We start from the raw sequence: 57,262 nt of genomic DNA on the forward strand, positions 1-57,262 counted from the left end.
ATGCGACAGGTCTGGCACACCATCGCGTAGCGGCGTCGGAACGGTGACGATCGCAATGTCGAAGTCTGCACAGTCAGAGGTGTCGATGCTCGGGCGGTAGACGCCCGCGGCGAGGAGCGGGGCTAACCGTGCGTCCGAAATATCCTCCACGTACGACTCTCCGAGCACAAGGCGCTTCACCCGCTGGACGTCAACGTCGAGGCCGACCACCTGGTGCCCAACTTCAGCGGCTCTGATCGCAAGCGGGAGCCCTACGTATCCCTGCCCCACGACGACCACACGGAGCCGTGAGGATTTTGAATTCTCGATCATGCTGTTCACCTCGCGGGAATGGTTATGAAGGAGGCGCATGTGAGCCTGCGGCGGTGCAGCGGCCTTAAGATGGGGACTGCCTCGGCCGTACGAGACTCGCTTGGCCGCCTGTCTTGGACGGCCGAGTGCCTTTCCAGCTCTGCCCTGGGATCACTGAAAACCCGCGGGAAGGGCTTTCCCCCGGTTCGATACGATGACGGTGCTCGCAGCCTCGATCTGTCACCGTGCGTGACGAGATCATGCGACTTGAGTGGTTGCGTGGGCTGCGGCCTCCCGACTTGGGCTCGCCGTGGCACTGTCACCGGCGCCGTACGTACGAAATGGAGCATCCAAGGATGGCTCGACACCTGGTCACCAGCGCGCTTCCCTACATCAACGGGATCAAGCACCTGGGCAACATGGTCGGGTCGATGCTTCCGGCGGATGTGTACTCCCGGTACCTCCGCCAGCGCGGGCACGACGTCCTCTACATCTGCGCGACCGACGAGCACGGCACCCCCGCCGAGCTGGCCGCCAAGGCGCAGGGGGTGCCAGTAGCGGAGTTCTGCGCGCAGGCCCATGACGCGCAGAAGGCCGTGTACGACGGGTTCGAGCTGGCCTTCGACCACTTCGGGCGCAGTTCCTCGCAGCAGAACGTGGAGATCACGCAGCACTTCGCGCGGAAGCTGAACGAGAACGGCTTCATCGAGGAGCGGGCCATCCGGCAGGTGTACTCGCCCGCCGACGGCCGTTTCCTGCCCGACCGGTACGTGGAGGGCACCTGCCCGCACTGCGGCTACGACAAGGCCCGCGGTGACCAGTGCGAGAACTGCACCCGCGTCCTGGACCCGACCGACCTCATCAACCCTCGCTCGGCCATCAGCGGCAGCACCGAGCTCGAGGTGCGCGAGACCAAGCACCTGTTCCTGCTGCAGTCGAAGCTGCAGGGCGAGGTCGAGGCGTGGATCGACGCGGTCGGTGACGAGTGGCCGCAGCTGTCCTCTTCCATCGCGCGCAAGTGGCTGACCGAGGGGCTGCACGACCGCGCGATCACCCGCGACCTGGACTGGGGTGTGCCCGTGCCGGCCGACACCTGGCCGGAGCTGGCTGCCGAGGGCAAGGTCTTTTACGTTTGGTTCGATGCCCCGATCGAGTACATCGGTGCGACGAAGGAGTGGGCCGACGCTGCTCCGGACGGCGAAGTACGCGACTGGAAGTCGTGGTGGTACGAAGCCGACGACGTCCGTTACACCGAATTCATGGGCAAGGACAACGTCCCCTTCCACACCGTGATGTTCCCGGCCACTGAGCTGGGCGTGCGCGAGCCGTGGAAGATGGTCGACTACGTCAAGTCCTTCAACTGGCTGAACTACTACGGCGGCAAGTTCTCCACCTCGCAACGCCGGGGCGTCTTCACGCACGACGCACTGGAGATCCTGCCCGCCGACTTCTGGCGCTACTTCATGATGGCGAACGCCCCAGAGTCGGACGACACCTCGTTCACCTGGGAGCACTTCGCCGCCACGGTCAACAAGGACCTGGCCGATACCCTCGGCAACTTCGTCAACCGCGTTCTGTCCTTCTCCCGCAAGCGGTTCGGCGACGACGTGCCAGCGGGCAAGGAGGCGGGTGAGGTCGAGGCGAAGCTGGGCGAGGAGATCGCCTCCCTGCTCGCTGAGTACGAAGGCCACATGGAGACGCTCCAGTTCCGCAAGGCGGCCGCCTCGCTGCGCGCCCTCTGGTCGGCGGGCAACGCCTACCTGGAGGAGAAAGCCCCCTGGCTGGAGATCAAGACGGACAAGGACGGGGCCGCGCTCACCCTGCGTACGGCCATGAACCTCATCCACCTGTACGCGGTCGTCTCCGAGCCCTTCATCCCCGCCTCCGCCAAGGCCATGCGCGGCGCCTTTGCCTTGGAGAGCGACACCGCGACCTGGGTGACCGCCGATCAGGCCAAGTCCTTGAACACAGTTCCTGCCGGGACCGCGTTCACCGTGCCGCCGGTGCTGTTCGCGAAGATCAGCGAGGAGGACCTGGAGGCGTACCGGGAGCGGTTCGGCGGCGAAGAGTCCGCCTGACCTTTGCCTTCGTGGCCCCGGCCGTGCCGCCCGCGCACTCATCGGGCGGCACAGTTGTCGAGGCGACGAGCCAATTCCCCTGGCGGAACATTCATCAGCCGGATCCGGGACGCATCGTCGCCTACCTCGATCCAGGTGACACCCGCGGAGCCGGGCACGTGATCGAGGTACCGATCGAAGCTCTTACCAGTGAGCCACAGCAGCAGGCAGGCGATCCCACCACCGTGGCCGACCAAGACAGACGTGCCGTGCGGTGCAGAGGAAACATCAGCCCACAGGCTCACGTAGCGGGCCTGGACGTCCTCGGACGACTCGCCGCCCGGTGTGCGGAGCTGGTGGATGGGGATGCCGTGGCGAGCAGCTTCGGTCTGCGCAAGTCCTCTCGGCTGTCCCCCGAGGTGGCCACTATTCTTGGCGGCCAGACGCCCGTCCACGCGCACGTCGGCCGGTGCGAGTGCGGCAGCCAGCAGCGCCGCAGACTCTTGGCAGCGTGACATCGGACTGACGAGCATCTGGTCCACCGTGATCCCACCGGCGCAAAGACTGGCCGCCACTGTGCGGATGTCGTCGCTCCCCCGCTTACTGAGCCTGCCGCCGACAGCCTGGCCCTGGTGGATGCCCTGGAGGTTCTCCCCTGTCTCGCCATGCTTGATCAAGTAGATGTGCTTCGAGGTCATGGCCTCGCGTCCCCTTCCTCCGGTTAGTCCCACTCACGTACGTCGACGCACTCGGATACGGCTATGAACAGCCGGTCGTGATCGGCCTGATTCATGGCGGGGAAGCGATCGAAGTGCCACTCGATGTAGAGGACGGAGATGAGATTGATCGTTCCGTCGGCGAGCAGTTTGGACAGGACGGGGTATTCGGCGCCCTCGATGTCCATCTTCACGACGACGTGATCGCCTGGGGTGATGGTGCGGCGCAGCCAGGCGCTGAAGTCGGTGGCCGGCACGGAGAGGGGGGTGCTGTAGTCGATCTGTTGGTCGTACATCGGCGGGACGCGCTTGCCGGGCATCACGGTGGAGCTCTCGTGATGGCCGAGGAAGAGGTCGATCGTTCCGTCGTGCGTCCAGACCGCACTGTCCGAGACCTCGATGTGGCGAGGAGGAGGTGCCTGTGCGATCTGCTCTTGGATGGACGGGTGAAGTTCCTTGTTGGGCTCGAAGGCGTAGAAGTCGTGGTCCGGGAGTTCGTTGATGAAGCGGTTCAGGACGACTCCGAGGTTGGTTCCGCAGTCGATGAAGACCTTGCGCACGGGGTGCTCCTACGGTCGGTTGAGGGCGTGAGGAGTTCGATCTCCTCCACGGTGTGATCAGTGAGCAGGACGAAGTCGCCTGCGCCTGGGCGGTAGCAGCGTTCCTGGTAGCGGATGGTGATGCGGCGGACTGGCTCTTCACCGCGGTAGGGGGGCAAGTCGCCCCAGTAGTAGAGCTGGCCGCCTGGCGCTTTCAGGTGGCGCAGGGAAGGAGGCAAGGGGCCTTTCGGAGTGCCGGCGTTGAGGCGGGTGAACATCGTGGTCAGGAACGCGATGTGTTCGTGTGCTTGCGCCTGATCCGTCTGTGCTCTGCCGTAGGTCTCCTTGAGCGTGCGCAGTTCGTCAGGGTCGCCGTTGGATTGGGCGAGGCGGTCGCGTAGCTGCTGGTCCCAGACGATGCCGAGGTGGCCGTGAACGATGGGCTCGGTGGTGAGGAAGTAGCCGAGGACGCGACCGAACTCTCGTTCGTACGGGCACATGTAGTTGTTGTAGAGGCCGAACTCGGCGCCGGAGACGGTCTCCACCTGCCAGTGGATGCGTGCCGTGAAAGGCGAGTCCCACCAGCCCAAGTGCCAGGGCTGCCACAGGAGATCGGCGACGCTGAGGAGGGTTACTACGCTGGCGATCAGCACCGCGGTCCAGCCGAACGCTGTTTCGTACCCCTGGTTGGGCAGGAGGACGATGGCGATCGCGAGGGCGATGTTGGTGCAGATGTTCTCCCAGAAGAGAATGCCGGAGGCGAAGGCGACGGCCAGATTGAACAGGGCGGTGGCTATCAGGGCCGCGATCAGGAGCCGCCGGTCGAGGAAGGCGACGAGACCGACAAGTTCGATGGCCACCGTGAGGAAGTTGGCTGGTCGATCGATGATGCGTACTCCACGCAGTACACGAGAAACGGTGTCGGCTCGCAGAAACCGCGCCCAGCCCCAGGAGTATGCGGAGGCCACAAGGTAGTGGGTGCGGTTGTGCCAGGCCCACGACCATGGGCGTGGCCCCAGGCGGGCTTTGCTCCAGGTCGGCTTGACGTAGTGAGACAGCGAGACGCAGCCGAGGACCAAAAGCAGCCCGGTGGCGGACATTCGGGGGCCGATCAAGAGCGCGACGAGGAACCAGGCGAGGTACGCCTTGAGCAGCCGTAGCGGCATCATCGCGTGATGCCTCCACCCGCGCAGCTTGCCGCAGTACACAGCCAGCCATGGAAGTAGGGCTGGTGTCCACAAGCACGACGCGGCTGCGAGGAGCAGCAGAAGAAGCTTGTCGTGGCGCTGCGGACCGAGGGGCTGGGTCACGTCGTAGTCGCTGGTGATGCCCTGCCAGGTAAGTAACGCAACTACGAAGACAACAACCCACCGCAGCGGACCCGGCTCGGGCAGCGGGCGAAACGCGAGGAGCACAGCGGGCATGGCGGCATAGATGACAGCACGCAGTGCTCTGGGCCTCTGGGCGAGTGCGCGAACGGCGGGCGAGACGGTGAATCGGTAGCAGACCACGACGGCGAGCACAGTCACTGCTGTGTCTAGGGAACTTTGGAGCGGAGTGATCTCCATGGCCGTCTACCCGACAGGGTGGGTGGTCGCCGGGCGGCTTGTTGCCGGAAGGCTCTCCAGGTAGGTGGCGATCCGCTCGCGGGGATCGGATGTGAGGTGCTGGTCGCGGTGGCGCTCGACGTTGTGGCGAAGCTCGCGGCTGCGGCTCAGGAAGTCGAGCACCGCTTCGCGGTCGATGTGCGGTGCCCCGGTGCCGAGTTCTGCCTCGTGGACGACCTTGGCGCACCAATGCTGATCGTATGTGGGCAGTGGTACCAGGTGGACGGGTTTGCCGAGGACGAAGGCTTCGCTGATGAGGTTGAATCCGGCGTTGGAGAAGACGACTTCGGACCGTGCTAGATCGGTGACGAATGCCTGTCGGTCGAAGGCGCAGATCTCGATCTGCCCGTCGGCGTACTGGCGGAGGTTACCGATCTCGTCCCTGTGCGCGTAGACGCGCAGGGCTCGGTCGGGAACGTGTTCGCGGAAGACCTCGACGAGGGCGCGAACAGACTCTTCGGGGCCGTAGTCGAAGTAGCGCGAGAAGTAGGCCACAGCAAGGGGTTCGGTGGTGACCGGCGCAGAGCGGACCAGATCCGGGACAACGGGAGGGATGAACTCCAGCGTCTGGTTGTCGGCGTCCAAGGGGACGTAAGAGCAGATGAAGAAGCGGTCGGCGCGGGGTGTGAAGTAGCGCAGTCGCTGCTCCTCCGCAGTGCGGGCGTATCGGCCGACCCTCGGCAGGTTGAGGTGACGGTACTTGCTCTGCTGATCGATGGAGATGAGCGGCTTGCCGAAGTGATAGGCCAGGCGCGAAGTGTTGGGCTCGTAGTCCGTGATGAAGACGTCCGGCACACCACCTTCCCTGACGGTGCGGCGCAGGCGTAAGTGACGGGCGATTCCGGCAGGTGCCTGTTTGATGTTCGCCCGCACTGCGTCGACGGCGTGGATACGGTCATCTCGGGCGATGACCGTCGGCAGCCATGCGTCCCATGCGGGGAATCCGAGGTCCTTGAAGTAGTCGACGCGGGCCATGCCGTTGGTGATGATGCGCACCTGATGTCCGCGGTCGCGGAGGTACTGGGCGAGCACGCCCTGTCTGACCGAGTGCCCCATTCCGATGCCGTTGACTCCGATGATCACGTTGAGGGGCTGTGCGAGTCCGGACACGACGATCCCTTCGTCAGGCAAGGTGGGTGATGACGTTGCGGGTGATGGCCGCGACCTGGGGGTCGGTGGCCAGCAGACGAGCCCAGTCAGTGGTGGCTGCGGTGAAGACCGTGCCAGTAGCGGTGTAGAGGCCGAGGGTTGCCGCTCGTGGGCTGGGCATCGGTTCCCGGGCGGCAAAGTTCCACTCCGCGGACAGCGGGGCGATGCCGAGGATCTCGAAGTTCTTCGGGGTGCCGTCCTGGCCTGCTGGGTGGTGGCGACCGAATTCGTCGATCTCGTACGCTGCGCCGTCACACTCGTATCCGATCAGTGCGCCGTCGCTGCCGAGGATGCCGCCGGTCTTCAGACCGGTTCCAGCGAACACCCAGTGCTCGGCGTCGGTGATGGTGAACCCGAGGGGGGTGCGGAGGCCGTCCCAGTGACCACCGCCGTTGCGGTAGCTCACTCCGAGCAGGGTGTTCTCGGGTTCTGTCTCCCACCAGTGGTCCGGGCATCCGTGCGAGCTGTCGGGGTCGGTCCCGGCGGGTGCTTCGGGCGGGAACTTGATGCAGTCAAGCCCCTCTCCATCCGAGGAGACGTTCACCCGCCACCAGCAGGTATTGGCCCCGAAGTTGGCGATGTTGCCTCCTGCATCCCGGAATGCGGTGACGTTCCGGCGGGTCTGGGCGCTCCAGTACTCGTCGTGGCCGGCGGAGACCAGGAGCTGGTACCCGTCGCTGAGGAGCCGTCCTTCGTGGAGGTCGAGGTCCGTGCAGTAGTCGGCGTCGATCCCGTTGTCCTCCATCCAGGAGATGAAGGACGCGTCCCAGTGTGCGAAGGTCTGGCGGGGGGAGGCGGTGTCGTATGGGTCGGGCAGGCCCTTAACGGGGCCTCCCACACCGCCTCCGGGACGGCGTAGCGTCACGCGGGAGGCGCTGTACAGGCTGCCTCCGCCCGCCGTGTTGTAGGCGTGGTAGGTGAAGGTCGGGATCTTGTAGAGGACTCTTCCAGCCGCGGGAGCCGCTGGTGTGACGACCAGCAGCATCCTGGCATCCCGCGAGTCCATGGCCGGTGCGTCGGACGTCAGCTCCGTGCTCAGGACCGCGATGTAGACCCCGGATTTCCAGTCGTGCGGAACGCGGAACTCATATGCGGGCCATTGCCAGTCCGCGTCGAACCGGCCCGGGGCGGCTACTCGTCCCGGCCACTCGACGTGACCCATGCGCCGGGGAGTAGCTCCCCAGCGGTAGAAGTCGACGTGAAACCGGGGGGCTTCCGTGGCGACGTGCAGTCGGACTACGTCGCCGGCGCGCACGCTGGGACGCGCCGGATAGCCGTTGACGCTGATCACTTGTGGTTCCTGGGCCGCGCGATGCCACCGACGTGGTAGCGGTCGAACTGCTCGACGTGGGCCTCCCACCCGAGGTCGTTCAGATGCCGGGTGAGATCGGCCGAGTCGTGCAGCACCTTGACGGCGAGGTGCTGCGTACCGTCAGCGAGGGTGCGGAGCACGGTCGGTACCTGCTCCTCGGGCACCTGCTCTTCGATCTCCGCCTTCGCCCGCGAGTCGTCGAGGAAGACCACGCAGCCACCTGGTTTTAGGGCCCGCCGCAGCATGTCCCAGAAGCTGGACATCGCTGCGGGCGGTACGTGGCTGAGCCAGAAGGCGAAGAAGATTGTGTCGTACTGGCGGTCGGGCTCCCACCGGAAGATGTCCGCCTCGATGAAGCGTGTGGCCGCTCCCCGCATCCGGGTACGGGCGACATCCAACATCTCGGGCGCGGCGTCAAGCGCCGTCAGGCTGTTCGCACGGTTGGAGAGCAACTGGGTCCACTGGCCCGTACCGCATGCCAGTTCCAGAACGTCACCACTGATCGGCCACATGTCGAGGGCATTCTTGAGTTGAGGCATACGCATCCGATCGGCGTACGAGGTGTCGTACTCAGAGGCCCGTGCGCGGTAGTAGGCGATCTGGCGTTGCGACCAGTGGCCGAGCGTGCGCTCGTCCGGTGTGGCGTGCATGATGATCCCTCTCTGTACGCATGGCGGTGCTGCCGCGCTGGTCGGCCAAGCGGCTGGGCAAGTAGTGGAGAACGGTGGACTGATACTCGATGAGCCACCGGTACGTGCGGGAACACACAACGTGCTTCGGGAATCGAGCTCGGCCGAGATGCTGACCTCGGCGTCGCGACGGTTCTCAACCGTGCAGGATGTTGCGCTGAGGCGCACATTGCAGAGGTGATATCACCCGGGTGATGTCGCGGCAGTTGGCGATGCAAGTGGCCGTAGCCATGCGACTAAACGGGAAGAGACACGTCACCGTGTCCGCGCGGTATCGCAGCATTGGTCCGGTGAATCCTGCGGAGCCAGCGGTCTGTCGGCGGGGGTGGAGATGCTCACGGCCGCTGGCGTCACTGCCACGGGATTCCGGAACTACCCGTCAGTGCGAAGAGCACGAACTGGCATCTCCCCAGGCTTTGCACCAGCACGCCCGAGGGCGCGTCTCAGGCATGCACCGAGCCTGGCGATTTATGGGCACCGATCTGTGGACTCCTGGACTACTCCCTGCGATAGCCCCATTCTTCTCTCAGAATGCGTTCCCACGCAGCTTGCTCGTCGTGACGACAGCCCTCGCGTCGACGCTTCGTAGTCCCCAGAGTGATCACAATGGTGATCACGACAACAACCGTGAACGCGATCCACACCCCGAACAGCTCGCTCAGCAGGAGAGCGCCACCGCCAAACATGAGCATCCCGATCGCATACGCTGCGGGCTCGTTTCCAGAGCTCGACCTCATGACCGAGGCCCGTACACACTGCCCTTGTGGTAACTCGCGATGGGTCTGCGATGCGAAGGAACTATCATTGGCTCCTCCTTCGGTCAGGGACGTCCGCCTTGAGGGCAAACATCGCGATTAGATTCGTCACCGTGTCGATGTCCTCAAGTGATTGCACAACAGCGTTGGCGCCAGCGCCTTCGAGGGCGTCGGCAGACGTGGTGCCAGATGCGACGCCGATGACTTTGGCACCTCCTTCACGACCAGTGCGGACGTCCTCAAGGGAGTCCCCGATGATGACCGTGTTGTTGCGCGTGAAGGCTGTGCCGTGCTTGGCCTGCGCACGCTTCTGCGCGATGCCAACGAGGGCAGGTCGATGGACGTCGTCGGAGGCGTATCCGCCGACCTCAGTGTCCAGGTACTTGTCGAGGTTGAAGGCTGCGAGCTTCAGCAGTGCGTTCGGCTTGAGGTTCCCGGTGACGGCCGTCGGCACCCAGCCCTTGTGACGACACACGGCCTGCAGCGCAGTCACCGCTCCAGGCATGAGGACCCCTTGGCTCCGAAGATCACCTGTGTGACCTGCGAGCCGCTCGGGCAGCAGTCCCACCATCCGGGGCAACAGCTCTGGGACCATCTCCTCCGTCACGCCGTTCTCCAGGAGCAGGGACCGGATCGCGAGGGGCATGGTGACGCCGGTGCCACGGGCCGGCAGGTGCTCGGCCGGGCGGCCGACGACTTCGGCAAACGTCTCGCGGTACACCTGGCGGTCGATGTCGCCGACGTAGAGCAGCGTGCGGTCGATGTCCCAGAGGATGAGCGCCTGTGGCTCTTCGGCATCGTTCAATTCCTTGCTCCCGTGAGAGTGACGTCTTGAACGTACGTGGCTTTCCTGACCGCTTAGAGGTAGCTGAGCATTACCTCGACGTGCTCGCTGAGGCGGGTCGGCCGAAGGTCCGTCCGTCACATCGAGAGCCCAGTGCGGGCACGCCGTGGGGTTCGATCCTTACGGAGCAGGTCGTACTGCTATGACGGCACTGCGTGGTGCGCCGGTCGAGTAACTGTGGGGCGCGGGCAGCTCATTTCGCAGCGCCAAAGGTAAGCAGGGGCACGTCATACAGGGCAGGGTTGCGCGGCCGGGTCATGGTCGGCGCGACGACCTCGACCACGAAGAGCTCGCTGAGGAACTGGACCTTGGCGTTCAACAGGTGGCTGGTACGGCCGTCAGCCGATTGTGCCTTGAGTCCGGCGGAAACGTGGATATGCGGGAGGATGCCGCCGGTCTCCGGATCGTGGGCGAGAGTGCCAGCGCCGAATGCCTCGACGTTAGTGACGTACGTCTTGGCCCAGACGGGGGCGTCCGGGTCGTCCAACTTCTCACAGGCTCCCACGATTTCAGCTTCAGCGAAGGCCCCGATGAACGAGGGAACGTAGCCCTGACGAATCCCGTTCTCGCGGCAGAACACGGAGAGCGTGTCGAAGAAGTCCTCGCCGTGGTCGAAGGTAACGCCGAAGGTGCGGCCGATCGTCAGTTCGTGGGCGCGCATGCGGGAATCCTTAGAGTCTGAAGGCGGGCTGTTGAGCGGCAGGTCATGCCGCGAAGGTCGCGAACGCATCGGTGATTGTGCTGTGGTCGGCTTCCTGGGCCAGCAGCGCATGGAGCAGGAGCCTCGCCTGGTACGGGCCGAGGTCGTCGGCTGGGATGAGACCGCGGCCGATAAGGTCCTTCTCTGATCCGGGGAAGCTGTACGTTCCGGTCAGGACAGGGCCGTTGCCGATGCGCGAGGCGAGGACCACGGGAATGCGCGAGGCGAGTTCACCCAGTGCCTCGACGAGCGGCTGCGGGACGTGGCCAACGCCGAAGGCCGCAACGACGAGGCCGTCGCACTGGCCGTCCCACGCGTGCAGCAGGGTGCCGTCGTCGCCGAGGCTGACGGTGTACAGGCCCACGCGCGCGTCGCGGCTCGGCGGCTGTACCACGCGGTGCCGTCGTGGCAGGGGCATTGTCAGGCGTACACGGTCTTCGGCTACGCGGCCGAGGGGGCCCGCGCCAGGTGAGGTGAAGGCTGCGGGGCTGGTGCTGTGCGCCTTGCGGACGTGCCGGGCCGCGTGGATCTCGTCGTTCAGCAGGACCAGAGCGCCGGCTCCGCGCAGCTGGGGCTCGGCTGCGGCGAGAACGGCTGCGTACAGGTTGGCAGCTCCGTCGGGTCCGGCCATGGTGGGGTTGCGCATGGCACCGGTGACGATGACCGGCTGGTCGCGGCCGTGGTGGAGGTCAAGGAAGAACGCGGTCTCCTCAATGGTGTCCGTGCCCTGCGTGATCACGACTCCGTCAATGTCGCCGCCATCGAGATTCTTGTCGATTGCCGCGCTGAGTTCGGTGAGATCGTCGAAGGTGAGCGAGGCGCCGGGGACTCGGCGGAAGTCATGCACACACAGATGGATGCCGCGGTGGTCCAGGCCGGGGACCGCTGCGAGGAGGTCCTGGGCAGACAGGGCTGGTACGACACCCCCGGTCGTCGGGTCGGTGGTCATGGCGATGGTGCCTCCCAGTGAGTAGACCGCCACCGTTGTTGCCACTCCGGCCATCGCCCCAACTTCCCTTCCGTACCTGCCCACTTGCATATCAGTGCATCTCACTAGACAGTGATCGTTCGGTGCAGGTTATCGGCTCTCCACGCGGTGGCCGCCAGCCTCGGGCTGCAATTCAGCAGCCACGTAGGAGCAGGCGATGTCCAGGGCATCGAGGCTGAGGTGGCGACTACGAGGTCTGGCCAGCCCCGTGGCGCCCACGGCTGCGAGTTGCCGGCAGCGGCGGGTCAGCCATGGGCGGTCAAGGCCGAGGTAGTCCGCAGTCGCTGCCAGCCTCTGTCCAGGTGTCGATCCTGCGGTGATCGTGTGTGCCTGGGCATGCCCAGTAAGATCCGTGAACGTCCTAAGCGTGGGTGCTGCGGCGGCCAGAGCCATCTGGGGCGAGGGCTCTGCACGCACCCAAGTAGCGATGGCGACACGGTGTCCGGGGACCAGTACGAATCCGTCCGTCTGCTGGAGGTCTGGCTCGTCGGTGAGCCAGGTCGTGACGCCGTACGACTCCATGAGTGCGAGGGCGAGGAACAGCAGAACACGCTCGTACGCGGGCGAGGCAGCGATCTCGGAACGGGGGACGCAAAAGGCACGCCCGACCCCGCTGTGGGCCCGTCTGGGAGCCATCTCCTGGAGGTAGCGGTGCTTGTGCTGGAAGATCAGCCAGGTCGCGGCCTCTTCCCCGCGCTGTTCGCGGGTCCAGAAGACAGGGTCGTCGGTCAGTGCGTCGCGCTGTTCGAGGATGAACGCGGCACACATCTGGGAGCCGACGAGCATCTGCGATCCGTCGGCGAGGCTGTCTCGGGCAGGCAGCGTGCCGTTGTCTGCTAACGAGGGCTTCGGAGGGGGAGCCAGCAGATCGTGGAGAGCCGTGTCGTCGCCAAGAATGGCGGAATCGAACCCCGCTACAGCCCACAGGATTCCGTAGGTAAGGTCGTCGAGTTCGTAGGCCGCGGGGATCGCGAGGACGTCGCCCGCTTGGTGCCGGTCGCCTTGGCGCGCGTCCATGACGAAGTGCCGTCGTGTCCCGTCGACGGTGTGGGAAGTAGCGAGCAGCGCCCGGAGCGGCATCCGGCTCCACACCTCGGTGTCCGTGTTCGGCTCGAGGCACAGTGTGTGGCCACGGAATGAGGCGGCCGATCTGGTGAGCGCGGGCAGCAACGTGGGAGCGAGGTTGCGGCCGCCGGGCAGGAGCAGGTGTCCTGGTCCCTCTGTGAGCGTCTCACCGGTGTCCGTTCTTACAGGTGGCTGAGCCCGGCGAGGAAGCGGCAGAGGTGAGATCTCGGGAGGTACCCCGAGGCCGGAGAGGAACTCGGCGATTTTGTCGATATTGGTGAGGCGTCGGCGCCCTGCTTCGAGCATAGAGAGGAACGCCTGGCTGAGTCCGGTTAGTTGAGCAACATCGTCTTGGCGCAGGGATCCATGCTGCCGGATTAGCCGTGCCACTTGGCTGAAATCCCATGCTGCCAAGGCTTGTTGAACATCAGCATTTCGCCACACGCGTTCCGGAACAGAGGGAGTGGCTGGGGACATGTCGCGTAAGCGGAGGCACGCCGAGCATCTTGTTCCGGAGTTGTACTGGCTTAGCCGACAGCCGCAACGTTCACAGCGTCGCGGCGACTGCGTAAGCACTTCTGCCTCCCGGGTTGAACACGGACCTGATAGCCCAACTGCCCCTGGTAGAACCGAAATCACTCCAGTGATATCACCCGGGCAATGTGCACACTGCGCGTTTTCCCACCACTCTGAGGTCTCCCGCAGTGCACGGTAGCGACGAACTATCTGGGATCGGATCTTTCAGGCGTTTCATGCTGCTCGCGCTGCTGGTTTAGCTGTCCCTGATCTCGGCCACCGGAGTCCAAGGTGTTCTCGGCCTTACGCGTACGCATGGATCAACCCTTGCCGCAGGCAGCCCTGTGGCGCCCGCCAGTGCAGCACCGGTCATACCGGGGCAAGCGCCGCTGCCCGGAGATCCGTCGTGGTTGTTAGCTTCTCCGCCGTCGTACTTCTGGGCGTGATCGTCTTCCTCCTCGTGAAGAAGTCGGGTCTGAAGGCCGCGCATGGCGTCGTGTGCATCTTGTTCGGCTTCTTTCTCGCCGGCAGCTCTGCTGCGCCGAACATCAGGGAGGGCGTGCAGGGCGCGGCCGACCTGATCGCAAAGATCAACTTCTAGGCCAGCCGTCGGGGGGCGGTGAAGTTCCGACTCCCCTTCCTTCACCCGCACCCCGGCGGCCTTTCGACTACTGGACGTGACCCGAGGACTTCCGATGATGCCGATGCCAGATACGCCTATGCGCTGGACGATGCGCCTGGCCACCACTGTGGCGCCGTTGGCGTGCCGAAGCTTCTCATCCATCGCGGCGGACGGCGCGAACGGACTGCAGGTACGAGGGGAGGCTCCTCTCACCGAGAGCCAGCAAGTCGCCGCTTCCGAGGAATGCCCGAGACGGGGCAGCCATGGGTAGCCGCAGAATTGCCCTCGACCGGCATCCGGCCCGGGACGACGCTGCCCTCCGCAACGTGATCGAAGATGCCGCGATGGGCCGGTGGGAGGCCGCCCGCGAGCTCCTCGCCACGACGGGCTCCGACTGGGACAGGCGGATCTTCCGTCTGCAGGTTCTCGCCCATACCGGAATGCGCCTAACGTTCGCGGACACATGGGCGCAGGCGGAGCCACGCTCTCCGCACGCCCTGGCCCTGATGGCCAACGTGCTGGCCCTGAGGTCGATGGCCGGTGGCCGGGGCCGTGGGCGCAACGAGGCGATGCAGCAGGCGTGGGATACCTGCGATGCCGCAGCTGACGCCTTACCGCACGATCCCTCTCCGTACGTTGTCATGCTCGCGTTGACGCGCTTCCATTCGCCGCCCCGGGACCGCGAATGGCGCGCCACGCTGGAGCAGGTGTGGAAGCAGGTAGTGGAGTGCGATCCGTGGAATCGAGAGGCGCACCACGAACTTCTCACCTACCTCTTCCCCTCCTGGCACGGCACCGGCGGCGAGGTCTTCCATTGGGCGCAGGAACGGTGTGCCCACACTCCGCGCGGGCTGCCGCTGCACGTGCTTCCGTTGGTTGCCCTTGCTGAATCGCACCGTCTGCGCATGGAGGTGGACGGCGATCGTTACGGCTTGTCGGTTCACCCGTGGACGGACAATCCGTCGACTTGGCAGGCGTGGGAGGACTGGTGGTCTTGCCGGGCGCCCGCACGGCGACACGCTGCCTTCCACGAGGACGCCAACTACCTTGCGCACGCTCTGTCGTTCGCGGGCCGACATCTGGAAGCCGCGGACATCTTCGATGCCATCGGCCCGTACGCCACCGATGTGCCGTGGAGCTACTGCGGTGACGCCCAGAAGCTGTTCCTCCGGCACCGCGGCTGGGCGATGAAGGTCTCCGAGCCCTGACCCACAGACCGAAGAGCCGAGCCCAACCCATCGCAGTGCCCCACGAGTTGACCATCACCACCACTTAGGAGGCATCCCTATGCCCTTAGAGATTCCGAGCACCGCGCAGTCGGAAGAGGAGCGCCTCGCCGAGCTGGGCATCACCCAGACCCTCGACCGCAGCATGAGCGGCAGACAGAACTTCGCGGTCAGCTTCACGATCATCAGCATTCTCAGTGGCTGCTTGACCATGTACGCGTTCGGCATGAACACCGGCGGTCCCGCGCTGATCATGTGGGGTTGGGTGTTCGTCGGCCTGATGACGTTGTTCGTCGGCTTGGCCATGGCGGAGGTCTGCTCCTCCTATCCGACGTCGGCCGGCCTCTACTTCTGGGCTCACAAGCTGGCGCCCCGAAGGTCCGCCGCGGCCTGGGCCTGGTTCACCGGCTGGTTCAACACGCTCGGGCAGGTGGCCGTCACCGCGGGCATCGACTTCGGGGCCGCCAACTTCCTCAACGCCTACCTCAACCTCGAGTTCGGCTATGCCGCCACCCCGGGCCACACCATCACCCTGTTCGGGATCATCCTGCTCCTGCACGGGCTGGTGAATACGTTCAGGGTGCGCATCGTCGGGTTCTTCAACACCGTGTCGGTGTGGTGGCATCTGATCGGCGTCGTGGTGATCGTCGGCGCTCTCCTGGCCATCCCGGACACGCATCAGTCGCCCTCGTTCGTCTTCGGAGAGTTCGTCAACAACACCGGCTGGGGATCGGCCGTCTACGTCGCGCTCATCGGCCTGCTCATGGCTCAGTACACCTTCACCGGCTACGACGCCTCCGCCCACATGACCGAGGAGACGAAGAACGCCTCTGTCGAAGGCCCCAAAGGCATCGTCCGCTCCATCCTTGTCTCTTGGGCCGCGGGCTTCGTCCTCCTCTTCGGGCTGACCACCGCGATCCAGTCCTACAGCGGTGCCCTCGACTCCGCGACCGGGGCACCGCCCGCGCAGATCTTCCTCGACGCGCTGGGCGAAAGTACCGGCAAGATGATGCTCCTCATCGTCATCGGCGCCCAGCTCTTCTGCGGCATGGCCAGCGTGACTGCCAACTCCCGCATGATCTATGCCTTTTCCCGTGATGGAGCCCTGCCCTTCTCCCGGGTGTGGCACAAGCTGCACCCCGGAACTCGCACGCCGACCAACGCGGTCTGGCTCGCCGCTGGTGGCGCCTTCGTCCTCGGCCTGCCCTACCTGTTCAATAGCACCGCGTACGCCGCTGTCACGTCGATCGCGACGATCGGCCTCTACATCGCCTACGTCATCCCGACGCTCCTGCGTCTGCGTCAGGGCGATGACTTCCGGCGTGGCCCGTGGCACCTGGGGCGATGGTCCAAGCCCGTTGGCATCATCGCCGTGCTGTGGGTTGTGGTGATCGCAGTGCTGTTCATGCTGCCCCAGGCGGCCCCGGTGACCATGGAGACGTTCAACTACGCCCCGGTCGCCGTCGGTGTGGTGTTGGTCTTCTCTGGCTCCTGGTGGCTCCTCTCGGCCAGGAAATGGTTCCTGAACTCGGCACACCCGAAGAACAGCACTCCGGCGCTCCCCGCTTCGACGGGAGTACCTCGACAGCCGACGCGCTGACCCCGCTTCTTCAGCGGGCAGCCAGGGCTGCAGCGCAGCGCCGCCGCCCCGGCCGACAATCCCGATCTGCCTTGTTCAAGGAAGCGGCTGTGAACACCTGCTGGCGGCATCCAGCTGCGAGTGGAACCTGACGTCCTCCCCCACTCGGATGACTACAGGCGTCGAGTTGATCCCCCGGAGCTCAAGCGTGAAGAAAAAAAGGGGCACGTCACCGTGAAGATCCTCCCCACCGCGTATTGCAGCCTGCTGGCCGCGATGACCGACACCTGCGCCGTGACCGCCGGGTCTCCTCAGCAGAGCCGGCTTCGAACGGTCGGGGGGTGAACCGTGGAGCAGGCCGCTCGCGGCGACGAGGTTCTCCCCAAGGTGCTGTCCGACCGATACGGCGTCGATCTAGCCGCCGCCGAACCGGTACCGATCGGCACCGAGACCATCAACCGACGTGTCACCTTGGCGGATTCGCGGCGGATCTACGTCCGGCAGTACCGGATCACCGCTGATCTGGAGCACGCCCAGGCCGCGTGGGCCATGTCGGAGTTCTGCCGCACTGCCCGTGTGCCCACCCCGCGGGTGTGGCGCAACCGGGACGGAGAGATCCTCACCTGCGTTGACGGCACGGGCTGGGCGGTGACTGACGAGACGCCCGGCAGGGTGGCCACCGAGCCGCTGACTGTGCCGCGCGCCCAGCACATTGGTCTGCTCCTCGGCCGCATGCACCTGGCCCTGGCCTCATATCCAGCACCGGCACGCACACGTCAGACTCACTGGCGTACAGCACCGCTCGACCGAGTGCTCGCCGAAACGGACGCAGTTCTAGAGCGTGCCGCCGCGCAAGGCGATCCGCGACTCGACCAGCTCCGTGGTGAACTCAAGCAGCGCCGAGTCGACCTGCACAAGCACACGCAGCGCCTCCGCGCCGGGCTGCCGGAGCACCTTGTCACCCAAGCCGGGCACGCCGACTTCACCCGCACCAACCTCCTGGCCCAGGAGGATCTGATCACCGCGGTTCTGGACTTCCAGGCTGAGACCTGTCTGCCCGCATGGGAGTTGGGACGCGCCGCGTTCGACCCGCGCACCGTCGCGAACAGCGCGTCGTGGCCCCAGACCGCCCTGCGCATGATCGAGTCCTACCGTGTGGAGAACCCGCACCTGCCGCTCACCGACATCCGCGCCAGCGCGCGCATCGCCCTGCTGTACATGCTGTTCAGCCTGTACGGCGCCACCGCTGCCGAGTACGGGCTTCCCGCTGATGCAGAGGCCGATCTGCGCAGGCACTGGGCCGAGCGTCAGGTCGCCATCCGTCATCTGCTCGACGAACTCGACGATCTCGAAGCCGCCCTCACGGATCTCGGTCAGGGGAAGTGAGGAGGGGCGTGGCCAGCTCACCAGCGCGTCCCTCACGGCTTGCGCCTCGCAGGCATCACACCCCGGGCTGCCCACCCCACACAGCTCGAACTCTCTCAACCACAAACGACCTTGAGGACTGCTGTGCCCGACTCCCCTTCCTCGACCACTCCCTCATGAGCCCCTACTCCCCTTCCCGCACCCGCCAACCTCCGCCCGTACCCTCAAGCCCCCTCCCAACCCAGGTCTCCGAATGGGTCAAAGCCCGCCTCGGAGCCATCACGCCCTGGTCCCTCCCTGTGGGGCTCAGCGGGGCACAGGCCTGGCGCGTCTCAGCACCCCAGGGACTCATCGACATACGCATCACCCGCAACCACCTGGACTTCCGCAGCGAAGTCCACGCCCACCGGACGGCAATCCACCGCCTCGGCCCCAGTCAGGGGCCACGGCTGACCGCCTTCGAACCGCGGATACGCACCCTGCTGGTCACGCATCCGCGCGGCAGACCCGTCGACGACGAGGCCGCCCTGCACCTGCTCCCCCGCATCCACCAAGAAGCCGGCCGCCTGCTCGCCGTCCTCCACGACAGCGTCGAGCAGGTTCCCGATGCCCGCGCGCAGAGCGCCCGACACCTTGCCCAGTACATCCAACGCATCCTGTACTTCCTTGACCGGATCGGTACATGGCTCAGCGTGGAGGAAGCCGAGAGCGTTCGCCGCAGTGCCGCCCGGCTTCAACAGCGGGGCAATGAGCTACCGGTCGCGTTCTGCCACGGCACATTCGGAATCGGCTCTTGGCGGTGGAACATCCAGAGCCAGACCCTGTCGCTGAGCAACGTGGAGCGCGCTCAAGTCCTCCCTGCTATCTGCGACTTCGCCCGTAGCGCCTCCCTGTGGGCCGCACACAAGCACCTGGCCGAATCCTTCCTCACGGCGTACGGACGCCAACTCGATGACGCCGAGCAGCTTGTCCTCTCCGATGCTGCTCTCCTCGCCTCGGTCGAGGACGTCCACCACGCGCTCGTCTTACGCGATGGCGACGCTCTCTCTGCTGCTGGAGCGGCCCTCCGCGACACGGTTCGTCAGCAGTCATCCATTGACCGCCAAGAGGAGTGGAGCTGAAGCGAAGTAGCAGCGCGTGGGCCCCGGAGTAGACCGAGGATTCGTGGGGCAGCGGGGCTTCTACCAGAACGAACCCCAGCTTGTGAACTATCTCGTTCCTATCACTTCGCAAGGAGGCACCATCGTGTTGACCGTGGTGAGCCAGAACGTCCGGTACGGAGCCGACAAGGACGGTAGATGGGACGGCATCGTCGAGAAGCTCCGCGCCAACAAGCCGCAGATCGCTCTTCTTCAGGAAGTCGACTTCCTCGCCGAGCCCGACGAGGCCAAGGCCGCAGCGGATGCCCTCGGCCTTCATCTGAAGGTCGCGCCCAGCCGCAATCTGCCCACAGCGGTCGCCTGGGACCCGGCGCATCTGGAACTGCTCGGCGTCGAGACCAAGCTCAGCGTCACCGAGATGCACCACGGCTACTGCGCGGCACGGTTCCGTCCGCTGGGCCTGGAGCGCGAGCTGCCGGTGCCACTGGTCGCCGTCAGTACACATCTCACCCCGTACTCAGCGGAGGTCGCCGCTCAGGAAGCACAGCTGCTGTGCGCGAGGGCTCGCCGTTACGGCGGGGTCGCGTTGGTGGGCGGAGATATCAACCACGTGCCGCTTGGTGATGAGGAGATCGACTGGAGGCTCGTTAAGCCTTACAACCGCGCCTCGCGCTGCCACCGCCGGAAGAGTCCCGATGAGCCGTGGATCGGGAATCGGGTCGTCGGCGAGACCTTCCGCGACGGGGAGTTCACCGATGTCGCCGCGCATCTCGCCGACAAACTCGAAGATCCCTCCCTGCGGGAGTGCACCGGCAAGGGTGGTCTTCTGCGTGTCGACCAGTTCCATGTCACAGACTCGCTCGTGCCTGCGATCGAGGACTACTGGCGGGTGGATCCCGGCGAAGACTCCGACCACTACGGAGTCGGAGTCACCCTCGACCTGGACCGCACTGATCACTTCCAGGCCCACGACTGGACATGAAGATCGTGCACGGACTTCCGCCTGCGCATGGTCGGCACGGAGCACGCCTCGACGAAGGCCGTAGCCCCCGGAGCCACCAGTTTCGACGACCGCTCATATCCGACTACGACGGGTTGGCGCAGACGACGCCGACATCGAAGGGACCCATCGGTGAAGAAGTGGACCCCCTCTTTCCAGTCCCAGCCGTGGCAGCACGCAATGCGGGCCAGGCACGTGTACGCCCTTCCGGAGGAGACCGACCATGAACTGTTGGCGATGGCAGCGGCCTGTCGTTCCGCGATGTGCTCGTACCCGATCGATCCACAGCCCGACGACTTGCTGCACATCACGATCGCGATGGACACCTCGATGCCGTCGGACCAGATGAGCCCGCAGGACACCGAAGACTTCGTGTCCGCACTCGAACAGCGCCTGGCCGATACTCCGGCCTTCACAGTCATGTGCGGCCCACCCATCGCCAACGGAGCCGGGGCTCTGCTCGACGCGTTCCCTAACGAGGAGTTCGACGAGCTCCAGGCCCACGTGCACAAGACCCTGCTGGACGCCCGCGGCCCCTCATCTGCGCAGTACGAACCGGGTCGGCCGCATGCGTCGCTCGGCTACTCATTCGACTCCGCCGACAGTGATCCACTTCAAAGCGCGCTCCGGAAGATCACGCCGCGCCATGCCCCATGGACCGTCTCTCGTGTGCACGTTCTCGACGTTGCGTACCACCACGTAGAGGCCGGAAGCAGCCAGATGGCCTGGCGCATGTCTTGGGAACCAGTCGCCGAGATCCCACTGCTCCCCGTACAGAGTAGGGACGTTGCACCCGTTTCCGCAGGGGCCACATGACACGCGGCTGAAAGGCGCAACTGCACCCACCGACATCACACCTGCATTGGCACTGTGCAGCCCAGCAACGAAGGAGACAGAAGATGGAACGCGTCGAAATCATTCCCGGCCTGATCGTCGATGAGGAGATGTACAAGCACGCGGTTCGTGGCCTGGAGCACCATGCGACGGACGAGAAACTCACCTGGGAAGCCTTCACCGACGAGCACAGCTGGCTCCTGATACCAGATCCGGATGGCACCGGTTACAAGGGAGAGCTCGTTGTTCACCGCGGAGAAGACCGCACCATCAAGATCAACCTGTGGATGACGCCGGATCTGAGGACCGGCGCGAGCCCCGCCCCTCATAACCATCCGTGGGCGTTCCGCGCGCATGTGCTCATGGGCGGCTACACCGAGCAGCGGTACCAGGTTCTTGACGGGAAGGTCCATACGGAGACGCGGTCACATACGGCTGGCGGGGAGAACGACGTGCCGCTGGACGTCTTCCACGAGGTCACTCACATTCATGCCCCGGCACGAACTCTGACGCTGATGGTCTGCGGTGAGGGCAGGACGGGGAACTGGGGCTACCTGGACGTGGCCACGGGCGCCTTCGGGGAGAACGCAGCCGATCCGACGTTCAAGGCCCGGCTGCTGGCTCTCAACCCGCGGCTTCGCTGACAGATCCGATGGGGGCAGTATGAGCGCCGCTGATCTTCAGAGCCGGAGGTCGGTGACATCTCCGCTGGCGGGAGGCTGTGTAGGCACGACGGCCCGGGTGATCACACCGAGGGTGGCCCAGTCGCACAGGACTGGCACCCTTGTGGACAGGAGGTCAGCCACCCTGTGGGTCTCCATCGCCTTGAGCAGAGCCGTCTCGCCGGGCGCTCCTTGTCGGGTCTTGAGGCCGTCGAGTTCTTCCTCTGACAGCTCCAGGCAGACGGCGCTGCGCTGTGTGGCGAGCAAGTTCGACTCCTGACGGGAACCCATGCCGCGGAGCTGGTCCTTGTGAATGGTGAGGCCAAGGTCTGAAGTCAGTTTCTGTAGCGCCTGCGTGCGCTTGCCTTCGTCTCGGAGGAAGGCAATGTCCCAGTCTGCGGTCGGCAGTTGCAGTGGGAACAGCGTAGGCGCGGTGGTTTTGGGTTGGGCGTCGAGGCTGTTGGGGCTGCGGAGGAGGACGACTTCGCTGTCGGACCAGACTTGGCGTCGCCGGCAGATGATGAGGCTGAGCGTGTTGGTCCGGCCGACGACCAGCTCGTCGGTGACGTGATGGTCGGGGTGGCGGATGTGAGCATTCAGTGCCCACCACTGGGCGTGCTCGTCGTCGGGGTCGCGGGGAGCCCACTGAGTCGTCGCAGCATCGAGGGTTCGGTCGGCGTCACGCAAGGCGTCCCTCCAGTACAGGTAGCCGGTGTTGCGCGCGACCGGGAGTGGCACTTGGCGCTGGCCGCCCTCACGGTTCATGCCGCGGTCGAGGCGCTTCAATACGGCAGCGGCTGCCTCTGCGGGTGTGTGGACGAGCGGGACCGCGTTCCGGGCTGCCCAGGTACGCGTGGGCTCATGCGGTGTGATCGCCTGAAGGATGAGACGGCCGCATGCATCCTCGACGTCTACGGCTCCTCCCAGCTTCAGTGACGACGGGACGTCAGTGCTCGGGGTGGAGTTGAGAACGATCTCGTCGGCCCACGCATACGCGTCGTTCAGCCATGCAGAGTTCTCATCGGACGTGGGAGTGCCGTCTGCCTGGTGCGGGATGAGGACGACGAGCCGCCCGGTCGCGCTCTTCCATCCGTCCTTGAGTGCAGCAATGGTGTCCTGCTGCCAAGTCCTACCAGGGTCCGCGCCGGCCAGCAGCACGGAGGCACTCCAGGAGAGGGGCATCGGCTGGCCTGCGTAGACGACGGCGAAGAACTGGTCCCAGTCCGGCTGCGGCTCCAGATCCTCGGGAGCAAGGTCCGCAGCGTCGCGGCGATCATCGAAGCTGACCTTGAACGATGCGGGTGGTTCGGCGCACAGGTGCTGGCTGTCGTGGATGGTCCAGGTGACGGAGCTCAGCCGTCCGCTGCGCCCTCGGTGTTCGGTGCCGGTGACGAGGACCTTGGTGCCCAAGAGCGGGGCTCCGCTGGCAGGTAGAAGTAGCCTGTCAAGGACTTGTGTGAGGCCCTGCACACTGTGCTCGAAGACGGTCTTGCCTGACGCGACATGGGCGCGGTCGCCGCCTGATGCGTCGTAGGCCGCTAGCTCGTCCGAGGTCAGGGTGTCATCGAAGGGAACGCCGTGCGGGGCCTGGAGAGCGGCCCATCGCCGCCAGATCCGTCCTTCCAGCGGAGCTCGGCCTGAGAATCCGTGGCGTTCGCTGACGACAGCTCCGAGGTCAGCCACGAGAAGTTCCTCCAGGCCGGGTGTTCCTGTGTATTGGCCGTGGTCATCCACGAGTTCATCAAGTCGGCTTCTGTACAGCTCGGCGATCCCGCCCTCGACGGTGGTCGCGCCCTGGTCGAGCGGTCCGGGCAGCAGGGACGACAGGTCTTGGTGCAGCAGTTGGGTATCGAGCAGCCGATAGCGCACGGCCCAGTGGGAGATGTCGTCGATCGCGGTGCCGTCATCTACCGCGATGAGTGCGTAGATCAATGCAAGTACGTCACGCTGCGCTCCGTCCAGACCGCGGAGTTGACCGGCGCGGGCGCGGGCGGCTTCCCAGTGCGGTACGACGCTGTTCGGCATGTCGGGATCCTAGCCAGCAGGCCGAGTACGCAAGCGCGATGAGGCGGAACGGGCAGAGTGGGTTACTGACAGTCTCGGTATCTTGATCACCTTGCTGGTGAGGGAGTACCTGGGGTGACTCCCCCGCGTGCTGGTGATTCGGAAAGCTCCCCGCAGGGACCCTTGAGCAGCGCCTTCGTGGCGAGCATGTTTTGTCCCCACCTCGGCGAGGTGGGGACAAAACATGGTCCGAGCAGCAGCCAGCTTGCTTTGGATAGGACGTGACTCACGGTACGGCAGCCGAGCTCGGGGCCCAGGGCCGTGTTCTCCGCGCACCTAGGGTCGTCGGCATGAGCACCCTGCCCTCTGACGCCCGTCATGTTCGTATCGCGGCTTCCCCTGGCGAGGCGGCGACCATCGAACTCGACGGGCATGATGTCGCCTCGTCTGTGGAGGCGTACCGGATCACGCAGACTGTCGACGAAGGCCCCGAGGTCACGCTGTACGTGGCGCAGGGCTGGAAGGGCCTTGAATTCGATGGCATGGCCGACGTCGTCGTGGAGCCCGCGGACGTTCGGCATGTAGTGATTGGCTTCCTGGACGCGGTGGACGTACAGAAGCTCGATGAAGCCGTTCTTGCCCGTGCCGATCTGGACGGGAAGCCGGGCGAGCTGACCCGCGGCATGCTCGCGCATCTGAGGGAGTGGGCAGCGAGTGCTTGAGCAGTCGGCGCTTGGCCGATTCGCGGAACGCCATTTGATGCCGGACAGGGTGCAGGTCACCCGGAGCAGCGGCGATGACGAACTGGATCCAACGACCGGCGATCTCATACCGGTTCCGCCTGTGATCGTGTACGAGGACAAGGCGGGCTTGTACGCGCATCAGGAGCGCATCCGGGGCAAGGGCGCTGGGCAGGAGGGTGCGTGGGTCGAGGAGGTGCGGGCGGGCTACCGGATGCTGCTGCCTCTGGATGCGCCGGAGGTGTGGGAGAACGACACCGTGCTGGTGGTCGAGGCGCGCGACGAGCAGGCCGTCGGCCGTACATACCGGGTGACCTCTCAGGGCGAGGTGTCGTCCTTTCCTGTGCTGCGGACCGTGTGGTTGGAGGAGCACAACCGGAAGCCGGTGACGCGGTGAGTGGCGGCACGTTCACGCACCCTGACCAGCTGGCTGCGGCGCTGACTCGTGGCGGGAAGGCTGCGGTGACTGCGGCGGAGACGGTCATGCGGCATAGCGCGAAGGCTCTGGTTGTCGAGGTGCAGCGCAATGCCTCGGGTCGTCCTGGCCCTCGGGTGATCACGGGCCGGTACCGGGCCTCGTGGCAGTCCGACGTACAGCGGGCAGGGCCGGTGATCGTTGCTGAGGTCGGCACGAACGCGCCGCAGGGGCGCCGGTTGGAGTTCGGGTTCGTCGGGGTCGACAGCATGGGTCGGCACTACAACCAGCCTCCGTTCCCGCATCTGGGGCCCGCCGTCGGAACGTTCGGGCCGCTCCTCACACGGGAGTTGGGCGCGGCGATCGCGAGGACCCTGTGAGCGACATGACGACTGATCTTGAGGATGCTCTGGCTGGTGTGCTCGCGGAACACGAGCGGGGCATGCTCGCCCGGGCGGTCGTGGTGGCCGAGGTCTTCGATGAGGACGGGGAGCGCAGCTTGTCCATCCTCACCACGCCCGGGGTGATGGAGTGGGATGCGCTCGGCCTGTGCCGCTACGGGGTGCTCAGCGTCGAAGGTCCTGCGGCCGCCTACTTTGCTGGAGGCGATCTGTGATCGATCGGTCTCGCGTCACCAAGGCCGTACAGGCAATGCTGGCTGCGGCGACGGGGAAACCGTGTGGGCGTGGTCGCCTGCCGCTTGTCGGGGGAAAGCCCGCATCGTTGCCGTACACGGTGCTCTACCCGCAGGGCGGTCCGGTCGGCGGGGCGCCGCTGGCGGACAGGTCGGAGGATGCGCATCTCGTTTACCAGGTGACGATCGTGGCGGCGCGCACGGATCAGGCCGAGTGGCTCGCTGACCGGGTGCGGCAGGCGTTCCTCGGCCGGACGCCGGAGGGCGCGTGGCAGTGCACGATCGAAGTGCCGACGGTGGATGTGTGGGGACGTGAGCTCCTGGTCGACGAAGGCGTTGATGAGGCTGGGCCTGACGGGGGCGTGGTGACTGGGGTGCAGCGGTACGAACTGGCGGTCACGGGTTGATGTGTTGGCCGGGGTGAGGCGGTTTGGCTTCGGCCGGGATCTCCGGAACGGACTTGCCTTGTTGGCGCCACTGGCGTGCGACTTCGAGGTAGACCGGTGTATCTGTCCAGTAGCCGTTCACGACGGACACTGGTTGAAGGTTGTCGCTCGCGCTGCTGCTCTGCGTGGGCATCCCGTTGGTGGCCATGACGAGTTCAACGGAGCTCGCGGCGAAGTGTTGCGTTACCGGCCACCAGCTGCTGCGGGTGGGGTTGGCCGTTGACGGCAGTATCGTGATCTACGTGTGGCTGTTCGAGGTCCTCTTGACCCTCTGAGCTGCCTTGCATCCTCACCGCGGAGGCCCGCGCGGACGCCCAACCACCTTGTGGTGTGGGCCGGTTCCCCGACAGTGCGTCGAGGGACGGGGCCTCCCATGGTGTGTGGCTGCCGTCCCGGAATCGGACAGCAGACCTTGCAGGTAAAGAAGTTTTCCCGGCGCGGAGTGACCCGCGTCCTGTGGCTCCAGAGCGTCTCTGACGCAGGCCATGTTCCCACTCGTGCCGAGCTGACCGCCGGCACTGATCTGACCGACGCTATCGCGGCGATCGACGGCTGGACGCTGTCGAACCAGGCCATCGAAACCCCCGACCTCGGCAGCACCTTCGAGTCGAAGATCCCCGGCACCGACCAGGCCGACGACTCCTCCCTCGGCTTCTACGAGGACAAGGTGTCGGACGAGATCGAGCAACTGCTGAAGAAGGACGACACCGGCTGGGTCGTCTTCCTGCGCAAGGGAGACGTGGCGGGCTCCCGGTCCATGGACGTCTTCCCAGTGCGGATCGGGTCGCGGTCGCCGAACTACTCGACGGACAACGAGGCCGCCAAGTTCACGGTCAACTTCTCGATCACGGAGAAGCCGACGCAGGACGCCGCTGTACCGGCTGCCGTGCCACCGAAGGTCGAGAAGTGATGCCGGTGGCTACGGGAACCACGACTGCTCCTGTCCCGCCGACGCAGGCCGTTGCCCGAGATACGCACTGGGCTCACAAGCTGGCCAGGCTGCGTGCCCGGCAGCTGCCGGAGTACACGCTTGTCATCTGTGACGACCAGGACGCCAAGCAGTACCTCGACGAGTCACTGCGAGACCTTGCTCGCTGTCGCATGGCGGATGCGGAGAACGGCCACGACAACAGCGACGCGACGGCGAAGGCCGAGGCAGAGGTCGAGACCGCGCAGGAGATGTTCGACAGCGTCGCGCTGGATCTGACGTTCAAGGCGCTACCGCGGCCCATCCTGGACGGGCTGATCAAGAGGTTCCCTCCGACCGAGGCACAGGCCGAGGATGGAGATGCCTGGAACCCGGAAACGTTCCCTGCGGCGCTGATCGCCGCTGCGCACATCGAGCGGGACGACAACGGCCACACGGTGGAGGGCATGAGCGAGGAGGATGCGCAGGCTCTCCTCGACTCGTGGCCGGTTGCCGAGTCGAACGCGCTGTTCGCGGCGGCGTGGCAGGCGCAGCAGATCGTCCGAACCAGCACCGTGGAGCTGGGAAAAGGCTGATCGCGGACGTACAGCTCCGGAGTGAGTTGGAGTTGTGCGACCGGTGGGGCATCCCGCATTCGCAGTTCCTCGGCGCCGGTGACGGCCGGTGGACTGAGCTGGATCGGGCGAAGGCCCTCTCGTTCGTGGCGTATCAGCGGACGGTGTGCGATCAGTGCGGGACTCGGGCCGCGGAGTGGGACGAGGAGCAGAATGGTGACCGGTTCGCGTACGTCACCACCACGGTGCGGTGCACTGGCTGTGAGCTGATCGCGTACGAGCAGGACCAAGTGCCGGACGGGCCGGACGGATACGGGGTGCGTATCGGCTTGGTGCCGCGCTGAGCGCCTTGCAGAAATCCAGCTACTGATCCGCGCGGGCGATGGCGAGATCGACAGCGGACTGCGCCGACTTTGCCCGGAGCTCATCGGCTCCTCGGGGTTCGTCCAGCCTCCAGCCAGGTCTTTTTGTCGTTCTTTTACACTGATGGGATGCACAGGAGATCTTCGACGCTCGACGCTACGTTCGGCTGGCTGGTTGGCGGCCTTGCACTTCTACTCGTGAGTTTTGTGCTGCCCTCTGGGTTCGTGCAGGGCGCCGCTGCCGGCGCTGGCGCTGTGATGGCCCTGAGGGCGGCGGTGCGCATGGGGCGCGAACGGGAGTGACCGGGCAGACCGCTGGCCCTTGCACCGGACTCCGAACGACATCGTGGCCAGCAGGATCAGCAACGGACTTCGCCAGGTCCGCATAACCGACCCGGGCCGGGCGGTGAGTGTTTGAGGGTGGGGGCGGGACGGACTGGGGCGTGGGGAGGTAGGGGCACCGGCCGGTGTCGTCGTACACGCTCAGCGTCCAGGCGCGAGCGGACTTCTCCCATCTCCTGTCGGAGATCCGGCAGGCATCGCGCGCCATGCGCGGCCTCGGCCGCGACACCGACTCCCTCAACCGGCAGCTCAACCAGATCGGGTCCGGTGCCCGCCGCTCCTCGTCCGGGCTTCGTGATCTTGGCCGTCACTCGGACGGTGCTCGTGCTGGGCTGCGCCGTCTTGGTACGGACGGGCATGCGGCGACGCGGCAGCTGCGCCACGGGCTGCTCGGCGCCCGGCAAGAAGCCCACCACCTGCGCGGTCTCCTGGTCGGCGGCGGAATCGTCGCCGGACTGGCGGAGATCGCCAAGGAGGGCAACGAGTACCAGCGGGCCATCAACAAGTGGGGCGCGGTCACCAACGCGTCCGGCCTGGAGATGGTGCAGGCCGCGGCGAAGGCCCGCGAGCTCGGCGCCGATCTTCAACTGCCCGGCACCTCGGCGGCGAAGGCCGCCGACGCGATGCTGGAACTCGCCAAGGCAGGCCAGACCTCCACCTCGAGCATCGCCAACGCCCGCGCCGCGATGCAGCTCGCCGCAGCCGACAACCTCTCGGCCGCGGATGCCGCCCGGTATCTGGGCGACGTCATGGACCAGTTCGGGCTGAGCTCGAACAACGCCGGGCGCGCGGCCGACGTGCTGGCGGCATCCGCGAACGCCGCCTCGGGCGGGCTGCAGGACATCTACTACGCGATGTCCTACACCGGGCCGGTCGCCGCCCAGTTGGGCATTTCGATCGAGGACACGTCGGCGGCGGTGGCGATGCTGGCCCGCTCCGGCATCCTCGGCTCCAAAGCAGGAACATCCCTGCGCGGGATGCTCACCAACCTGTCCCGCCCGACCGCGCGGATGAAGCGCGGCCTGGCCGAGCTCGGCGTCGAGGCATGGGACGCGCAAGGCAACTTCAAGGGCCTGCGCACGGTGATCGAGGGCTTCGAGAAGGCCCAGCACCGCATGTCCCAGAAGGACTTCCTCGGCTCCCTCGCCGATGTGGTCGGCAAGCCTGCGCTGGCGGGTGCGTCGGCACTGGCGCATCAGGGCGTCGAGTCCTTCGACCAGATGCACACCGCGATCGCACGGACCGGCGCAGCCGGTGAGATCGCCGCATCGCAGACCAAGGGGCTGGCCGGTGCAGTCACCCAGCTGAAGACGCAGGCGAAGAACACCGGGCAGGTGCTGTACACGGCGGCGGCACCGGGCCTGGAGAAGGTCACGCGGCTGATGTCCGCGGGAATGGCCGCCGCAACCCCTCCGCTCGCGGGCGCGCTGGACTACCTGCACGACCTGTACACGCTGGCCAAGCCGTCGGCGTCGAAGGCCGTCTCGGCCGGGGTGAACGAGATCGGTGACGCGCTGAGCGGTCTGGGCGGACCGGTCAAGGACCTCGCGTTCGACACGGCGGCCGCCGGGCTGAACGTCCTGGCCAACGGGGGCCGCGCGCTGCTGGACATCCTGGACAGTGTGGCCTCGGCCGCCTCCCCCGTGGCCGATGCCATCAGTGATGTCGCCGAGGAAGCCGACGCCGGCGGCACGGCGCTCGACATCATCGTCACCGCCCTCAACCTGATCTCCGCCGGTGCCGGAGCCGCCTCGGGGGCTCTGGTGCCGATCGGGCATGTCGTGGCGGGTCTGGTGCGCGCCTTCGGGGCGCTGCCGGGCCCGGTCCAGACCGCGATCGTGGCGATGCTGCTGGCCCGCCGGGTTGCGCCGGTGATGTCGCGGCTGGGCCAGACCGTGTCCGGGCCGGTCACCACCGCCTACCGGTCGCTCGGTGATCAGATGCGGGTGCAGGAGCGGCTCGCGGCCGCGCAGGGGCAGTCGATTGGCCGGATCGGTCAGGCCCTGGCCGTCGTGCAGACGCGCATCCCGGTCGTGGGTCAGATGACGTCCGCGTTCCGCAGCGCCTCGGGTCCCATCACGGGGGTGGCGCGTGCGATCGGCGCCGGAGTCGGTGGCGCGGCCAAGGGGCTGATGGGCGCGCTCGGCGGGCCGTGGGGTGTGGCGCTCGCCGGTGCGGGTGTGGCGCTGTCGCTGCTGGCCTCCCATCAGCAGAAGGCAGCCCAGGCGGCGGCCGAGCACCAGTCGCGGATCAGCAGTCTCACCCAGGCGTTGCAGGAGTCGAACGGCGCCATCAACAGCAACGTGCGCGCGGTGGCCGCGCAGCAGGTGATGGACACCAAGGTCTTCGACGGCAAAGAGCGCCTGGTCGACGTCATGTCGAAGGCCGGGGTGTCCGCGCGGGAGCTCACGGACGCCTACATGAGTCAGGACGGCGGCCTCAACTCCCTACAGAAGCGGCTGAACGCCACCGCCGAGGCGAACACCAAGATGCACGTCTCCATGGGCGGGGCCTACAAGGCGTACGAGGACAAGGGTCTGGCGGCGGCTCGTGCGGCGGATGCCCTGGGGTCGGTCAAGGGTGAGATGTCGCAGGCGGTGAAGGACGCCAAGGATCTCGCGGACGCGACCGGCTCCACGGGGCGTTCGGCGGCCGATGCGGTCGGCCCGTTCGGGAAGTTCTCCGATGCGATGCGCCGCCTGTCCGACACGACCGCGGATGCCGACTCGCGGGCGCGGGCCCTGCACGATGCGCTGGACATCTTGGCGGGCGGTTCGGTGAACCTGTCCGCGGCCGAGGCCCGACTGAACCGCTCGGTCTCCGATTCCGCCGAGGCGCTGAAGGGCGGCGTGGATCACGCGCAGGGCTACGGCAAGTCGCTGCTGAACATGGACGGTTCACTCTCCACCGTCACCCGCAACGGACAGAAGCTCTACGACCTGCTGCAAGGGCTGTCCACGAACTCTGCTGATGCCGCTCTGGCCGCCTACCAGTACGCGGAGGCGAACGGGAAGTCCGTGCCGGAGGCGTTGAAGGCGGCGCAGGCACAGATGACCACGGCCCGGGACTCGGCGATCTCCACTGCCAAGGGCTTTGGTCTGTCCGCTGAGCAGGCGGCCAGGCTCGCTGACAATGCGGGGTTGGTGCCGGAGCAGGTGTCGATCCTCCTTCAGACGGCCGGCATGGACGAGGCGATGGCCGAACTGATCGCCGTACAACAGGCGTTGAAGGCCGACCCTGACAAGAAGACGATCACGATCGCCACGCTGTCCAACGACGCTCGCGCGGACTTGGAGGACCTCGGCTTCAAGATCCGGGACTTGAAGGACCGTCGAGTCGAGGTCACCGCGCCCACCGAGATGGCGCGCACGGATCTGGACGCGCTGATCGCGAAGATCGCGCAGACTCCGGGCGGCAAACACGTCAACGTCAGTTCCTCGACCGCGGGCACGATCAGCAGCCTGGAGGAGGTCAAGCAGAAGATCGTCGGCCTTCCGCCCGGTCGGATGATTCCCATCAGCGCGCCGACGGCGGAGGCCCGCCGACAGTTGGAATCGCTCGGCTTCTCGATCACCGCTATCCCGGCCAGCAAGAACGTCTACATCACCGTGCCCACCAGTACGGCGACGTCCAACGTGGCGACGATCCAGGGCGCCATCAACAGCCTGCACGGCAAGACCATCGGTATCGGCGTCTACCGCACCGAGTACATCAACACCGTTCACCAGCAGGGCGGCAACTACGGGCCCTACAAGGACGGGTACCGGCTGGGCAAGAAGGACGGTGGCATCGTCACCTACGCCGACGGCGGGGTGCGCAACGAGAACCACATCGCGCAGATCGCGCGCGGCGGCACCTGGCGGGTGTGGGCGGAGGACGAGACGCACGGCGAGGCGTACATCCCGTTCGCGTCCAGTAAGCGGGCCCGCTCGAAGCTGATCCTGGATGAAGTGGCGCGGCGGTTCGGCGGTCAGGTTGTCTACAACGCCAACGGCGGGCTGTCCGACTGGTCGTATCAGCCGCTGGGCTCCTCCGGGCTGACGGTCTCCGACGTCATCTCCAAGTCGCAGCGCAAGGGCAAGGGCGGTAAGGAGCACTTCGACCTGCGCCTGTTCGAGAGGAACCTGCGCCGCTCGGTGCGTACCGCGCAGTCCTGGCGTGGTGATCTGGCGACGGTGGCTCGTCGGGCGGGCACGGATGTCGCCAAGGCGTTGGAGGAGATGGGCGAGGACGGTATCGCGCTGACGCGGAAGATGGCGCGCGGCTCCAACAAGTACGTGAAGTCGATGGCCGCTCAGCTCACCAAGCTCGCCGGCACCGCGCGGGCGACGCTCGGCGACTACACCGGCCAGTTGAACAACGCCGTCAAGAACAACAGCGCGTTCCAGAAGAACCTGACGACGCTCGCCTCCCGCGGCTACGGGGCGCTCGCGCAGCGGCTTGCTGAGCAGGGGGATGAGAACGCGGAGGCGCTGGCCGCTCAGGCGGTGAAGGACCGCAAGAAGGCCCAGCAGGCGGACACTGCGGCGAAGAAGGCGGCGAATGCTCTGGATGGTGACCAGCTCGCGGACCTGGTGAAGCTGGTCGGCGCACTGTCGAAGAACAAGGGCATCCATTCCGTGGCGGAGGCGACGGGGCTGGCCGAGGACCGGATCATCGAGATCGGGAACCTCGCAAAGAGTCAGATAAGGAAAACGGGCAAGGCTGACCGGTTCTTGTCCGATCTGGTGAAGGCGAACGCGGGCCGCGCATATGCGAACGGAGGAATCTGGGAGCCGGGCGTCTACTCCTCTCCGCGGGGACTGATCAAGTTCGCGGAGCCGGAGACCGGTTCCGAGTCCTACATTCCGCACGCGGCAGCGAAGCGAGGCCGGGCAACAGCGGTGCTCGCGGAGACGGCTGACCGGTTCGGCTACGGGCTGGCCCCACGCCGCCTGGTTGATGCCCATGCGGGACGCGGGCGGATCACAGTGGTGCACCAGGCTCCAGCGATCGGGCAGCAGACCATTCACGTTTCCCGTGCGGCTGCGAGCGCCGACGACATCGCGGCCACGGTGGCCTACCAGATGCGCCGGGCTCGTCGTGGGGGTGTCCTGCGATGAGCAGTGAACTCACGGATTTCCAGCTGGAGATCGCCGGGGTGCGGCTCGGCCATGGGACGAGCGTGCCCGTCGCCGCGGTCGAGGGCCTGGCCCGGCCCGCGGTGCGCGGTGAAGTGGTCGAGCGGCCGAACGCGGACGGGGCATGGATCGGCCCGGACTGGTACGAGGCACGCACGCTGCGCATCGACTGCGCGGTGAAGACCCCGGGAGACCCGGCTGCGGCCGCTCGCATCGTCGCTGCGCTTGAGGAGGCCGCGGACAGCCCTCGTGTGCGCACGGTGGGCGGGGCGGTGCTGCCGTTGCGGATCAAGTGGCCGGGTGCCCCGGTACGGGTGCTGTTCGGACGGCTGCGGAAGGTCGAGCCGTCGTGGGAGCAGGCCGTATTCGGGTGGGTGCCGCTCGACCTCGAGTTCACCGCTCCGGACACGCGCTATTACGCGGACGTCGAGCAGCGGGCGGAGCTGCGGTTGGGCTGGCTGTCCGGTGGCGGGTTCACCGCCCCGGTGCAGGCCCCGATCCAAGTCAGTGACGGTGATCTGTCGGGGCAGAACCGGCCCGGCTGGGTCACCAACAGCGGCACGGTCGACGCCTACCCGGTGCTCAGGGTGTACGGGCCGTGCGCGAACCCGGTGATCACTCATGTGGAGACGGGACGGCGTATCGATCTCGGCATCACCGTGCCCGCGGGCGAGTACGTGACGGTCGATACCCGGCCCGGGCAGCGCAAGGTGACGCGTAAGGGCGGCGGCACGGTCGCCACGACGTCGCCGCTCGGTTCGTTCCGGCTGCCGCCTGGCCGCTCCGAGATCCGCTGGACCGCTTCTGATCCGACCGCGTCCGCACGGCTGACCGTGGCCTGGCGGGATGCGTTCAAAACCCTCGTGAACCCGAAGGAGAACCTCGCTCGATGACGCTCGCCCAGGCCCCGCTGCTCGTGAACGGCGCCACCCACTCAGCTCAGACATTCCGGCAGATGATCAAGGACCTTTCGCACGGCTCCGAAGGCGTCACGGAGGCAACCGATTTGAAGGTGGCTCCGCTGGCTGTGCCGGGCGGCGGGGTGCAGATCGCAGACGGGTCGGCGGTGATCCGAGGGAAGGCGTCGGCGTGGCAGGGCTCGTACACGGCGTACAACATCGGCACCGCCACCGTGGATATCGCGCCGACGGGTGCCGCGCCGCGTTCGGACATGATCGTGCTGCGGGTGCAGGACCCAGAGTTCGAGGGCGGCCTTGATCCGGCGAAGGACGCGGTCAACTTCTTCGACGTCATCCCCAACGTGTCCTCGACAGCCACGGCGGTACCGAAGGGTGTGACGGGGGTGCCGCTGGCCCGCATCGATCTGCCGGCGAGCACAGGGACGGTGACCGCGGGTCTGATCAAGGATCTTCGGAAGGTGGCGAACCCGCGCCGGGAGCGCACCTTGTACACGGCGTATCCGACGAAGCTGACGAAGGCGTGGAAGGACGACGACAAGTGGCATGACTGGCCGCCCGAGGCCCGATGGAAGATACCGGTGCCGGAGTGGGCGACGAAGATGATCGTCACCATCACGATCGCCGGTCTGCGGATGGACTTCGACTCGCTGTACGGGCGCCTGCAGCTGGTGTTCGGCAACCTGCATGGTCAGGACACCGTGGTCGACGACAACCAGGGCAAGGTGGTGCGGCGGCAGACGACAGTCGTCGCGGACACGATGACACTTCCCGCCTCCTATCGGGGCACCACTCAGGTGCTGTACATGCAGGCGCGGATGTCGAAAGACTGGAAGGGCGATCTGAGCGTCGACGGCGGCACGTCGATCATCGCCGATGTCGAGTTCACCGAAGGCCCGGTGTAACAGGCGGTGGGCTACCGGTATTTGACGCAGCACGCCTTGACTGGTGAGTGGCTGTCACACGATCTGCCGCTCAAGGGCGTGGAGTTCGGCCCGGATCTGAACGGTCCCGGTCATCTGCGTGGGGCGTTGTCGCCTCGGCTGGCGTGGTCGCATCCGGGGCTGACGGACCCGGGGAACACCCTGCTGTACGCGGAGGCGGGCGGGCGGATCCGGTGGGGCGGCATCATCTGGCAGGCCGAGCCCGATGGCGGCACGATGCAGATCGAGGCTGCGGGCTGGTCGTCGTATTTGCAGTACCGGCATGACCTGGACGGTGAGCTCGGCGGGCGCGGCCCGTACGTGAACGCGGACCCGTGCCGGGTGATGCGCGACATCGTGGCCTACGCGCAGTCGGTGCCGGACGGCAGCCTCGGCATCACCGTGGACACGACGGCGTCTACCGCCAAGGTGGGCAGCCCAGCGGAGCCGTGGCATTCCCGCTGGTGGGAGACGCCGGTGCTCGGTGACCTCTTCGACGACCTGGTCAAGGCCCCGGATGCGCCGGACTACACGTGCGCCACCTGGTGGGGCACAGGCCAGCGTCCGGTGCGGCGTATCCAGATCGGCTATCCGCGTCTGGGGGCGCGCCGCACCGACATCGCGTTCACCTCGGACACCAACATCGTCGGGCACACGCCGGTCACCTACAGCGCCGACGAGTACGCGCAGGTCGTCATCGCCACCGGCGCGGGTGAAGGCCGCGCCCAGCAGCGGGCCGTCGACGCGGTCCGCAACAAACGGCTCCGCCTGGAACACGTCCTGGAGCTGCCCGAAGTGCGCGGCCGTGACGCGCTCGCCCAGCGAGCCCGCCGCGAGCGGGCCTGGCGGCAGAGCCTGGGGCACGTCGAGGAGATCACCGTCCGCAACCATCCGGCGGCGCCGATCGGCTCCTGGCAGGTCGGTGACAACGTGCAGGTGGTGGTGCGGGACGAGTGGGCGAACTGGTCGGGCTGGTGCCGCATCACCGGCTACACGATCCGCCCCGACACCGACGCCGGCGAGACCGCTCAGCTTCAGCTCGAACCGGCGGGCGCCCACCAGTACGCCACCGCCGCCTGAACTCCCCTATATCTAGGAGCCCTTTTGCGTAACGACATCGGCGCCCGCCTGGCCCGGCTGGAAAAGCTCGTGCAGACCATGATCCGCTCCCCCAAGCTCGTCAACGCCAGCCTCGAGGACGGGGCACTGGACGTGTACGACGAGAACGGCTCGCTGCGCGCGGTGATCGGACGCCAGCCCGATGGGACGAGCGGGATCACCGCGGTCAACGGGCCCAGACCACCTGCTCCTTCACCTCCACAGGTAGAGCCGGTCCTCGGCGGTGTGCGCATCACCTGGGACGGCGGCTTTGTCAGCGGAGAGCCCGCCCCGCTGGATCTGGCGCGCGTCCAGGTGCACGTCCGCAAGTCAGCGGACGAGGAGCCGGACGTGCAGTGGCCCACCACCACGATCGAGGCCGCATCCGGCGCTTCGGTGACGGTCGCGGTGAACCACTACGGGCCGGTGTGGGTGCGACTGGTCGCGGTGAACAGCTCCGGCACGCCGAGCGCACCCTCCACGGCCGTGCAGGCCACAGCGCGCCGGGCGGCATCTGATGATCTCGGCAACGGTGTTGTGCAGCGTGAGAACGTGGCGGCGGGGGCGATCACTGCCGACCTGCTGCACGCGGACGCGATCAACGGAAAGATCATCACCGGCGCTACGGTGCAGACCGCCGCCGACGGGCCGCGTGTGGTGCTCAACAATGCGCGGCTGCGGGCGATCGGCACGAACGGGTCCGCGATCGGCATGGAGCCCAACGACGCTTACCCGTACATCTATTGGTCGTCCGTGGATGGCACCAACCAGGCGTTCATCAACGTCAGCGGCAGCAGTACCTCGGATGCGAACATCGGCATCAACTCCGGCACCTTCACCGACCCCGACGACAGCGAGACCTACCGGTGGAGGACGTTCTTCGGCAACGACTTCTACACAGCGGAACGCATTACCGCCAAGGGCAGCAAACCCGCCGGAGGACGTCTCTACCTCGGCAAGAGCTCCGCGTACGTCCAGTCCGGTCCGGGCGGCGGCAGCGTCTCCCTGACCAAGGGCGCGGCATCGGTGTCCGCGGCGTCGATCCGCGCGGCTGGCGTGCTGCGGGCGGACAACGTGTCCATGGGCACGGCGACCATCACCCCGGTGGCGAACAAGCCGACGTCCGTCACTCTGACCGGTGGGAACATCAAGGGCACCCGCTTCCGAGCCTTCGTCACCCCCGTCACGTCGGTGCCCGGCAAGACCGTCGTGGGGGTCGGCGTCACCGCTGTCTCATCGAGCGGTCTGACCATCTGGGTGCACCGCACCAACACCACGCAGACCCAGGTGCACTGGATGATCGTCGGGGAGGACTGAAATGCCCGTGGATGATGAGAGTCCGGTGACTCTGATCGCGACGTGCCGCACATCGGCATGCCCGGTTGAAGGGCAGTCGTTCACGGCTCTCTTCTACGCAAACAGCGAGCCCCCTGTTTTCCGAGGCATGTGTATGCGCTGCGGCCAGGAACTCACCGATCTCGTAGCCGCCCACGCCTCCGGAGGACAGGGCGGAACAAAATAGGAGGCGCGAGTCATCCTGTTGCGCTCATTACAGTTCAATGGGGCGGTATGCCAATGCTTGATCGACTACTTGCTCTGCGGTCAGCAAGGGGTCCTGGTAGAAGATCAAGTCGGATACGCGCGGGTGCGGAACACTCGCCTCCAGCTCTTCCAGTAGTGCATCCTCTTCTACCTCTGGCAGAGTTGCATCAATAAGTTTCTGCACCATCTCGATGAGTTCCACGCGAGTCTTGGAGGGGGGCATTGAGGCTTTCCTCTCAGTTGCAACTCGTACAGGGGACCAGCCCACACGGTGGCCGACAAGACCGCCAGACTGAACCCATGGACGCAGGACTCGCCGCTCTACTCGGCGCCGCCGTCGGCTCCCTGGCCACTCTTGGTGCCGCGGTGGTGAACGGCCGGACCCAGGCCCGATCGCAACACGACCAGTGGCGCCGTCAGCACCGCCGTGACGCCTACGCCAGCTACCTCAGCTCCCTCCACGACCGCGACATCGCTATGGACGCAGTCCTCGACGCACTACGTTCCGACGATCCCGACCTACCCGACGTCGACGAGAAGATACGCCACTTCGTCACCCTGGCTCGCGAGGTTCACCGAGCAGTCGAAGTCGTCATCCTCGAAGGTCCGGATCCCCTCGTGGCAGCAGCCGAACGCATCACCCACGCATCCAACGATCTCTCACATGTCATGCGGCAGATGGCCGAGAACGCCCGCGCTGGAGACACAACCCACAAGGCCGAAGCTGCCGCACTGGCCAACGAACGAGAACGATTTCTCTACCAAGCCATCAAGAACTTCCGCCTCGCAGCCAGCAGCACCCTCGACAAGAGGAACTGATTCAGACGAAGAGAAGTCGATCCGTGACAGCGAGGTACGGAAGGGCCTGAATTTCCATCGTTCCGGCACACTCGCCCATCCGGATCCCGCGCCATGATGGATCTCGCGTCAGAGCTGGTAGGGATACAGATGGATCTCCGGTGTGTCGAACCTGATCGTCGATCCGGGCTGAGGTGGCACGGTTTCATTCGCCATCTCGATGAGCACGATGTCGCGGCCGACGCGGAGACTCATCATGGAGTCCTCGTCGACCGTCTGGACTGTTCCGTGCACCGTCACGGCTTGCCGTCTCGAAGGATCGCCGTTGAGCATGTCGGCGTCTCCGTCGCTCGGGAGCCAGGTCGTGATCTCCTCGGGGATGTCGATCTCCACGTCGAACGGGCCCTCGCTCGGCACGACGTCGGCTTGCCATACCCCCCAGGCGTCTCCCAGGTCGCTCCTGAACCGCACTTCTCGGCGTTCGGCGTCGAGGATTTCGAGCACTTCGATTCGCATTATTTCAATCCCAGTGGAACTCTGACCATGGTGTTGTCCACGATCCAGGTATTGGTGGGCGCGACGAATGTCCACGTCTCCTTGTGGAAGTGGAACTTGGTCGGCTTGCTGTTCATCTCGTGTGGGCCCATCCGGATACTCCGCAGGCCATCGGCAGATACTAGGCGATCGGGGTCCGAATTTCCTGTCCGCGGGTGGACATTGGTGTACGGGCCGTCGCCCAGGAACTTCTGCCATTCGTCCAAGACCTGGTGTGGTTTCAGCGGCTTGGGCGCGACGAGTTCCGGGGTTTGGATCACGTTCTGTGGCGGCTCTGTGCATGCCAGTCCGAGAGGGTCGATCCAGGCATGCGGATTGTGCACGTAGGCCACGGGGTTGGGAGCCGGAGCGAGACCGAGCGGATCGGGGCTGAGATAGCGCGCGGTCTCGGGGTCGTAGTGGCGAAAGTGGTTGTAGTGCAGCCCAGTTTCCGGGTCGAAGTACTGTCCGGGGAACCGGAGCGGCGTGTATGCGGTGCTGTCCGACGCCCACGTGGTCGTGCCCCAGAGCGTGGCGCGGGTGCGCCAGGCGATGGAGCCGGTCTCGTCCACGAGCTCGGTGGGAGTACCGACGAGGTCGGTCACGATGGCGAAGAAGCGCGAATCGATCGCGTCCTGGGATTCTCTAGCGACGTTGAGGCGCTCGGTCTGAGCAATCGGGCGCAGGTCCCGATAGTCCCAGGTGAGAGTGACGGGATCCGGCAAGGCGACTGATGCCGTGGTCTGTTCGCACAGCGTGGCGCCGTCCCACGTGAAGTCTGTCTGCTCAAGCACCGTGTCGTCGTCGGCAAGGCGCTGTTTGGCGATACGGCGGCCGAGCGGGTCGTACGCGTACCGCCATCGGGCGCCGTCCGGGGTGATCACTGACGTGAGGCGGTCCTCGGCATCCCACACGTACTGCCAGGTGTCGGGCTTTCGCGAGAGCCGCGCCTTCTGGCGCAGGGTGACGCGGCCCGCCGCATCGTGCTCGTAGCGGGTGCTGCCCGCTCTGGTGATGCGCGTTCCGCTGTAAGTGCGGGTGCCGGTGGCCTCATGGCCGGGGTGAGAGCTGGGCCAGGAGGCTTCGGTCTGATTGCCCGCCGCGTCATAGGCGTATGTCTCGGCCCAGTTCGAGGCGCGGACAGCGGTGACCCGGCCCGCTGCGTCCAGGTCGAAGTCCCGGGTGCCGTTCAGTTGGTCGGCGAGGTGGGTCAGGTTGCCGTCATGCCCGTAGGCGTAACTTCGACGCTGAACACTGTTGCCGATGCTGTTGTCGGTGACGGACTGCTGGGTCAGGCGGCCGAGTTCGTCGAAGGCGTTGGCCACTGTAAGCGATTCACCCATGTGACGGGCCAGCTCACGGCCTACCGGGTCGTGGTCGAAACGGATCGTGCGCCCGCCCGTGGCGAGTTCGGCAACGCGGCCCGCCGCGTCGTAGCTCCAGCTGCTGGTGGCGCCGATGGGTGTCGTGCGGCTGACGCGGTTACCCAGAACGTCGTAGGCGTGGGTGACCGTACGCCCGTTGACCGATTCGGACAGCAGGAGTCCGGCAGCGTCACGCTCTTGGGTCAGGTCTGCGTCCGGGCCGGTTGCGCGGACGAGATGTCCGGCGAGGTCGTAGGCGTAGGTACTGACGGCCCCGTCAGTGTCCTTGCGAGTGGTTTGCCCCAGTACGTCACGCGTGTAGCGGATCGTCTGGCCGAGAGCATTGGTACGGGAGATGAGTCGGTCAGCCGCGTCGTAGGCGTAGGCGACACTCCGGCCATCGAAGTCAGTCTCGGCCACCAGGCGTCCCGCGGCGTCATAGCTGTACCGCCAGGTCATTCCCTGCCCGTTGGTGACCTGGATGGGACGCAGCTCTGTGTCATGGACGAAGGTATAGCGGGTACCGTCCTGCTCGGTGCGAGCCGCCGTCAGGCCGAAGTGGCTGTACTCGAAGCGCGTGCACGCGCCTGCGGAATCGATGTGGCTGGTGCAGTTGCCCTCTCCGTCGTACGTCCACGACTCCGTGGTGCCGTCCGGTGCGATACGACGTGCCGGATGCCCCTCGACCGTCCATTCCTGCTGCGTGCGGGAGCCCAGCGCATCCGTGAGGGCGACAGTGCGACCGAAGACGTCCCGCCCGCTCCGGGTGACCGCGCCCAGCGGGTCGGTGATCTCGAGCGGGAGACCAGCCTGATCACATCGGATATGGGTGGTCTGGCCGAAGTGATCGGTGACCTGCGTCAGGTGCCCAGACTTGTTGTATGTGAACTGCGTGGTGGCCCCGGTGGGGTCGGTCACAGACGTGCGATTGCCCCGCTCGTCGTACTCCTGGATCCAGGTGGCACCATCCGGACCGATCACCATGGTGGGCAGACCCAGGCTGTTGTACTCACCTGTCGTCGCATGGCCATCCGGGCGGATGACGGACGCTATTCGCCCGTGCTCGTCGTAGAGGTAGCGGGTGGTGTGGCCCAGCGGGTCGGTAACGGCGATCAGCCGGTGCTCGGCATCCCATTCCTGGACGGTGGTGTGGCCCAGCGGATCCGTCTCCCTGACCAGCCGCAGAGCCTCATTGTGCTCATAACGAGTGGTATGCCCCAGAGAGTTGGTGACAGTGGTGGTACGGATGGCGTCGTCGTAGTTGAGCGTGCCGGAGAGGAAGTCGGCGCTGCCCTCAGTGTGAACGACTCGGCCATGCTCGTCGTAGGTGTAGTGGTACGCGGTGTCGTTGCGGTCGGTCCACGAGGTGATGCGACCCTCGGAATCGTAGGTGAACCGAAGAGGAAGGCCAGAGGAGTTGGTGACCTCGGTGAGGTGCCCGTCCTCGCTGTAGCCGTAGGAGACAAGGAGGGTGCCGAGGCCGTCCGGCCGCTCGGGGTCCAGCAGGCGCAGGGCGCTGATGCGGGGCAGGTCGCGGTGGCGGTCGAGGGCGATGCGGTAGCCGCCGGAGTGGGCGACTTCCACGGGCGTACCGTCGTCCGCGTAGTGGAGGGTGATGCGCTGGCCGTTGCGGTCCTGGATGGACTGCAAGGGCAAGTCGACAGCATCGCTGTCGTCGGTGGGCCGTGGGCTGTGGAAGGTGTAGGCCAGCCCTGTGTCCGGGTCGGTGATGCGCAATGCGCCGTCGACTTCGCTGTCCCAGGCCAGGGGTATTCGCGGTCCAAGCTCTGGATAGACAGGGTCGGCAGTGTCAGGGGCAGGGTGCGGGTAGATCAGCCGTGCGCCGTCGGCCGCCGCGTAGACGATGCAGTCGTCATCGACTTGGAGGCGCTGGTCGAGGGTGGAGGCCCAGGTGGGGCCGAACCAGCCGCCCCATCGGTACGGCGACAGGTGGGTCCGCTCCAGCACCAGGGGCAGGGCGCCGGGCAGTTCGACGTCGGTCTGGGGCAGCAGCATGTCGCCGGTGGCCACGTCGATCGGGTCACGGTCGCACTTCTTGAACATGGACCGGATGGAGGCGGGCAGTTTCTCCCACTCCGAGGGGCGGAGCTTGAGCCGGGACAGGCCGGAGCCGTCCATCCCCAACTTCTGGCCTAGCTTGGCGAGTTCGCTGGGCTTGAGCTTGCCCAAGCCCTTGCCGAGGAGCTTGCCCAGACCTCCCGCACCGACCCCGAAGGCGGCGCCCATGGCCAGGGTCTCTGCCAGTTTGCCCGGGTCCTTGAAGGTCCCCGGATCCTGCAGGGCAGCGTCGAAGGCGGCGAACTTCATCCCGTCGCCCGCGAGTTTGCCGGCCTTCGCGATCGTCTTGATCTCGCCGAGGGCCTTCAGCGCCCGCTCCAGGCCGCGGATCGCCTCCATCACGGTACGGATGACCGAGGCCATGCGAGTGCCGGACTTCTCGATGCGGCCGATCAACACCATGATCTTCGCGGCCCGCGCTCCGGCCGCCAGGTTCCCGGCGATCAGGGACAGGCCGCCGCTCAGCACCGACAGGGCCAGGCTCGCGATCTCGAACTCGGCGATCTCCGCGAGGATCACACCGATTTCGGTCAGCAGCTCGTGCGCCTCGTCGGCGAAGTCGTCCAGCGCCTTGGCACCGTCGCGTAGCGAGTCAGCCATGTTGGTGGCCTGCGTGCGGGCGGTCTTGGCTCGCTTGTGGAGGGCCTTGGCCGCCTTGCCCTCCCACTCCAGATCCTTGAGCGCCGTCTCGGCGGCGTGAGCGGCGGCGTCGAGGCCCTTGGCCAGGGCCCGCCACTGCTTGGCGATCTCCCGGATGCCGTCGGGGTCGATGAGCGGGTCGGTGATGCCGAGGAACTCCAGGCCGCTGGCGAGGGTGTCACCGAAGGCGTGATTGGCCTTGTTGATCCAGTGCAGCGGGTTGAGGTCGTCGACGTCGATGCCGGGGATGTCGAAGCCCATGGACGGCTCAGCCCTTCTTGGCGCGGGCCGCGGCGGTCAGCAGGACGTCCAGGAGGTCGAAGGCGTCGGAGACATCTCCCAGGAACTTCGCCTCTTCCTCCCACTCCTTGTGGAGGTGCTTGGTGAGCTTGGCGATGGTGTCCATGCCGTCCTGGATGTCGTCCTTGGCGCTCATCAGCGAGCCAAGGACGCCGAAGGCGGACATGTCGTGCGAGGCGGCCTTGAAGTCGTGCAGCGGCTTGGTGGTGTGGTGATCCACTTTGCCCAGTGCGGAGGCCGCCTTGTGCAGAGCTTCCGCATCCTTCTTCAAGTCCGACATGGTGTCCGCCCCGTGGGTTGCGATGGTTCTGCACGTGATGTGCCGACTGGCCGACGGCCTCGGTCAGCGGTTGATGGACTGGATCTCTTGGACGTTCACGTCCTGGGTGGTCTCGAAGGTGCCGTCCGGCAGATCGCCCTTCGCGCCGCCCGTACCCTTCCAGGAGATCTTCCACGTGACGGAAGCCTTGAACTGGTACGGGCCGGTCCCTGACGTGGACCTGAGGTAGGCCATGCCGCACGGCGGCTCCTGGTCCGCCTTCCCCTTGGCGTACGGCTCGCCGATGCTGCCGTCGGCGTTGATCGGGCAGTCACCAGATGTGGGGAAGACCTTGGCTTCCTCGGTACCTGGTTCGATGTGGAGGCCGACAGGTTCGGCGGTGGTCGTCGCCGTCATGTCCAGGGCCGGCAGGCTGGCGGTGACGGACACGGGCTTGAACGTGGCCTTGTCGAGCCACAACCAGGTGTTGAGGTTCACCTTCTGCGCACCCTGGGGCTTCATGGACACGGAAGTGTCAGGAACCCGGATCTTTTCATAGGCGAGCCCAGCGAGAATCTCGGGCGAAATGGCGTGCTCAACCTTGGGGTCATCGCCCTTCTTGACCCACCACGGGTCGCGGAACATGCACTCCCAGGCGGCGGTTTCATCCATTCGATCACGGTTGATGAAGTGGCCCCACCAGTAGCCGTCATCCTTGTCCTTCATGTGGAAGTCCTCGTCGGGCTTCCCCTTCTCGAACTGCTTCTTCTCCTTCTTCACCCACTCGGCCTGGTCGCCTCCGACGGACCAACTGTCCTCGTTGTACGCCTTGTACTGAGCGGGCGTGTACTTCGGCGCGAACCAGCAGGGCGGCGGCGTCCAGTCACCCACAGGCTGGATGGCGCCGACACTCCCACCCGATCCGTTCCGGGAGAGGTTGTAGGTGATCTTGGCCCCGATCTCCTGGCCTTGCCTCTCTCCGGTTGGCTGCCCTCCCTGGGAGCCCGGCTTCGTTCCATTCCCCGGAGCCCTCCCTTCAGCAAAGGCGGCCGGTGAGCCCGAGATGATGGTGGCAGTCAGCGCGCCTATGACCAGGCCGCACCGCGCGGTCTTCGTCAACGACACTGCTGGGCCCCCCGCTTCGACATCATCTGCTCGGCCTGCCAGACGCCCTTCGAATCCTTCTCGAGGTGCAGGTTGTAGAAGACGTACGCGTCACTGCTCGAGGAAACCCCATCAGACCGCTTACCGGTCTTCCGGTCCTTGTTGTAAGCCTTGGATTCATCGCCGCAGTAAGTGAGCCCAGCAGAGCCATCCTTGAGGAACGTCACCTTGCGGTTGTAGTAGCGAACCGTTCCGCTAACAGACTGCCCGGAATCCACAAACTGCTGCACCCAATCCGCACTGACCTTCAGGGCTTCACCCTTGGCATAGAACCTCAAGGCCGAGGACTTCGGGTTCCCGCGGATGATGGCATCGTCCGTGGCTCGAATGAACTCCCGGTTGTCATTGAGTACGGACGCTTCCTTCGCGTCACCAGGCTCTTCGAAGAGGAGCTTGTCGTCCTTGGGGAGCTTGATCTCTGGCCGGTCGATCCCGTCCGCCGTCGCAGACGACGACGGTGACGCCGACTTCTTCGTGCCGGTGTCCGCCCCGGAGATCTTGTCGTTGCCCTTGTCGCCGTCTGAGCTGCCGCAGGCGCTCAGCAGCAAGGCAGCGGAGGCCGTGAGTGCGGCCGCCGCGAGCCGGGTCGAGCGAGTCACTGTTGTCTCCGGTGAGGTGAGGGTTACTCGAGCGAAGCAACGCTATCCGTGACCACCTGATGACGATGAGAGCGGGTCAGACTTTGGCCGAGACGCACACCAGCGCCGACCTGCCAACTACTGCTCCCACCCAGCCGGGAAGCCCACCTTCCGCGCCAAAAGTGGACATCACCTCCCAGTCTTAGCGAATGCGCACGCACCGGCTTCCTACCAGGAGGCACAACGCAACGCGTCTGAGTAGCGGTGCGTTGCCACCCGTACGATCAACAGTGGTGCGGGGCCGCCGGGAGTGATCATCGATGTCGGTGCCGCCGCCGGGCGCCGAGCCCACCTTGTGGGAGCTGCACCGTGCCGTGTCGCAGCTGCGTGAAGATCTGCGCGGCGACCTCGCTCAACTCGCTGCCCGCTTGGACCAGGTGGTCACCGAGGACGTGTACCGGGCTGATCAGCGGGCGGTCGGTCAGCGCATCAGCCAGATCGAGGCCGGGCTGGCCGGGCTTCGCGGCGAGCACGACCAGGCGACGGACCGCGCCGAGCAGCAGCGGCGCGAGGACCAGACGCAGGCCATGGCGACGCGTCGACTGGTGTTCAGTTCGTTCGTGTCTCCGGTGCTGTTGATGGCTCTGCAGCTGTGGCTCGCGTCGCGTGGCGCGTCCCCGTAGAGCTGGGGTGTTGGGGGAAGTTGAGGGTTCAGTTCGGGCGCGGGGAGAACAGTGAGCGCCGAACGTGGCGACACCTATCAGTGCCGACCGACTCGTTTCCGCGCTGCGCGCCGAGGGCGTGCGCGTGGTCGAGCGGTCGGGGTGGAGATCCCATAACCGGAATCACAAGGGACCGTTCGGTCCGGTGAACGGAGTGATGATCCACCACACGGTGACTTCGGGCACCAGCAACACGGTGGGCATCGTGGAGCGCGGCTATGCAGGTCTGCCGGGCCCGCTGTGCCACGGCATGATCGCCAAGGACGGCACCGTGCACCTGATCGGGCACGGCCGTACCAACCACGCCGGCCGCGGTGACGGTGACGTGCTGCGCGCGGTCATCGCCGAACGGGCCCTGCCCACGGCGAACGAGGCCAACACCGACGGCAACACACACTTCTACGGCTTCGAGTGCGAGAACCGCGGCGATGGCACCGATCCGTGGCCGAAGGCTCAGTTGGATGCGATCGAGCGGGCAGCAACAGCACTGTGCCGTGCGCACGGCTGGAGTGCGGCGAGCGTGATCGGCCACAAGGAGTGGCAGCCCGGGAAGGTCGACCCAAAGGGCTTCACGATGGGCTGGCTGCGCGACCGTGTTTCCGCCCGGCTGAAGTCCAAGCCCTCCGGTGGCAGTGGTTCCGCTGGCGGTTCGGGCGGCGGCTCATCGACCTACGTGGTGCGCAGTGGCGACACCCTCTCCAGCATCGGCAAGAAGTTGGGTGTTCGCTGGGAGCTGCTGGCGCAGGCGAACAAGATCAAGGCCCCGTTCGTGATCAAGCCGGGCCAGAAGCTCACCGTTCCGAGGAAGGTGAGCGGGGGCTCCTACTCACCGCCTCCGTTTCCGGACGGTCTTGCTCCGGGCCGCTCGTCACCGTCTGCGAAGGTCCTTCAGAAGGCACTGAAGGACACCGGCTGGCTCGACCGGTCCGTGCCGCTTTCCGACAACTACGGGCCTCAGACCCAGAAGGCCGTGGCCTGCTTCAACCGCAAGCACAACCTGTTCACCACGGGCCGCCCCAACGATCCCGCGATCGGCCGTAGCGGCTGGAAGCTCCTTCACCAACTCGCCTACGGGAAGTAGACCCTTGATCAACTTTATGCACGCGCACAGCACCCGCCTATACACCATCGCTTCGGCGGCACTCGCGCTTGTCGCGCACTTCGTCGACGGCCTGCCTACGGAGCTGATCCTTGCTCTGGTGGCGGCGATCCTCGGTGCCGGTGAGGCAGTCCAGCGGGTGGAGGACCGCAAGACCCTGAAGGCGCTGTACCAGGAGTCGCCCACGGCCGCCGAGGTCTAGGCGTCGGGCCGCATCCGGGCTCGCTCTTCGCGGTGGCTCTCCACGAGTAGGTCGTGGAGAGCCACCTTCGGCGTCTGCCCCTCGGGGCTCGGTTCCGCCCCTGCTACCACTATTCTGCTCTCTTAGGCGTATCGAGCAGAGAGGAGGCAGAGGTGGCGAAGCCGCTGCTGTGCGGGCGGATGGAGATCGGCCGCATCTACAACATCAAGCCCACGGTGGTCAGCAACACATGGATCCACCGCGGCGTCCTCTCTTACGACGACGCCGTGATCGTTTCGGGCAAGCCGGTGTGGCCGGGTGGGTTCGTGGAGTCCCTGGCCTTGCCGCCGGGCGGTCGTGGTCGGCAGCTCGACGAGGCGGCCTTGGCTGCGCTGGAGGCCGAGCAGGGGGCGAGGGTGCGGCCGCGGAAGAAGGGGGAGCTGCCGGCGCTCGTGGGCGCGCAGGAGTACGCCGAGTTGTTCGGCGTGACGCAGATCGCTGTCGGTCAGGCCGCGAAGACCGGCTCTGGGCTGGTCGCGGAGCCTGATTACGCCCTGTCCGGGTCAAAGGTGTGGCTGCTGGACACCGTGCTCGCCCACGCTCCGGTCACCATGGAGACGTCGCGCAAGAAGCTGTGGGTATTGCGGGACGAGGTAGCCGAAGCTCTGCGGGAGGGTCGCTACGACGGCCCGGGGTCCTTCTTCTCACAGCGCGGGAACAAGGCGAAGCCGACGCCCTAGCCGTGCCGGGCAGTCAGTTCACCGCGCTGCGGAGCGAATCTTCTTCAGCAGCGCGGTTCACGCTGCGCCGCTCTCCGGCCTCTTACCTACGAGGGCTACTCAAGGAAGGGATGCGCCGTGAGCGACAAACGCCGAAAGCTGGACGATGAAGCCGTGACGCGTTGGCTGGATGCGCAGCACCGCGCGCTGGTGGGCAAGGTGGCAGGGCTACTGGATGTCGAGGCCGGTTTGGAATCCATCATCGGTCGATCGCCGGAGGCGCCCTAGCTGCACCTTGCTGCGGCCTCGGCGAGTTTGCACCCCCACCCATTAAGAGTAGAATTTAACTACAAGGTGTAGGGGTGCCTGCGAGTGCCGTTTACGCATGCCGCAATATAGGTCGCGATAGACGAATAATGGAGGTCGCATGATTCCGGTTCAGATGGAGCTGCCGATCGCGCCGCTGCGGCACCCTAGCCCCGGCAGTGCAGGGGTGAGCATCCAGGACCGCTTCGAGATGTTCCACCAGCTCAACCCGTGGATCCTGGAACAGCTGGAGGTACTGACCGCGGACTGCGCGGAGCGCGGGCTCCGCCGCATCGGCATCGGGATGCTGTTCGAGGTCCTGCGCTGGCAGTACGGGCGGGCCACGCGGGGCGAGCCGTTCAAACTGAACAACGACTTCCGCTCCCGCTATGTCCGCCTGCTGCTCGACCGGCATCCCGAGTGGTCCGCCCTGTTCGAGATCAGGGAACTCCGCACGCCTTGAAATAGGTCCCGATCAAAACAACCTCTTGGAGAAGTGCGTGAACCACCCGACACCCAAGCTGCGGACCCGCAAGCCCACCGGCGTCATCCCCTGGCCGACGATCCTGATCGAAGGCGAGGAGAAGAGCGGCAAGAGCCATGAAGCGGCCGCGTTCACCGGCTGTGAGCTGACCGGGCAGGCGTACTGGCTGGAGCTCGGCGAGGACACCGCCGACGAGTACGCGAACGTGCCCGGCGCCGACTACCTGCTGATCGACCACAACGGCACCTACCGCGACATCCTCGGCCAGGTCGAGGCCGTTCACGCGGAGGCCAAGCGCGCGGCCGCGGCGAAGGAGAAGCCGGTCGTTCTGGTCATCGACTCGGGCTCGATGCTGTGGCGGATGCTCGTGAACTGGACCAACGAGCGGGCCCGGCGCTCCAGGACGGGGCAGAAGGCGCTGCGGCAGGACCCGGACGCAGAGGTCAAGCCGTCGATGAACCTGTGGAATGACGCGGCCGAGCGGTGGCAGCGGGTGATGTACCTGGTGCGCACGATGCCCGGCATCGTGATCTTGCTGGCGCGCGGCAAGGAGGTCGCGGCCGTCGACGGCAACGGCGACCCGATCCCGCGCACGAAGGACTGGCGGGTGGAGGCGCACAAATCGCTGGCGTTCGATGCGACGGTGTGGGTGCGTATGCGCCGCGAGGAGCCGCCGCAGATCGTCGGTGCACGCTCGCTGAAGTTCCAGGTGCCGCGCGGCGGGCAGTCCAAGCCGATGCCGGACTTCTCCATCGAGAAACTCGTGTTCGGCCTGATGGGCTGCTCGATCCACAACCAGCCCACGCCCACCCCGGAGCTGACGGGCGATCTGGCGCAAGCGTGGATGCCGAAGGTCCACGAAGCCGCCAAGGAAGGCGTGGAGGGCCTGAAGACGCTGTGGCGGGACGTCGAGGCGGATGAAGACCTGAGCCGGGACGAGGTGTTGGTGGTGCGCTCGGCGATCGAGCGTGCGGCGGCCGAGCTGAAGAACCCCCGGAAGTTCAGCGATCCCACCAGCGATGACGTGGCCCGGCTGCGCTCTGCTGCGGCCGAGCAGCAGGACCAGGACGCCGAGGGCGCCTTCGCCGAGCAGCCCGGCGGCGAGTTCTCCGCCTGACCCAGCCCCCCTTTCTCTCTCTTCCTTCCTTCTGCGCTGCCGGGGCCCTCCGTGCGATGGGCCGGGCTCCGGCAGCGTGCCCTTCTTGGAGATTGCCGTGACCGCCACGAAGACCAGCGCGCCCGCAACCATGTCGATCTGGGACGCCGCCCATGCCGCTGACTCCCGGCGCCCCCGCTCGGTACAGACCCAGCTCGGAGCGTCGGACACCATCTGCTCACGCAGGGCCGGATACATCCTGGCCGGCGCGGAGCGTACGAACGCCGGAGACAAGCGGGCCGCGATCCTCGGCACGTACATCCACCAAGGACTGCTCGAGGACGCACGCCGTGAGTACGGCTGGCTGGTGGAGCGCACCGTCACGGACGCGACGCTGCGCGGGCACGTCGACGTCGTCCAGCTCGACGCTGCGACAGCCGCGCGCCTGCCGAAACGGCACCGGCCCGTGCACCCGGCCGAGGTGGTGACGGTGGAGGACGTGAAGACCAAGTCCTCCCGCGTCTGGGACCGGGTGGTGCGCTACGGGCCAACGGCCGCGGAGATGCGTCAAGTCCTTCTGTACGCAGATCTCTTGCGCACGGTCGGCTTCGCGGACATGCCCGGCCAGCGGTATCTGCACCGGCTGGGCCCGGTCGACGTGCAGCGCATCCGGTTCCGATTCGTGTGCCGTGACACGGGCGAGGAGCACATTCAGGAGTTCGCGTTCGACGAGTGGCTTGCCGTCGAGGCTCGTTGGTGGGTGGACCGGGTGCTGGAAGCCGAGACGCCCGAGCAGCTGCGCCGCGATCACGACGGCCCCGGCCTGTCGGTCATCTGCGACAACTGCCCGTTCGTGCACGCCTGCTGGGCGGGCGCGGCGCCGGGACAGCCCGCACAGACGGTCCTCGTCCACGACGACGCGGACCGGGCCAATGCCCTGGCCGACTACGTGCGCGCGCACGAGCGGTACCGGGAGGCCAAGCGGGTCAAGGAGCTGGCGCGCGCGATGCTGGACGACTCCCCCGAGGGTGACTACGGCGAGAACCATCTCGGGTGGGGCGGCGGCAACGACAAGGAGGAGACCGACGTTGCCGCGATGGTCGAGCAGTTCGAAGACGCCGAGCTGGTCGTGCCGATGATCCCGGATACCCAGGCCATGGTGGCGATCCTTCGGCGCGCGGGGATGGTCGTTCCCCGGCGCAAGGCCGCCGGCCAGAAGACGGCGCGCACCATCAAGGTCAGTCGCGCCCGATCAAGGTCATGACGGCCCTCCTGACGGCCTGTTAGCCCCTCCTGCCCCCTTTCCCTCTTCTTGCTGCTGTTTGCTGCTTGTACCGCCTTGGAGGCATCCTCCGTGACCATCCTGCGCCGCCACCTCAGCAACGGGTTCACCGTGCTGCCGACGGCCACCCTGGAAGATTCCCGCCTGAGCTTCAGGGCGCGGGGGATCCTGGCCTTCCTGATTTCCAAGCCGGATGACTGGCAGGTGCGGGCCGAGTCCATCGCCAAGGTGGGCAAGGAAGGCCGGGACGCGGTGCAGGGCGCTTTGCGGGAGTTGCGCAACTGCGGCTACTACCGGGTGGTCACCGAGCGGCTGAGCGACGGGAGGCTCATCCGGATCACGGAGGTGTACGACACGGCGCAGGAGTGGGCTGCCGAGGAGTACGCGCGCCAGGTGGTCAGGCGGGTCGAGCGCAGGCTGAAGGCCGAGGCTGAGCAGGCTCCACAGGCTGTGGAAGAAGGAGGCGAGCAGCCCGAAGACGGGTTTTCAGGCGTCGGTGCACCAGGCGTCGGTGCACCCGCCGCCGGTTCTTCAGGCTTTCTAGTTAGTAACCACACCAATTACCCACAGCAGAACCCCCCTTCCCCCGCAGCTGCCGCTGCAGGGGCGCCTACGGACGCGCCCGAATCGGCAGAGGAAAGAGGCGAAGACGCTCCCCGTTCAGGTCAGCCTGGCCGTGGCGGGTGCCCGGCCCATCCGGAGCGGCCGGGCCGTCGTTGCCGAGCCTGCGGCACGAGCCCGCGCAAGCAGCGGGAAGCTCAGCAGCAGGCCCAGGAGGATGAGCGTGCGGCGTCTCGGCGCGCGGCGAACGAGCGCGTACTGAACTCGGTGCGGCGACAGCCAGACGCTCAGGGCCTGTCTCCGGTGGCGCGTCAGCATCTGGAGGAGATCAGGCAGACGAACGCTTCCACCAAGGGGGATCGTGAACGTGACGCGCCGATATAGGTCGCGTTCTTCCCTTCCGCACAGCCAGCCCGACCGGGCGTAAGCATGTAGAATTTAGCTACGCGACGCACTCAGGGGCCCCCACTCCAGCCCGCCGCACCTCGCCGACCCACCACTTTGAATTGACAGATGCGTGCGATCTCGATTTTTAATAGGTCGCGACATTAGTTCAGATCGGATGCTCATGCTCGACATCACCTCGACAGTTGCCGCCGTGCGCAATGCGTACGGCCCGGAAGAACTGGCTGCGCGTGCCGCCTACGCCGACCTGCATGCCGCGCTCGAAGTAGCCGGGCTCCACCCCTACGTCGAGACCCGCGGCGGGCTGGCCGTGTGCGCCTACGCCGCAGACGGCTCGCTGATCGTGACGGCCGGGCAGGACGCCCTGCCGCTGCGGCGGCGGTCCCTCACGGGCTGGCACGTCAGCCACGTCCCCGAGGACTCGCACAACCCCTCATGGCGGTGCACCGTCCTCGACACGCTCCCGCCCGAAGGGGACAGCGGTTCCGCCGGGAACCTCGACCTCACCGCTGTCGCTGACGCCGTGGCGGCCCACCTCGGCACCTGCACCCGCATGGCCGGGATGGCGGCATGAGACTGACCGACGATGACCGGCAGATGGCGGTGCGGGACTTCTTCATGCCTGCGCAGCTACTGGAGTTCGCCGACCTTCCCGACGGAGCGGCCCGCATCGCCTGGGGCGAGGACCAGTTCGCCCGCCGCGAGGGGCACACGGCCGTCCGCCGCCTGGAGGGCGAGCCCGACGCCGGAGCAATGTGCACGTGGACGCGGGCTCCGGGCGGCTTCCGGTACGAGATCGACACCCGTCGAGGTGTTCGCACCGGCGAGTTCACCTGGCGCGAGGTGCACCAGGTCATCGAGTCACGCCTGACCGCCGTCCGCTACGGCGCTCTGCGCAAGGCGGTCGAGGAGCACGCCAGGCACCAGGAGGCATACATGTCCTGCCCGGGGCCGTACGTCGACCCTGCGGCGTGGGACCGCGGCTTCTACCGGGGCTGGTCGCGCCGGAGTTCGGCTCTTCAGCTCAAGGCGGCGGCCGCTCTGGACGCGATCCTGCCCGCCGCTGTCGCCCACCCCGCCCTGTTCTGAATCACCCTCTACGGCAAGGAAGCAAGCTCCTGTGATCACTTCGACTGCTTCGACCGCATGGACCGAGCTCGCACCGTGTGCGGGCATCGACGGCTATCTCCCCGACGACTTGCTGCTGCGCCAGCCGCATCAACTCCTGGATGCCTGTGCGCCGTTGATGGAGAGGTGCGCTTCGTGTCCGTTCATCGTGCGCTGCTATGACCGCGTCCGTCCGGCATCCAGTCAGTTCGACGGGGTGTGCGCGGCGCGGATATGGGTCAACGGCAAGGCGGTGGCGAGCGCCGAGGGCGCGGAGGCGTTGCCGAAGTTGCCCTCGCAGGCCGGGACGTGCGGGACGAGCAGCGGAGTGAAGGGGCACCGGCGGCTCGGGGAGCCGCTGTGCGGCGAGTGCCGGGTGACGGCCCAGCGTGCCGATGTCCGCCGCGCGGGGGCTGCGAGCATCCGCAAGCGCGCCACGCGGGGAAGGGCTCTGGCGGTCGCGGCGTGAGCGCCTGGCCGCAGGGGCCGCTGCCCGAAGTGGGGCTGTGAGCTAGCCAGTTGGTGAGCATGCTCGGGGTCTTCGGGGTTTGACACCCCCTTACGGCAGAGTAGAATTTAGTTATGAGCGGTGAGGGAAGCACACCGCCCACCCATCGAAAGGAACGCACCCCATGCACGCGCCACTGCCCGATCCGCTCGCCGTCCTCCAGGTCGCCACGGAACACAACATCACCGAGGAGCAGGCCGCGACCGCCATCGAATGGGCGGCACACCTCACGGTGCACGCGTGGGACGCCCACGCCGAGCTGCTCGGCGTGGAGAAGAAGGACGGCCGCGCGATGGAGGCGTGGTACCACTCCCTCCCGGCCCGCACACGCGCCGCCGTGCTCGACGATGCGGTCACCGCGGTGATCGGCGCCGACAACGCGCTGGCAGACGTGTACCGCCAGCGCGACCGGCGAGCCCGCGTCATACGCACCAACCGGCGCCGCGTGCACATTCACTGACTCAGAAACACCCCGGCCCGCCTCACACCGAGGCGGGCCGCGCCGTACCCACACCCCAACTCCACGCAAAGGAACGCCTGATGGGCGCCATGGACTTCTACACACCGGCCACGGGACGCAACGTCCACAGAGCCTTCTTCAACGCCCGCGTGCAGGCCGCCCAGGATCACGGCCACCGCGCGTACTCGGGAACGGTCTACGAGAAGGACGAGGTCACCGTCTTGGATGAACCAAAGCGCACGCTGGCACAGGCCAAGTCCCGCGCGAGGGAGCTGATCGAGGCCAGAGACCCGCGGATCTTCCCCAAGGCAGGTCCCGCAGGGGCACTGCCGCTGGAGAGCGACTCAAGCGAACCCGCATGGCTGTTCTTCGGACTGGCCGCCTGCTGAACCAGCCTCCGGGTGCGCCCACTTGGAGGTGGGCGCACCCGGCACCCACCGAACTGGATCACCCGGGAAGGAATCCGCACCATCATGCTCGACACGCATCTGCCGTTGGAGTCCACTGCTGAGGTCATCACAAACCTCGGCCTCAGCAGCAGACAGATCAGGCGCGCCAACTCCGCGATGCAGCGCATCGTGCGCGTCGCTCACCAAAGGCTTCCCGCCTCTCGACGCCCACGGGACTTCGACGCCTTCGCCGACGGCGTTCCCACCCGCTACTGGGCCCTAATGTTCGAGGTGTGCGCGCTCAACCAGCTGGGGCGCGACACCGAAGCGTGCGCGCTCATCACTGCGACCCGCCACCTCGAAGCCGTCCACCGCTGCCCCGAGTCGGTGAGCGCATGACCATGCACCCCCTGCCGATCGGCACCCGAGTCAGCCACACAAGCCAGCAGTGGGCCCACCACCTTCCGGAGGGCACTGCCACCGTCATCGACCGCAACGGGCCCTGGCTGGACGGCTCCTGGGAGTACCACGTGCGCGCGGCGCTCGACTTCTCCCGCCAGCCCGGCCCGCTCAACCCCGAGGACCGCACGACCTGGTGGCCCTCGTACGCCACCGCCCCCGCGGTCGTCACCAAGGACAACTCCTCCTTCGGAGACATGACCCACACCGTCCGCTACGACAACGCCTTCGGGCGCCTGGACGCGGCGCGGATGGCGCAGCTGCTGGAGACGTCGAGCACCGAGTAGCCCCCCCCCTTTGAGCTGGGGCTTCGCAGTTGCCCCACCCCCAATGAAGAGTAGAATTTAGCTATCGGGTGAAGGGCGGGACACCACCCCCTCACCCCTTTCCTCATCCACCACGAGAACGGCCCCCGCATGAGCACCACCCTCATACCGGACGCCAGTGGCGTCAGCCCCTACCTCAGCGGCCTTCAGCCCACGCCCCGCAATCTCGCCTCCGCCGTACTCGCGCTGGCCCGCATCGACGAGCTCGGCTGGGTACCGCTGGGCGGATACCCAGGCAGCGACGTGCTCTGGCCAGTGCACTGCCTGGTCTGCGACGACTGGGACGGAGACCGCTTCTACAGCCACCTGCGGCGCAACCGCCCCGCCTTCCGCCACCCCGGATGCATCGCCAAGAGCGAGCACGCCGCAGTCCTGGCCAAGCTCGCCGGGCGCGCGCAGCAGACATGCCGGTGCCTGGTCTCTCACCCCACCTCCGAGAAGGAGGTCGCCACGACGCTGGCCGTGATTGCCGAGGCCCAACTCCAGCTCGATTACGCGCGGATGCTCGCGGAGATCGACCGGCTCCTTGGCGCTTGTCCCGCGACCGGCGTACGGGCCGAAGCCCTCACGGCACACCTGGAGACGGTCAAGCAGGAAAGGCGGGGGGCCTGACGTGGCGGGATGGATGCGCGGCATGTGGCGGATCACCCTCTGGCACCCCGAGCGCGACAGCGGCACGTACACCTATCTCGTACCGCACTGGCAGGCGCGCACCGAAGTGGTCGCCCGCGCGATTGCGGCAGATCGTCATGCCGACCGGGCCTCGGTGGCGAGCGATCCGGCGCGCGCACTGGAGATGGTGGCCGGTGAGGTCGCCTTCCGGCCGGCCGTGCGCTCGCGGGAGCGGGCGGTGGCCTGGGTGGCACTCGTGAAGCACGACGCGATCACCGAAGACGGCTGGGTCCGCCCGGCCGGTGGCCATCGGCATGAGCGTGATGATCTCTGGCGCCAGGAGGTCCGCGCCACGCATCAGCAGTACCGCGAACAGGTCATCGGGTTCGGGGATTCCATCGCCGACATCATGGCCTCCGCCGAAGCGGACACGGCCTGGGACCTGGAGCCCTACCGCGACGCCTACGGGCGCATCCGCTGGGACGACGTGCGCACCGATGTCCACCGAGCCGCACAGTCCCACATCTGGCACACGCCGTTCGGCGCCGTGTGGATCCACCACGCCTGAGCCGCCCCCTTCTTCATCTCCACCATCACGGCCCGCCCGCTCCTGCCGGGCGGGCCGCCGCATGCCCACACCCCGACCGAAAGCTTCGCCGTGACCCAGCAGCTCGACCTGTTCGCCGATCTGACCCCCGACCCCGCACCGGCCCCCGACACCTTCGCCGCAGCGCCGCGACGACACACCGCACCTCCGACCCCGAAGGCTCCTGCGGCTCCCACGCCACAGGCCCGGCGGACAGGGCGCCCGCGGCCGGTGAGTGATCCGCACCGGCGCGCACTAGAGATCGGCGAAGCCGTGGCCGACCGGTGGCACAACCGTCACGGCGGCACAGACATCGAGATTCCGATCGGCGTGGTCGCCGCCCTGTGCCTGGTGCGGGAGAAGGACCCCGACGGCCCAGACCTCAAGACGCAGATCCTCGCCCAGGACGGCCCGCAGCTGATCGCGATGCTCCGCGAGATCTGGTCCATGCACTGGATGAACCGCCCCGACCTGATCGAGCGCGCCAGGATCCTGCACGAGTGGCTGAACGAGGACGTCGACGAGCACCGCATGCACGCAGTACGCGCCGTCGCCGAAACCGCCCTCAAGCGCGGCCTGTTCGACCTGACCGCGCACGAGGACC

Annotated in this window: 61 protein-coding genes and 1 pseudogene (2 of these 62 only partly in view); 44 read left to right on the top strand and 18 right to left on the bottom strand. The window is 66.5% G+C overall.

Annotation, left to right across the window (positions count from 1 at the left end):
- Positions 1-312 carry the 5' portion of a nucleotide sugar dehydrogenase gene (locus tag ACZ69I_RS06710; RefSeq protein WP_470830764.1) on the bottom strand. 984 nt of this gene lie to the left of the window's left edge, so only the first 312 of its 1,296 coding nucleotides appear in the window; it begins with the start codon at positions 310-312; the stop codon falls past the left edge of the window.
- A 335-nt stretch (positions 313-647) separates the two neighbouring features.
- On the opposite strand from ACZ69I_RS06710, the gene metG reads away from it, so the two are divergent.
- Positions 648-2,369 carry a methionine--tRNA ligase gene (metG, locus tag ACZ69I_RS06715; protein WP_470830765.1) on the top strand — a complete coding sequence of 574 codons (1,722 nt, stop codon included), beginning with the start codon at positions 648-650 and terminating at the stop codon, positions 2,367-2,369.
- 38 nt (positions 2,370-2,407) lie between these two features.
- Here the strand turns inward: metG and ACZ69I_RS06720 are convergent, their stop codons facing one another.
- The 10 genes from ACZ69I_RS06720 to ACZ69I_RS06765 form a co-directional block, all read right to left on the bottom strand.
- Positions 2,408-3,046 (bottom strand): histidine phosphatase family protein, encoded by a 639-nt coding sequence (locus ACZ69I_RS06720; protein ID WP_470830766.1) that lies wholly within the window; start codon positions 3,044-3,046, stop codon positions 2,408-2,410.
- 23 nt (positions 3,047-3,069) lie between these two features.
- The gene (locus ACZ69I_RS06725; RefSeq protein WP_470830767.1) at positions 3,070-3,624 is read right to left on the bottom strand and encodes an FkbM family methyltransferase; all 555 of its coding nucleotides are present in this window, start codon (positions 3,622-3,624) and stop codon (positions 3,070-3,072) included.
- The gene (locus ACZ69I_RS06730) at positions 3,576-5,126 is read right to left on the bottom strand and encodes a hypothetical protein (protein ID WP_470830768.1); all 1,551 of its coding nucleotides are present in this window, start codon (positions 5,124-5,126) and stop codon (positions 3,576-3,578) included. The genes ACZ69I_RS06725 and ACZ69I_RS06730 overlap by 49 nt, the downstream gene beginning before the upstream one ends.
- A gap of 51 nt (positions 5,127-5,177) precedes the next feature.
- Entirely contained in the window at positions 5,178-6,320 is a 1,143-nt protein-coding gene (locus ACZ69I_RS06735; RefSeq protein WP_470830769.1) for a glycosyltransferase family protein, read from the bottom strand.
- 13 nt (positions 6,321-6,333) lie between these two features.
- Positions 6,334-7,650 carry a N,N-dimethylformamidase beta subunit family domain-containing protein gene (locus tag ACZ69I_RS06740; protein WP_470830770.1) on the bottom strand — a complete coding sequence of 439 codons (1,317 nt, stop codon included), beginning with the start codon at positions 7,648-7,650 and terminating at the stop codon, positions 6,334-6,336.
- A complete protein-coding gene (locus ACZ69I_RS06745) occupies positions 7,647-8,321 on the bottom strand; it encodes a class I SAM-dependent methyltransferase (protein ID WP_470830771.1) in 675 nt (224 codons plus the stop codon). The genes ACZ69I_RS06740 and ACZ69I_RS06745 overlap by 4 nt, the downstream gene beginning before the upstream one ends.
- An 840-nt stretch (positions 8,322-9,161) precedes the next feature.
- Positions 9,162-9,920: a haloacid dehalogenase-like hydrolase gene (locus tag ACZ69I_RS06750; protein ID WP_470830772.1), complete on the bottom strand. Its 759-nt coding sequence runs from the start codon at positions 9,918-9,920 to the stop codon at positions 9,162-9,164.
- A gap of 232 nt (positions 9,921-10,152) precedes the next feature.
- A complete protein-coding gene (locus ACZ69I_RS06755) occupies positions 10,153-10,620 on the bottom strand; it encodes a PPC domain-containing DNA-binding protein (RefSeq protein WP_470830773.1) in 468 nt (155 codons plus the stop codon).
- A gap of 43 nt (positions 10,621-10,663) precedes the next feature.
- Entirely contained in the window at positions 10,664-11,698 is a 1,035-nt protein-coding gene (locus ACZ69I_RS06760; protein ID WP_470830774.1) for an asparaginase, read from the bottom strand.
- Between the two features lie 39 nt (positions 11,699-11,737).
- Positions 11,738-13,189 (bottom strand): helix-turn-helix domain-containing protein, encoded by a 1,452-nt coding sequence (locus ACZ69I_RS06765; RefSeq protein ID WP_470830775.1) that lies wholly within the window; start codon positions 13,187-13,189, stop codon positions 11,738-11,740.
- A gap of 445 nt (positions 13,190-13,634) precedes the next feature.
- Here ACZ69I_RS06765 and ACZ69I_RS06770 point away from each other — a divergent pair, with 445 nt between their 5' ends.
- The 8 genes from ACZ69I_RS06770 (at position 13,635) to ACZ69I_RS06805 (ending at position 21,598) form a co-directional block, all read left to right on the top strand.
- Entirely contained in the window at positions 13,635-13,829 is a 195-nt protein-coding gene (locus ACZ69I_RS06770) for a hypothetical protein (protein WP_470830776.1), read from the top strand.
- Between the two features lie 347 nt (positions 13,830-14,176).
- Positions 14,177-15,058, top strand: coding sequence for a hypothetical protein (locus tag ACZ69I_RS06775; RefSeq protein ID WP_470830777.1), 882 nt, complete (start codon positions 14,177-14,179; stop codon positions 15,056-15,058).
- A gap of 79 nt (positions 15,059-15,137) precedes the next feature.
- Positions 15,138-16,676: an amino acid permease gene (locus tag ACZ69I_RS06780; RefSeq protein ID WP_470830778.1), complete on the top strand. Its 1,539-nt coding sequence runs from the start codon at positions 15,138-15,140 to the stop codon at positions 16,674-16,676.
- A gap of 327 nt (positions 16,677-17,003) precedes the next feature.
- Positions 17,004-18,041, top strand: coding sequence for a phosphotransferase enzyme family protein (locus tag ACZ69I_RS06785; RefSeq protein ID WP_470830779.1), 1,038 nt, complete (start codon positions 17,004-17,006; stop codon positions 18,039-18,041).
- Positions 18,042-18,319: 278 nt separating this feature from the next.
- On the top strand, positions 18,320-19,141 hold the full coding sequence (locus ACZ69I_RS06790) for a hypothetical protein (protein ID WP_470830780.1): 822 nt from the start codon (positions 18,320-18,322) through the stop codon (positions 19,139-19,141).
- Between the two features lie 124 nt (positions 19,142-19,265).
- On the top strand, positions 19,266-20,102 hold the full coding sequence (locus ACZ69I_RS06795; protein WP_470830781.1) for an endonuclease/exonuclease/phosphatase family protein: 837 nt from the start codon (positions 19,266-19,268) through the stop codon (positions 20,100-20,102).
- A 150-nt stretch (positions 20,103-20,252) separates the two neighbouring features.
- Positions 20,253-20,936 (top strand): 2'-5' RNA ligase family protein, encoded by a 684-nt coding sequence (locus tag ACZ69I_RS06800; protein WP_470830782.1) that lies wholly within the window; start codon positions 20,253-20,255, stop codon positions 20,934-20,936.
- 83 nt (positions 20,937-21,019) lie between these two features.
- Entirely contained in the window at positions 21,020-21,598 is a 579-nt protein-coding gene (locus ACZ69I_RS06805; RefSeq protein ID WP_470830783.1) for a hypothetical protein, read from the top strand.
- A gap of 36 nt (positions 21,599-21,634) precedes the next feature.
- On the opposite strand, the gene ACZ69I_RS06810 is transcribed toward ACZ69I_RS06805, so the two are convergent.
- On the bottom strand, positions 21,635-23,641 hold the full coding sequence (locus tag ACZ69I_RS06810) for a hypothetical protein (RefSeq protein ID WP_470830784.1): 2,007 nt from the start codon (positions 23,639-23,641) through the stop codon (positions 21,635-21,637).
- A 329-nt stretch (positions 23,642-23,970) separates the two neighbouring features.
- Here ACZ69I_RS06810 and ACZ69I_RS06815 point away from each other — a divergent pair, with 329 nt between their 5' ends.
- The 14 genes from ACZ69I_RS06815 to ACZ69I_RS06880 all read left to right on the top strand — a co-directional run bounded on the left by ACZ69I_RS06815 (position 23,971) and on the right by ACZ69I_RS06880 (position 37,416).
- Positions 23,971-24,342, top strand: coding sequence for a hypothetical protein (locus ACZ69I_RS06815; RefSeq protein WP_470830785.1), 372 nt, complete (start codon positions 23,971-23,973; stop codon positions 24,340-24,342).
- Positions 24,335-24,757, top strand: coding sequence for a DUF6093 family protein (locus ACZ69I_RS06820; protein WP_470830786.1), 423 nt, complete (start codon positions 24,335-24,337; stop codon positions 24,755-24,757). Before ACZ69I_RS06815 ends, ACZ69I_RS06820 begins: the two co-directional genes overlap by 8 nt.
- Entirely contained in the window at positions 24,754-25,155 is a 402-nt protein-coding gene (locus ACZ69I_RS06825) for an HK97 gp10 family phage protein (RefSeq protein WP_470830787.1), read from the top strand. Before ACZ69I_RS06820 ends, ACZ69I_RS06825 begins: the two co-directional genes overlap by 4 nt.
- Positions 25,152-25,391, top strand: coding sequence for a hypothetical protein (locus ACZ69I_RS06830; RefSeq protein WP_470830788.1), 240 nt, complete (start codon positions 25,152-25,154; stop codon positions 25,389-25,391). The genes ACZ69I_RS06825 and ACZ69I_RS06830 overlap by 4 nt, the downstream gene beginning before the upstream one ends.
- Positions 25,388-25,816 (top strand): hypothetical protein, encoded by a 429-nt coding sequence (locus tag ACZ69I_RS06835; RefSeq protein ID WP_470830789.1) that lies wholly within the window; start codon positions 25,388-25,390, stop codon positions 25,814-25,816. Before ACZ69I_RS06830 ends, ACZ69I_RS06835 begins: the two co-directional genes overlap by 4 nt.
- Positions 25,817-25,956: 140 nt before the next feature.
- Positions 25,957-26,130 (top strand): hypothetical protein, encoded by a 174-nt coding sequence (locus ACZ69I_RS06840; RefSeq protein WP_470830790.1) that lies wholly within the window; start codon positions 25,957-25,959, stop codon positions 26,128-26,130.
- A gap of 98 nt (positions 26,131-26,228) precedes the next feature.
- Positions 26,229-26,765: a phage tail tube protein gene (locus tag ACZ69I_RS06845; RefSeq protein WP_470830791.1), complete on the top strand. Its 537-nt coding sequence runs from the start codon at positions 26,229-26,231 to the stop codon at positions 26,763-26,765.
- 5 nt (positions 26,766-26,770) lie between these two features.
- On the top strand, positions 26,771-27,358 hold the full coding sequence (locus ACZ69I_RS06850; RefSeq protein WP_470830792.1) for a hypothetical protein: 588 nt from the start codon (positions 26,771-26,773) through the stop codon (positions 27,356-27,358).
- 32 nt (positions 27,359-27,390) lie between these two features.
- Entirely contained in the window at positions 27,391-27,681 is a 291-nt protein-coding gene (locus ACZ69I_RS06855; RefSeq protein WP_470830793.1) for a hypothetical protein, read from the top strand.
- Between the two features lie 485 nt (positions 27,682-28,166).
- Positions 28,167-33,143 (top strand): phage tail tape measure protein, encoded by a 4,977-nt coding sequence (locus ACZ69I_RS06860; protein WP_470830794.1) that lies wholly within the window; start codon positions 28,167-28,169, stop codon positions 33,141-33,143.
- Positions 33,140-34,054, top strand: a complete 915-nt coding sequence (locus ACZ69I_RS06865; RefSeq protein ID WP_470830795.1) for a phage tail family protein — start codon at positions 33,140-33,142, stop codon at positions 34,052-34,054. Before ACZ69I_RS06860 ends, ACZ69I_RS06865 begins: the two co-directional genes overlap by 4 nt.
- The gene (locus ACZ69I_RS06870) at positions 34,051-34,983 is read left to right on the top strand and encodes a hypothetical protein (protein ID WP_470830796.1); all 933 of its coding nucleotides are present in this window, start codon (positions 34,051-34,053) and stop codon (positions 34,981-34,983) included. Before ACZ69I_RS06865 ends, ACZ69I_RS06870 begins: the two co-directional genes overlap by 4 nt.
- Before the next feature lie 36 nt (positions 34,984-35,019).
- Entirely contained in the window at positions 35,020-36,081 is a 1,062-nt protein-coding gene (locus ACZ69I_RS06875) for a hypothetical protein (RefSeq protein WP_470830797.1), read from the top strand.
- A gap of 24 nt (positions 36,082-36,105) precedes the next feature.
- Positions 36,106-37,416, top strand: a complete 1,311-nt coding sequence (locus ACZ69I_RS06880) for a hypothetical protein (RefSeq protein WP_470830798.1) — start codon at positions 36,106-36,108, stop codon at positions 37,414-37,416.
- Between the two features lie 232 nt (positions 37,417-37,648).
- Here ACZ69I_RS06880 and ACZ69I_RS06885 read toward each other — a convergent pair whose 3' ends face one another.
- Positions 37,649-37,843, bottom strand: coding sequence for a bacteriocin immunity protein (locus ACZ69I_RS06885; RefSeq protein WP_470830799.1), 195 nt, complete (start codon positions 37,841-37,843; stop codon positions 37,649-37,651).
- A gap of 98 nt (positions 37,844-37,941) precedes the next feature.
- Here ACZ69I_RS06885 and ACZ69I_RS06890 point away from each other — a divergent pair, with 98 nt between their 5' ends.
- Positions 37,942-38,460, top strand: a complete 519-nt coding sequence (locus ACZ69I_RS06890; protein WP_470830800.1) for a proline dehydrogenase — start codon at positions 37,942-37,944, stop codon at positions 38,458-38,460.
- Between the two features lie 108 nt (positions 38,461-38,568).
- Here the strand turns inward: ACZ69I_RS06890 and ACZ69I_RS06895 are convergent, their stop codons facing one another.
- The 5 genes from ACZ69I_RS06895 to ACZ69I_RS06915 all read right to left on the bottom strand — a co-directional run bounded on the left by ACZ69I_RS06895 (position 38,569) and on the right by ACZ69I_RS06915 (position 45,377).
- Positions 38,569-38,955, bottom strand: a complete 387-nt coding sequence (locus ACZ69I_RS06895) for a hypothetical protein (RefSeq protein WP_470830801.1) — start codon at positions 38,953-38,955, stop codon at positions 38,569-38,571.
- Positions 38,955-43,316: an RHS repeat-associated core domain-containing protein gene (locus tag ACZ69I_RS06900; RefSeq protein WP_470830802.1), complete on the bottom strand. Its 4,362-nt coding sequence runs from the start codon at positions 43,314-43,316 to the stop codon at positions 38,955-38,957. Before ACZ69I_RS06900 ends, ACZ69I_RS06895 begins: the two co-directional genes overlap by 1 nt.
- Positions 43,317-43,323: 7 nt before the next feature.
- Positions 43,324-43,635, bottom strand: coding sequence for a hypothetical protein (locus tag ACZ69I_RS06905; protein WP_470830803.1), 312 nt, complete (start codon positions 43,633-43,635; stop codon positions 43,324-43,326).
- Positions 43,636-43,698: 63 nt separating this feature from the next.
- Positions 43,699-44,739 carry a hypothetical protein gene (locus tag ACZ69I_RS06910; RefSeq protein ID WP_470830804.1) on the bottom strand — a complete coding sequence of 347 codons (1,041 nt, stop codon included), beginning with the start codon at positions 44,737-44,739 and terminating at the stop codon, positions 43,699-43,701.
- Entirely contained in the window at positions 44,730-45,377 is a 648-nt protein-coding gene (locus tag ACZ69I_RS06915) for a hypothetical protein (protein WP_470830805.1), read from the bottom strand. The genes ACZ69I_RS06910 and ACZ69I_RS06915 overlap by 10 nt, the downstream gene beginning before the upstream one ends.
- 299 nt (positions 45,378-45,676) lie before the next feature.
- Between ACZ69I_RS06915 and ACZ69I_RS06920 the strand changes: the two genes are divergently transcribed.
- The 20 genes and pseudogenes from ACZ69I_RS06920 to ACZ69I_RS07015 form a co-directional block, all read left to right on the top strand.
- Positions 45,677-46,039, top strand: coding sequence for a hypothetical protein (locus ACZ69I_RS06920; protein ID WP_470830806.1), 363 nt, complete (start codon positions 45,677-45,679; stop codon positions 46,037-46,039).
- Positions 46,040-46,103: 64 nt separating this feature from the next.
- Positions 46,104-46,787: pseudogene (locus ACZ69I_RS06925) on the top strand (N-acetylmuramoyl-L-alanine amidase); the annotation flags it as partial.
- A 99-nt stretch (positions 46,788-46,886) separates the two neighbouring features.
- Positions 46,887-47,159: a peptidoglycan-binding domain-containing protein gene (locus ACZ69I_RS06930; RefSeq protein WP_470831065.1), complete on the top strand. Its 273-nt coding sequence runs from the start codon at positions 46,887-46,889 to the stop codon at positions 47,157-47,159.
- Between the two features lie 16 nt (positions 47,160-47,175).
- Positions 47,176-47,379, top strand: coding sequence for a hypothetical protein (locus tag ACZ69I_RS06935; protein WP_470830807.1), 204 nt, complete (start codon positions 47,176-47,178; stop codon positions 47,377-47,379).
- A gap of 152 nt (positions 47,380-47,531) precedes the next feature.
- Positions 47,532-48,098, top strand: a complete 567-nt coding sequence (locus tag ACZ69I_RS06940) for a hypothetical protein (protein WP_470830808.1) — start codon at positions 47,532-47,534, stop codon at positions 48,096-48,098.
- A gap of 117 nt (positions 48,099-48,215) precedes the next feature.
- On the top strand, positions 48,216-48,365 hold the full coding sequence (locus ACZ69I_RS06945; protein WP_470830809.1) for a hypothetical protein: 150 nt from the start codon (positions 48,216-48,218) through the stop codon (positions 48,363-48,365).
- 139 nt (positions 48,366-48,504) lie between these two features.
- Positions 48,505-48,846 carry a hypothetical protein gene (locus tag ACZ69I_RS06950; protein ID WP_470830810.1) on the top strand — a complete coding sequence of 114 codons (342 nt, stop codon included), beginning with the start codon at positions 48,505-48,507 and terminating at the stop codon, positions 48,844-48,846.
- A gap of 37 nt (positions 48,847-48,883) precedes the next feature.
- Positions 48,884-49,984 (top strand): AAA family ATPase, encoded by a 1,101-nt coding sequence (locus tag ACZ69I_RS06955; protein WP_470830811.1) that lies wholly within the window; start codon positions 48,884-48,886, stop codon positions 49,982-49,984.
- A 97-nt stretch (positions 49,985-50,081) separates the two neighbouring features.
- On the top strand, positions 50,082-51,227 hold the full coding sequence (locus ACZ69I_RS06960) for a PD-(D/E)XK nuclease family protein (protein ID WP_470830812.1): 1,146 nt from the start codon (positions 50,082-50,084) through the stop codon (positions 51,225-51,227).
- 90 nt (positions 51,228-51,317) lie between these two features.
- Entirely contained in the window at positions 51,318-52,190 is an 873-nt protein-coding gene (locus ACZ69I_RS06965) for a hypothetical protein (protein ID WP_470830813.1), read from the top strand.
- Between the two features lie 178 nt (positions 52,191-52,368).
- Positions 52,369-52,785 carry a hypothetical protein gene (locus ACZ69I_RS06970; protein ID WP_470830814.1) on the top strand — a complete coding sequence of 139 codons (417 nt, stop codon included), beginning with the start codon at positions 52,369-52,371 and terminating at the stop codon, positions 52,783-52,785.
- Positions 52,782-53,300, top strand: a complete 519-nt coding sequence (locus tag ACZ69I_RS06975) for a hypothetical protein (RefSeq protein ID WP_470830815.1) — start codon at positions 52,782-52,784, stop codon at positions 53,298-53,300. Before ACZ69I_RS06970 ends, ACZ69I_RS06975 begins: the two co-directional genes overlap by 4 nt.
- A 31-nt stretch (positions 53,301-53,331) precedes the next feature.
- Positions 53,332-53,787, top strand: a complete 456-nt coding sequence (locus ACZ69I_RS06980) for a hypothetical protein (protein ID WP_470830816.1) — start codon at positions 53,332-53,334, stop codon at positions 53,785-53,787.
- Positions 53,788-53,950: 163 nt separating this feature from the next.
- A complete protein-coding gene (locus tag ACZ69I_RS06985; RefSeq protein ID WP_470830817.1) occupies positions 53,951-54,286 on the top strand; it encodes a hypothetical protein in 336 nt (111 codons plus the stop codon).
- A gap of 80 nt (positions 54,287-54,366) precedes the next feature.
- Positions 54,367-54,675, top strand: a complete 309-nt coding sequence (locus tag ACZ69I_RS06990) for a hypothetical protein (protein ID WP_470830818.1) — start codon at positions 54,367-54,369, stop codon at positions 54,673-54,675.
- Between the two features lie 84 nt (positions 54,676-54,759).
- Positions 54,760-55,074 carry a hypothetical protein gene (locus ACZ69I_RS06995; RefSeq protein WP_470830819.1) on the top strand — a complete coding sequence of 105 codons (315 nt, stop codon included), beginning with the start codon at positions 54,760-54,762 and terminating at the stop codon, positions 55,072-55,074.
- On the top strand, positions 55,071-55,421 hold the full coding sequence (locus ACZ69I_RS07000; protein WP_470830820.1) for a hypothetical protein: 351 nt from the start codon (positions 55,071-55,073) through the stop codon (positions 55,419-55,421). Before ACZ69I_RS06995 ends, ACZ69I_RS07000 begins: the two co-directional genes overlap by 4 nt.
- A 129-nt stretch (positions 55,422-55,550) precedes the next feature.
- Complete coding sequence (locus ACZ69I_RS07005) at positions 55,551-56,072, top strand: hypothetical protein (protein WP_470830821.1); 522 nt, start codon at positions 55,551-55,553, stop codon at positions 56,070-56,072.
- Between the two features lie 22 nt (positions 56,073-56,094).
- Positions 56,095-56,640 (top strand): hypothetical protein, encoded by a 546-nt coding sequence (locus tag ACZ69I_RS07010; RefSeq protein WP_470830822.1) that lies wholly within the window; start codon positions 56,095-56,097, stop codon positions 56,638-56,640.
- 90 nt (positions 56,641-56,730) lie between these two features.
- Positions 56,731-57,262: the 5' portion of an N-6 DNA methylase gene (locus ACZ69I_RS07015; protein ID WP_470830823.1), read on the top strand. It continues 530 nt past the right edge of the window; 532 of the gene's 1,062 nt are visible here — the first part of the coding sequence; its start codon is at positions 56,731-56,733; its stop codon lies off the right edge, out of view.

Source organism: Streptomyces sp. NPDC036815, assembly GCF_055609205.1.

Bases quoted from the DNA above. Each gene is read 5' to 3' on its own strand.
- ACZ69I_RS06765 (WP_470830775.1), bottom strand. From the start codon at position 13,189: ATGTCCCCAGCCACTCCCTCTGTTCCGGAACGCGTGTGGCGAAATGCT.
- ACZ69I_RS06805 (WP_470830783.1), top strand. From the start codon at position 21,020: ATGGAACGCGTCGAAATCATTCCCGGCCTGATCGTCGATGAGGAGATG.
- ACZ69I_RS06720 (WP_470830766.1), bottom strand. From the start codon at position 3,046: ATGACCTCGAAGCACATCTACTTGATCAAGCATGGCGAGACAGGGGAG.
- ACZ69I_RS07000 (WP_470830820.1), top strand. From the start codon at position 55,071: ATGACCATGCACCCCCTGCCGATCGGCACCCGAGTCAGCCACACAAGC.
- ACZ69I_RS06845 (WP_470830791.1), top strand. From the start codon at position 26,229: ATGGTGTGTGGCTGCCGTCCCGGAATCGGACAGCAGACCTTGCAGGTA.
- ACZ69I_RS06755 (WP_470830773.1), bottom strand. From the start codon at position 10,620: ATGCGCGCCCACGAACTGACGATCGGCCGCACCTTCGGCGTTACCTTC.
- ACZ69I_RS06780 (WP_470830778.1), top strand. From the start codon at position 15,138: ATGCCCTTAGAGATTCCGAGCACCGCGCAGTCGGAAGAGGAGCGCCTC.
- ACZ69I_RS07005 (WP_470830821.1), top strand. From the start codon at position 55,551: ATGAGCACCACCCTCATACCGGACGCCAGTGGCGTCAGCCCCTACCTC.
- ACZ69I_RS06920 (WP_470830806.1), top strand. From the start codon at position 45,677: ATGTCGGTGCCGCCGCCGGGCGCCGAGCCCACCTTGTGGGAGCTGCAC.
- ACZ69I_RS06870 (WP_470830796.1), top strand. From the start codon at position 34,051: ATGACGCTCGCCCAGGCCCCGCTGCTCGTGAACGGCGCCACCCACTCA.
- ACZ69I_RS06985 (WP_470830817.1), top strand. From the start codon at position 53,951: ATGCACGCGCCACTGCCCGATCCGCTCGCCGTCCTCCAGGTCGCCACG.
- ACZ69I_RS06935 (WP_470830807.1), top strand. From the start codon at position 47,176: ATGCACGCGCACAGCACCCGCCTATACACCATCGCTTCGGCGGCACTC.
- metG (WP_470830765.1), top strand. From the start codon at position 648: ATGGCTCGACACCTGGTCACCAGCGCGCTTCCCTACATCAACGGGATC.
- ACZ69I_RS07010 (WP_470830822.1), top strand. From the start codon at position 56,095: ATGTGGCGGATCACCCTCTGGCACCCCGAGCGCGACAGCGGCACGTAC.
- ACZ69I_RS06815 (WP_470830785.1), top strand. From the start codon at position 23,971: ATGAGCACCCTGCCCTCTGACGCCCGTCATGTTCGTATCGCGGCTTCC.
- ACZ69I_RS06895 (WP_470830801.1), bottom strand. From the start codon at position 38,955: ATGCGAATCGAAGTGCTCGAAATCCTCGACGCCGAACGCCGAGAAGTG.
- ACZ69I_RS06810 (WP_470830784.1), bottom strand. From the start codon at position 23,641: ATGCCGAACAGCGTCGTACCGCACTGGGAAGCCGCCCGCGCCCGCGCC.
- ACZ69I_RS06950 (WP_470830810.1), top strand. From the start codon at position 48,505: ATGATTCCGGTTCAGATGGAGCTGCCGATCGCGCCGCTGCGGCACCCT.
- ACZ69I_RS06990 (WP_470830818.1), top strand. From the start codon at position 54,367: ATGGGCGCCATGGACTTCTACACACCGGCCACGGGACGCAACGTCCAC.
- ACZ69I_RS06995 (WP_470830819.1), top strand. From the start codon at position 54,760: ATGCTCGACACGCATCTGCCGTTGGAGTCCACTGCTGAGGTCATCACA.
- ACZ69I_RS06900 (WP_470830802.1), bottom strand. From the start codon at position 43,316: ATGGGCTTCGACATCCCCGGCATCGACGTCGACGACCTCAACCCGCTG.
- ACZ69I_RS06745 (WP_470830771.1), bottom strand. From the start codon at position 8,321: ATGCACGCCACACCGGACGAGCGCACGCTCGGCCACTGGTCGCAACGC.
- ACZ69I_RS06890 (WP_470830800.1), top strand. From the start codon at position 37,942: ATGGACGCAGGACTCGCCGCTCTACTCGGCGCCGCCGTCGGCTCCCTG.
- ACZ69I_RS06865 (WP_470830795.1), top strand. From the start codon at position 33,140: ATGAGCAGTGAACTCACGGATTTCCAGCTGGAGATCGCCGGGGTGCGG.
- ACZ69I_RS06760 (WP_470830774.1), bottom strand. From the start codon at position 11,698: ATGCAAGTGGGCAGGTACGGAAGGGAAGTTGGGGCGATGGCCGGAGTG.
- ACZ69I_RS06975 (WP_470830815.1), top strand. From the start codon at position 52,782: ATGAGACTGACCGACGATGACCGGCAGATGGCGGTGCGGGACTTCTTC.
- ACZ69I_RS06970 (WP_470830814.1), top strand. From the start codon at position 52,369: ATGCTCATGCTCGACATCACCTCGACAGTTGCCGCCGTGCGCAATGCG.
- ACZ69I_RS06905 (WP_470830803.1), bottom strand. From the start codon at position 43,635: ATGTCGGACTTGAAGAAGGATGCGGAAGCTCTGCACAAGGCGGCCTCC.